The sequence below is a fragment of the Snodgrassella sp. W8124 genome, assembly GCF_016100875.1.
Lineage (GTDB): Bacteria > Pseudomonadota > Gammaproteobacteria > Burkholderiales > Neisseriaceae > Snodgrassella > Snodgrassella alvi.
Genome location: NZ_JACFRP010000001.1, coordinates 1 through 57,671 on the forward strand (window position 1 = coordinate 1; position 57,671 = coordinate 57,671).

The 57,671-nt window shown below is 42.9% G+C and carries 49 protein-coding genes and 2 tRNA genes; 26 read left to right on the top strand and 25 right to left on the bottom strand.

All coding sequences use genetic code 11. The features are described from left to right. From H3U73_RS10590 to H3U73_RS00010, 3 genes are all read right to left on the bottom strand, one after another. Positions 1-312 (bottom strand): hypothetical protein (locus H3U73_RS10590; protein WP_232336182.1); only part of this gene is annotated, 312 nt, incomplete at its 3' end. 1,108 nt (positions 313-1,420) lie between these two features. Further along, a complete protein-coding gene (locus H3U73_RS00005) occupies positions 1,421-2,002 on the bottom strand; it encodes a hypothetical protein (protein ID WP_078474964.1) in 582 nt (193 codons plus the stop codon). Positions 2,003-2,268: 266 nt separating this feature from the next. Then, a tRNA-Phe gene (locus H3U73_RS00010) sits at positions 2,269-2,344 on the bottom strand. Between the two features lie 285 nt (positions 2,345-2,629). Between H3U73_RS00010 and ampD the strand changes: the two genes are divergently transcribed. The 4 genes from ampD (at position 2,630) to galU (ending at position 7,968) form a co-directional block, all read left to right on the top strand. After that, complete coding sequence (gene ampD / locus H3U73_RS00015) at positions 2,630-3,214, top strand: 1,6-anhydro-N-acetylmuramyl-L-alanine amidase AmpD (RefSeq protein ID WP_198189738.1); 585 nt, start codon at positions 2,630-2,632, stop codon at positions 3,212-3,214. Positions 3,215-3,320: 106 nt separating this feature from the next. Further along, positions 3,321-4,571 carry a cell division protein ZipA C-terminal FtsZ-binding domain-containing protein gene (locus tag H3U73_RS00020; protein ID WP_198190317.1) on the top strand — a complete coding sequence of 417 codons (1,251 nt, stop codon included), beginning with the start codon at positions 3,321-3,323 and terminating at the stop codon, positions 4,569-4,571. Positions 4,572-4,662: 91 nt separating this feature from the next. Beyond that, positions 4,663-7,089 (top strand): NAD-dependent DNA ligase LigA, encoded by a 2,427-nt coding sequence (ligA, locus tag H3U73_RS00025; RefSeq protein WP_198189740.1) that lies wholly within the window; start codon positions 4,663-4,665, stop codon positions 7,087-7,089. Between the two features lie 6 nt (positions 7,090-7,095). Further along, positions 7,096-7,968, top strand: a complete 873-nt coding sequence (galU, locus tag H3U73_RS00030) for a UTP--glucose-1-phosphate uridylyltransferase GalU (RefSeq protein ID WP_025331551.1) — start codon at positions 7,096-7,098, stop codon at positions 7,966-7,968. A gap of 95 nt (positions 7,969-8,063) precedes the next feature. On the opposite strand, the gene H3U73_RS00035 is transcribed toward galU, so the two are convergent. After that, complete coding sequence (locus H3U73_RS00035) at positions 8,064-8,468, bottom strand: EthD domain-containing protein (RefSeq protein ID WP_198189742.1); 405 nt, start codon at positions 8,466-8,468, stop codon at positions 8,064-8,066. A gap of 75 nt (positions 8,469-8,543) precedes the next feature. Here H3U73_RS00035 and H3U73_RS00040 point away from each other — a divergent pair, with 75 nt between their 5' ends. Beyond that, the gene (locus H3U73_RS00040) at positions 8,544-8,885 is read left to right on the top strand and encodes a MerR family transcriptional regulator (protein WP_025331549.1); all 342 of its coding nucleotides are present in this window, start codon (positions 8,544-8,546) and stop codon (positions 8,883-8,885) included. 79 nt (positions 8,886-8,964) lie between these two features. Here H3U73_RS00040 and rtcR read toward each other — a convergent pair whose 3' ends face one another. Next, positions 8,965-10,596, bottom strand: a complete 1,632-nt coding sequence (gene rtcR / locus H3U73_RS00045) for an RNA repair transcriptional activator RtcR (RefSeq protein WP_198189744.1) — start codon at positions 10,594-10,596, stop codon at positions 8,965-8,967. A gap of 318 nt (positions 10,597-10,914) precedes the next feature. On the opposite strand from rtcR, the gene H3U73_RS00050 reads away from it, so the two are divergent. The 3 genes from H3U73_RS00050 (at position 10,915) to H3U73_RS00060 (ending at position 14,117) form a co-directional block, all read left to right on the top strand. Then, positions 10,915-10,989 (top strand) — tRNA-Trp (locus tag H3U73_RS00050). A 275-nt stretch (positions 10,990-11,264) separates the two neighbouring features. Continuing rightward, positions 11,265-12,839, top strand: coding sequence for a slipin family protein (locus H3U73_RS10595; protein WP_232336183.1), 1,575 nt, complete (start codon positions 11,265-11,267; stop codon positions 12,837-12,839). A gap of 45 nt (positions 12,840-12,884) precedes the next feature. Next, positions 12,885-14,117, top strand: a complete 1,233-nt coding sequence (locus H3U73_RS00060; protein WP_198189746.1) for an RtcB family protein — start codon at positions 12,885-12,887, stop codon at positions 14,115-14,117. A gap of 85 nt (positions 14,118-14,202) precedes the next feature. Here H3U73_RS00060 and gyrB read toward each other — a convergent pair whose 3' ends face one another. The 3 genes from gyrB to dnaA form a co-directional block, all read right to left on the bottom strand. Next, positions 14,203-16,593, bottom strand: a complete 2,391-nt coding sequence (gene gyrB, locus H3U73_RS00065; RefSeq protein WP_174834136.1) for a DNA topoisomerase (ATP-hydrolyzing) subunit B — start codon at positions 16,591-16,593, stop codon at positions 14,203-14,205. Between the two features lie 309 nt (positions 16,594-16,902). Further along, the gene (gene dnaN / locus H3U73_RS00070; protein ID WP_084549915.1) at positions 16,903-18,006 is read right to left on the bottom strand and encodes a DNA polymerase III subunit beta; all 1,104 of its coding nucleotides are present in this window, start codon (positions 18,004-18,006) and stop codon (positions 16,903-16,905) included. 15 nt (positions 18,007-18,021) lie between these two features. After that, a complete protein-coding gene (dnaA, locus tag H3U73_RS00075; RefSeq protein WP_198189748.1) occupies positions 18,022-19,644 on the bottom strand; it encodes a chromosomal replication initiator protein DnaA in 1,623 nt (540 codons plus the stop codon). A 222-nt stretch (positions 19,645-19,866) separates the two neighbouring features. Here dnaA and rpmH point away from each other — a divergent pair, with 222 nt between their 5' ends. Genes rpmH through yidC form a run of 4 tightly spaced genes read left to right on the top strand, consistent with a single transcriptional unit; the run spans position 19,867 to position 22,253 of the window. Further along, positions 19,867-20,001, top strand: a complete 135-nt coding sequence (rpmH, locus tag H3U73_RS00080; protein ID WP_004283944.1) for a 50S ribosomal protein L34 — start codon at positions 19,867-19,869, stop codon at positions 19,999-20,001. An 8-nt stretch (positions 20,002-20,009) separates the two neighbouring features. Next, positions 20,010-20,369: a ribonuclease P protein component gene (gene rnpA / locus H3U73_RS00085; RefSeq protein WP_025331542.1), complete on the top strand. Its 360-nt coding sequence runs from the start codon at positions 20,010-20,012 to the stop codon at positions 20,367-20,369. After that, a complete protein-coding gene (gene yidD, locus H3U73_RS00090; RefSeq protein WP_084547360.1) occupies positions 20,366-20,575 on the top strand; it encodes a membrane protein insertion efficiency factor YidD in 210 nt (69 codons plus the stop codon). Before rnpA ends, yidD begins: the two co-directional genes overlap by 4 nt. A gap of 19 nt (positions 20,576-20,594) precedes the next feature. Then, entirely contained in the window at positions 20,595-22,253 is a 1,659-nt protein-coding gene (yidC, locus tag H3U73_RS00095) for a membrane protein insertase YidC (RefSeq protein ID WP_084549913.1), read from the top strand. Between the two features lie 130 nt (positions 22,254-22,383). Here the strand turns inward: yidC and H3U73_RS00100 are convergent, their stop codons facing one another. Next, complete coding sequence (locus tag H3U73_RS00100) at positions 22,384-23,079, bottom strand: OmpA family protein (RefSeq protein ID WP_078474978.1); 696 nt, start codon at positions 23,077-23,079, stop codon at positions 22,384-22,386. Positions 23,080-23,396: 317 nt separating this feature from the next. Between H3U73_RS00100 and cysS the strand changes: the two genes are divergently transcribed. After that, positions 23,397-24,806 carry a cysteine--tRNA ligase gene (gene cysS, locus H3U73_RS00105; RefSeq protein ID WP_084549909.1) on the top strand — a complete coding sequence of 470 codons (1,410 nt, stop codon included), beginning with the start codon at positions 23,397-23,399 and terminating at the stop codon, positions 24,804-24,806. Between the two features lie 259 nt (positions 24,807-25,065). Further along, complete coding sequence (rpmE, locus tag H3U73_RS00110) at positions 25,066-25,281, top strand: 50S ribosomal protein L31 (protein WP_037394224.1); 216 nt, start codon at positions 25,066-25,068, stop codon at positions 25,279-25,281. Between the two features lie 353 nt (positions 25,282-25,634). Here rpmE and H3U73_RS00115 read toward each other — a convergent pair whose 3' ends face one another. After that, the gene (locus H3U73_RS00115) at positions 25,635-26,597 is read right to left on the bottom strand and encodes an urea transporter (protein WP_198189750.1); all 963 of its coding nucleotides are present in this window, start codon (positions 26,595-26,597) and stop codon (positions 25,635-25,637) included. 454 nt (positions 26,598-27,051) lie between these two features. On the opposite strand from H3U73_RS00115, the gene H3U73_RS00120 reads away from it, so the two are divergent. Beyond that, positions 27,052-27,528: a hypothetical protein gene (locus tag H3U73_RS00120; protein WP_025331536.1), complete on the top strand. Its 477-nt coding sequence runs from the start codon at positions 27,052-27,054 to the stop codon at positions 27,526-27,528. Between the two features lie 498 nt (positions 27,529-28,026). Beyond that, positions 28,027-29,004, top strand: coding sequence for a TerC family protein (locus H3U73_RS00125; RefSeq protein ID WP_084586011.1), 978 nt, complete (start codon positions 28,027-28,029; stop codon positions 29,002-29,004). Between the two features lie 102 nt (positions 29,005-29,106). On the opposite strand, the gene H3U73_RS00130 is transcribed toward H3U73_RS00125, so the two are convergent. Then, positions 29,107-29,658: a flavodoxin family protein gene (locus tag H3U73_RS00130; RefSeq protein ID WP_025331534.1), complete on the bottom strand. Its 552-nt coding sequence runs from the start codon at positions 29,656-29,658 to the stop codon at positions 29,107-29,109. A gap of 478 nt (positions 29,659-30,136) precedes the next feature. On the opposite strand from H3U73_RS00130, the gene H3U73_RS00135 reads away from it, so the two are divergent. The 3 genes from H3U73_RS00135 (at position 30,137) to H3U73_RS00145 (ending at position 33,102) form a co-directional block, all read left to right on the top strand. Then, entirely contained in the window at positions 30,137-31,528 is a 1,392-nt protein-coding gene (locus H3U73_RS00135; RefSeq protein WP_025331533.1) for an NAD-dependent succinate-semialdehyde dehydrogenase, read from the top strand. Positions 31,529-31,860: 332 nt separating this feature from the next. Beyond that, the gene (gene yaaA / locus H3U73_RS00140; protein ID WP_078474982.1) at positions 31,861-32,643 is read left to right on the top strand and encodes a peroxide stress protein YaaA; all 783 of its coding nucleotides are present in this window, start codon (positions 31,861-31,863) and stop codon (positions 32,641-32,643) included. Positions 32,644-32,763: 120 nt separating this feature from the next. Beyond that, the gene (locus tag H3U73_RS00145; RefSeq protein ID WP_078474983.1) at positions 32,764-33,102 is read left to right on the top strand and encodes a zinc ribbon domain-containing protein YjdM; all 339 of its coding nucleotides are present in this window, start codon (positions 32,764-32,766) and stop codon (positions 33,100-33,102) included. Positions 33,103-33,219: 117 nt separating this feature from the next. Here the strand turns inward: H3U73_RS00145 and H3U73_RS00150 are convergent, their stop codons facing one another. The 3 genes from H3U73_RS00150 to hutW are packed head-to-tail and all read right to left on the bottom strand — an operon-like array spanning position 33,220 to position 35,801. Beyond that, positions 33,220-33,864, bottom strand: a complete 645-nt coding sequence (locus H3U73_RS00150) for an NAD(P)H-binding protein (RefSeq protein WP_198189752.1) — start codon at positions 33,862-33,864, stop codon at positions 33,220-33,222. Positions 33,865-33,874: 10 nt separating this feature from the next. Beyond that, positions 33,875-34,378 (bottom strand): heme utilization cystosolic carrier protein HutX, encoded by a 504-nt coding sequence (gene hutX, locus H3U73_RS00155; RefSeq protein ID WP_096766241.1) that lies wholly within the window; start codon positions 34,376-34,378, stop codon positions 33,875-33,877. Between the two features lie 40 nt (positions 34,379-34,418). Then, positions 34,419-35,801, bottom strand: coding sequence for a heme anaerobic degradation radical SAM methyltransferase ChuW/HutW (hutW, locus tag H3U73_RS00160; RefSeq protein ID WP_084549903.1), 1,383 nt, complete (start codon positions 35,799-35,801; stop codon positions 34,419-34,421). A 362-nt stretch (positions 35,802-36,163) separates the two neighbouring features. Here hutW and H3U73_RS00165 point away from each other — a divergent pair, with 362 nt between their 5' ends. Both H3U73_RS00165 and H3U73_RS00170 read left to right on the top strand, forming a co-directional pair. Continuing rightward, positions 36,164-36,802: a hypothetical protein gene (locus H3U73_RS00165; protein WP_144363173.1), complete on the top strand. Its 639-nt coding sequence runs from the start codon at positions 36,164-36,166 to the stop codon at positions 36,800-36,802. A gap of 447 nt (positions 36,803-37,249) precedes the next feature. After that, positions 37,250-38,332, top strand: a complete 1,083-nt coding sequence (locus H3U73_RS00170; RefSeq protein WP_084550113.1) for an ADP-ribosylglycohydrolase family protein — start codon at positions 37,250-37,252, stop codon at positions 38,330-38,332. A gap of 54 nt (positions 38,333-38,386) precedes the next feature. Here the strand turns inward: H3U73_RS00170 and H3U73_RS00175 are convergent, their stop codons facing one another. Next, positions 38,387-39,892 carry a glucosyltransferase domain-containing protein gene (locus H3U73_RS00175; protein ID WP_084550111.1) on the bottom strand — a complete coding sequence of 502 codons (1,506 nt, stop codon included), beginning with the start codon at positions 39,890-39,892 and terminating at the stop codon, positions 38,387-38,389. Between the two features lie 425 nt (positions 39,893-40,317). Then, positions 40,318-42,159, bottom strand: a complete 1,842-nt coding sequence (gene glmS, locus H3U73_RS00180; RefSeq protein WP_084550106.1) for a glutamine--fructose-6-phosphate transaminase (isomerizing) — start codon at positions 42,157-42,159, stop codon at positions 40,318-40,320. Positions 42,160-42,251: 92 nt separating this feature from the next. Here glmS and H3U73_RS00185 point away from each other — a divergent pair, with 92 nt between their 5' ends. Then, entirely contained in the window at positions 42,252-42,422 is a 171-nt protein-coding gene (locus H3U73_RS00185; RefSeq protein WP_172397542.1) for a hypothetical protein, read from the top strand. Positions 42,423-42,595: 173 nt separating this feature from the next. Here the strand turns inward: H3U73_RS00185 and H3U73_RS00190 are convergent, their stop codons facing one another. The 6 genes from H3U73_RS00190 to H3U73_RS00215 form a co-directional block, all read right to left on the bottom strand. Further along, positions 42,596-42,955 carry a FeoC-like transcriptional regulator gene (locus H3U73_RS00190; RefSeq protein WP_084564873.1) on the bottom strand — a complete coding sequence of 120 codons (360 nt, stop codon included), beginning with the start codon at positions 42,953-42,955 and terminating at the stop codon, positions 42,596-42,598. 57 nt (positions 42,956-43,012) lie between these two features. After that, positions 43,013-45,337: a Fe(2+) transporter permease subunit FeoB gene (gene feoB, locus H3U73_RS00195; protein ID WP_198189754.1), complete on the bottom strand. Its 2,325-nt coding sequence runs from the start codon at positions 45,335-45,337 to the stop codon at positions 43,013-43,015. Continuing rightward, positions 45,334-45,576 (bottom strand): FeoA family protein, encoded by a 243-nt coding sequence (locus H3U73_RS00200; RefSeq protein ID WP_084550098.1) that lies wholly within the window; start codon positions 45,574-45,576, stop codon positions 45,334-45,336. Before H3U73_RS00200 ends, feoB begins: the two co-directional genes overlap by 4 nt. Positions 45,577-45,901: 325 nt before the next feature. Next, the gene (gene glmU, locus H3U73_RS00205) at positions 45,902-47,272 is read right to left on the bottom strand and encodes a bifunctional UDP-N-acetylglucosamine diphosphorylase/glucosamine-1-phosphate N-acetyltransferase GlmU (RefSeq protein ID WP_084550093.1); all 1,371 of its coding nucleotides are present in this window, start codon (positions 47,270-47,272) and stop codon (positions 45,902-45,904) included. Positions 47,273-47,353: 81 nt separating this feature from the next. After that, positions 47,354-47,623 carry a hypothetical protein gene (locus tag H3U73_RS00210; protein ID WP_084550091.1) on the bottom strand — a complete coding sequence of 90 codons (270 nt, stop codon included), beginning with the start codon at positions 47,621-47,623 and terminating at the stop codon, positions 47,354-47,356. 72 nt (positions 47,624-47,695) lie between these two features. Then, a complete protein-coding gene (locus H3U73_RS00215) occupies positions 47,696-48,340 on the bottom strand; it encodes a pyrimidine 5'-nucleotidase (protein ID WP_037394265.1) in 645 nt (214 codons plus the stop codon). A 97-nt stretch (positions 48,341-48,437) separates the two neighbouring features. On the opposite strand from H3U73_RS00215, the gene H3U73_RS00220 reads away from it, so the two are divergent. The 4 genes from H3U73_RS00220 (at position 48,438) to fba (ending at position 53,263) form a co-directional block, all read left to right on the top strand. Further along, positions 48,438-49,445 (top strand): thiamine ABC transporter substrate binding subunit, encoded by a 1,008-nt coding sequence (locus H3U73_RS00220; RefSeq protein WP_037394268.1) that lies wholly within the window; start codon positions 48,438-48,440, stop codon positions 49,443-49,445. Positions 49,446-49,590: 145 nt separating this feature from the next. Next, the gene (locus tag H3U73_RS00225) at positions 49,591-51,141 is read left to right on the top strand and encodes an iron ABC transporter permease (RefSeq protein WP_084550089.1); all 1,551 of its coding nucleotides are present in this window, start codon (positions 49,591-49,593) and stop codon (positions 51,139-51,141) included. Beyond that, positions 51,135-52,070, top strand: coding sequence for an ABC transporter ATP-binding protein (locus tag H3U73_RS00230; protein ID WP_084550087.1), 936 nt, complete (start codon positions 51,135-51,137; stop codon positions 52,068-52,070). The genes H3U73_RS00225 and H3U73_RS00230 overlap by 7 nt, the downstream gene beginning before the upstream one ends. Before the next feature lie 128 nt (positions 52,071-52,198). After that, positions 52,199-53,263, top strand: coding sequence for a class II fructose-bisphosphate aldolase (gene fba, locus H3U73_RS00235; protein WP_084550085.1), 1,065 nt, complete (start codon positions 52,199-52,201; stop codon positions 53,261-53,263). 101 nt (positions 53,264-53,364) lie between these two features. Here fba and hpaC read toward each other — a convergent pair whose 3' ends face one another. The 3 genes from hpaC to H3U73_RS00250 all read right to left on the bottom strand — a co-directional run bounded on the left by hpaC (position 53,365) and on the right by H3U73_RS00250 (position 57,513). Continuing rightward, on the bottom strand, positions 53,365-53,895 hold the full coding sequence (gene hpaC, locus H3U73_RS00240) for a 4-hydroxyphenylacetate 3-monooxygenase, reductase component (RefSeq protein WP_025331512.1): 531 nt from the start codon (positions 53,893-53,895) through the stop codon (positions 53,365-53,367). Positions 53,896-53,899: 4 nt separating this feature from the next. Then, entirely contained in the window at positions 53,900-54,349 is a 450-nt protein-coding gene (gene hpaR / locus H3U73_RS00245) for a homoprotocatechuate degradation operon regulator HpaR (RefSeq protein ID WP_078474998.1), read from the bottom strand. A gap of 317 nt (positions 54,350-54,666) precedes the next feature. After that, on the bottom strand, positions 54,667-57,513 hold the full coding sequence (locus H3U73_RS00250; RefSeq protein WP_084550083.1) for a valine--tRNA ligase: 2,847 nt from the start codon (positions 57,511-57,513) through the stop codon (positions 54,667-54,669). Positions 57,514-57,671: the final 158 nt, after the last annotated feature.

Genomic DNA, 57,671 nt, shown 5'->3' on the forward strand with positions numbered 1-57,671 from the left:
GATTTTTATATATAAGGGTTTACGTATAAAATAGTATTTTGCATTAGATAATACAAGTATCTTGTTACCATCATCAGAAATAATCTGGGCGCCTTTATCTGTAATCTCCTTTAAGCGTATTTTTGATTGTGATATGTAACTAATTTTGTTCTCAGCTTTCATTGTTTCTTGCAGATATATGCCGTCCTTTTCAACCAACAAATCATAATAAGGAGAGTCGGTGTGACAAACACTTGTTTGACTTGCTTGTACAAAGTCAATGAATACCAGGTAGAAAATAAGTAATATAATCTGCTGAATAAGATGTTTCATTGTCAATAATTTTAAAATTATTAATATTAAATAATAGCAAAATAAGATAAAAATATGAAGGATTGTTTTTATCTTAGCTTTATAATATACAAAACAGTTTTATGTTATATTGATAATTTTCTTGTATTCAAGATAGATAGTTTTATAGGTAAGCTATAGTTCTAATTGTCCTACGCTTGGCGGAAACCGGTTTTCGGTATAAGTATTTATTTAATATAATTTAGCCACACCTAAAAATATTAGGATTTGGTATAGTTCCGGTCAGTGAACAGAGACGGTATTTGCTATACAAAAGCCATTCATATACATGTGCGTCTAAGCATTCTGTTATTTTGCAAAGATGGATTGAAGCTCTGGCAATATCTAACTTTATCTTATAATCAATCAAATAGTTATTTATTTGAATGATGAGTTTTGATCATATTCATCTGAAGCCTGCCGATAAATATCAGTTATATATTTTTGCTAGTTTGATTAAGCCATAATAATGTTTGCTGGTAATTTGATTGTGCAATTTGAATAATAAAAAAACCTAAGTTAAATTGAACAAAAGTATTATTTTTTCTGTTATTGTTTCATGCTAATAAAACTATTTTTATAGTTTTCTAATTCAGGATCCAACTCATTATTCGTTAAGTAAAAATTACCTGATTCAACTTGGGTAGGTATATCAGTTTGTTCAGTCTTTTTTTAGAAAATATAATGTTTTTGAACAGTCTGTTTCAGTACCAATTTAAAATCAATAAATTATGCTAGAATTGTATTGAGATTTTATATAATTTTGTTTTGCTGTTTTTTCTAACTAAATAATTGATTGTTGATAGATGCTGAGGCTTCCAGTAAATAACTGATTAAGCAAATTCAGCATCTGCATATCTTTGTTCTGCAGGTTGTTGATACTAATAAAACTTTATCATTATAATTTTCATTAATGTTTTCGATAAAAAACAAATTAGCTAAATGATACTGAGCAACTTTATCTCCATTTTATACTTTAATAATTAGATTATTTTGTTATTTATTTCAATCTTTGCAAAGCTTATTGCCTGAAAAATACAAGTTAATGCTTGCTGTTGAGATAAGTTTTTTATTGGGGTGTATCGTGAAGTTACTCTAGTTTTAAGTTATCTATTAATTCAAATTTTCCGGTTCTGGGATTAATCTTATATTTATTCCAATCAAAAGCCGTTGTTGATTCTAAATCATAAATAAAAATTAATGTCCATAAATAATAGTCTTTCAGATAGTATAATTTTTCTGAAGCTGTACTATAATTCGGATCGTTTTTGGATTCATAACATATTATAGAGTCTACCTTTTTATTATTTTTGTATGAAATTAATTTAATTACCATGGAAAATTCGTTTTGATTTTTTTTTCTTTTTTCTTTTTTCAATTTTAATACAATATTATCTTTTAGTTTCGATATAATTATTTCATCATTATTCAGATTACTGAATTTACTAAAATAATCTTTTTTTATTTTCCCGACTGTACATAATTTAGATTCTGTATTATCACAAGTTCTATTTACAGATAATACAAATTCTTTATTTGATAACAATTTTTCTCCATTAAAAGAATTATTTATTAAATTTTGTTTATTACTAGTCTGTGCTTTTGCAGTTTGAGTGCTGCAGGCAGACAGTATCATTAGTAAAATAATCAGGATATACATAAAATTTTTCATATTATTATTTTCCTTATGGAAATTTCATTAAATTCTTTAGGAATACTATAAATTTATCTCATTGTGTTCTGATCTGGAAAATTATTTCCTTCAATATTATATATAACTTTTTCCAGTGTGTTTTTGTTAAAGCTGTTTGTATGATACATTAATTTAGTATAGATAATTTGGGTTAGTGTTGAGTAATGGTAAACCCAAATTTAAATTGAGTATTTATGAAAATGGTTTTTGCAGGCAAAAAAATAACCGCATTCAGCGGTTATTAATGGTGGCCAGAGGCAGGATCGAACTGCCGACACACGGATTTTCAGTCCGTTGCTCTACCGACTGAGCTATCTGGCCATCGGGGAAGAGTGCGCATTAAACCAGATATATGCCGGCTTGGCAAGTGTTTTCTGTGTTCTCTTATCTATGTCGCTGTTTATTTGTTGGAAAAATTAGTTATTTTCTAGTTGCACAAGTGTGATTTTGAAATTCTATATGTTTAATAAGGTCGTTTTTTTCTTTTTTCAGAATACACACAGGAAACGATTGCTTATCTTGGATTTCTGTCTGATTCTTCACAAAAAGTAGACGCCGGATAAGAGCTGTATTAAGGTAAACACTTTTATTACAAGGGTGAAGAGGATGCAGGGCGAACAAAAGCCGGTATGGAAAGATGGCTGGTTACAGCAATGTATTCATGTACCGTCACCGAATTTCAGCCGGCGTCCGGCACAGACTAAGGTATCGCTGGTGGTATTGCATAATATTTCTTTACCGCCGTTTGAATACGGGCAGCAGGCAGTACAGCGTTTGTTCACTAATCAGATTGATGCTGCTGAACCGGATGATTTTATGCGTTCATTAACCGGATTGCGGGTATCCAGCCATTTTCTGCTAGAGAGGGACGGAACGATAATTCAGTTTGTTTCCTGTGATGACGCAGCTTTTCATGCCGGGATATCACGTTTTAACAGCAGGGATGGCTGTAATGCATTTTCGATCGGAATTGAGCTTGAAGGCTGTGATTTCGAACCATTTACGCCATCTCAGTATACGCAGTTGTATGCGTTATTGCAGATGCTGTGTGCGCATTATCCGATTCAGGCGATTACCGGCCATCAGCATGTAGCACCGGGGCGAAAGTCGGATCCGGGGCATTTTTTTGAATGGGATATGCTGCGCAGTAATGGTTTGCCGATAGTGACAGAATATCAGTGGCTTTTGTAGTTTATGGCTGCCGGCAGGGGTATTTTTAGTTATAATTCCATTCAACTGTTAATTAAGTTGCGGTTTTCGCAAATTGTCTGGTAGGAATGTAATGAGTGATTCTGTAATGATTGTGCTGGTGATAGGTGCTGCGATTATTCTGTTGGTACTGGCCTATAATATTTATCAGGAAAGCCAATACCGCAAACAATTACGCGAACAGTTCGGGCATGCTAATAAAGACGCTTTACTGGACAGTCAGGTAAATTCAGTACGGGATGGTGCGGAGGCACAGTCTGTAATGAATACTAAAACTGTGCCGCCGGCTGAGGAAGTAAATAAAACTGATGATTCATCCGCCGAACAATCTGAGACTTCGGCCACTGATGAAAAAGTTATTGATGACACAATTTCTGAAGAAGAGAATGTGTCTGCTGCGCAAGCGGCATCTTCTGCTCCTGATAACGTTGCAGCACCGGAAAATTCAGCAGCACATATTGATATGGCGCCATTATCACGCACGGTTCCGGTAAAGGGGCGTAAAGCTTTGCTGGATGTGCGGGACATGTCTAAACAGCCGCTACCATGGTTTGATGTACGTTTTGATTATCTGGCCTATATTGCGTTGTATCAGCCGAAAGAATTACATGCAATGCCGCGATTGAGCAGCCGTTCCCGTTTCCGGCTGGTGGGCTGTACGATGGATGACCGTTACCAGATAGCTGAACCGATTCCCAGTGTTTATTATCAGGGTTTTGTGGTTGGTCTGCAGGCAATCAGCCGCAGTGGTCTGCTTACGCATGAAGAGCTGGCGCATTTTGGCGAACAGGCCAATCGTTTCGCCGAGCAGATGGATGGTCAGCTGCTGTTAACGGATATTAATACTTTTCTGGATGTGGCGCGTCCACTGGATGATTTATGCGCAAGGGTTGACCAGACAATTGCGATTCATCTGGTATCACGTACAAATGTCAGCGGAACAGAACTGCGTTCTGCGGTTGAGAAACAGGGCTTTGAGCTGGGGCATGATGGTGCATTTTTTTATGCTGATACTGATGGCGAGCCTTTGTTTAATATTGTTACGCTGGATAACACACCTTTTACCTCTACTTTGTTAGCAAATCAAAATTATCGCGGATTCAGTATGTTGTTTGATATAGTACATATACCAAACGGCGAGAAATGTTTTGATCAGTTTATGGATATGGCTGTGAAATTATCCAGTCAGCTGGGTCTGGATCTGGTTAATGATAAAGTGGAAGAGTTATCCACAGAGTGGTTGCGTGAGGTACGCCGCTATGTAGTTGACCGGCAAAAGGAAATGAAGCAGGTTGATCTGGAGCCGGGAAGTGAACTGGCCAAAAGACTGTTTTCCTGATATTGCCTGAATATTTTAAATTTATAAAGAGATGGCAAGCCGCAGAACGGGGTTTGCCATTTCTTTTTCCTTTTCCTGAAGGATAGCTGTAATGGATTCAGTAAGCGAACAGCAAATTATTGATTTAACCGCTCTGCTCAATCGTTATGCGCATGAGTATTATGATCTGGATGCACCTACTGTGCCGGATGCGGAATATGACCGGTTGTTTCGCCAGTTGCAGGCTCTGGAAGAGCAATATCCGCAATGGCGGCAGCCGGACAGCCCGAGTATACGTGTAGGCGGGCAGGCACAGCAAAAATTTGCTGCTGTGGTGCACCAGATTCCGATGCTGTCACTGAACAATGCATTTTCACCACTGAATGATAATAATCAGTTCGACCATAGTGAGATGTATGCTTTTGATAAACGGGTACGTGATGGTCTTAGTGTTGAGCCTGAATATATTGTTGAACCAAAGTTTGATGGTCTGGCAATCAGTTTGTTGTATCGTGACGGTCTGCTGGTACAGGCATCTACGCGCGGAGATGGATATACCGGCGAGGATGTTACTCAGAATGCGCGCACTATTGTTAATATTCCATTGCGTCTGCAGGGTGATCAGGTACCGGATGTGCTGGAGGTACGCGGTGAAGTGCTGATGCTTAAAGCCGATTTTGACCGGCTTAATGCACATCAGCAGGCGGAAAATCAGAAAACTTTTGCCAATCCGCGTAATGCAGCGGCTGGCAGTTTACGCCAGCTGGATCCGAAAATAACGGCACGCCGGCGCTTGCATTTCTATGCCTACGGAATTGCCAGACTGGATGAGCGTTTTGCGGTAAATAGCCACAGCGAAGAGCTGGCATTGCTGGCTCGTTTGGGGCTGACTGTACCGCCACAGGATAATTTGTGCTATCAGGCTGATATTGGGAAAGTGCTGGCTTTTTATGAGCATATTTTTCAGATACGTGCAGATTTGCCGTTTGGCATCGATGGTGTAGTGATTAAGGTGGATAATCTGGCTCTGCAGGAGCAGCTTGGCTATGTAGCCCGTGCTCCGCGTTTTGCTATTGCCCAAAAATTTCCGGCAGAGGAAATGCTGACTACGGTAGAGGCTATTGATGTACAGGTGGGACGTACCGGTGCAGTAACACCAGTAGCACGGCTGACGCCGGTATTTGTAGGTGGTGTTACAGTTACCAATGCAACTTTGCATAATGAAAGTGAAGCACAGCGCAAGGATGTACGTGAGGGTGACACGGTTATTGTGCGCCGTGCCGGAGATGTTATTCCTGAAATTGTATCTGTGGTGCTGGCACAGCGTCCAATGGTGGAAAAACCGGCGGCAGATTTGCTTACTCCGCCTGAAGCTGTACCGAAATATCCGCCGTTCCGTATGCCAGAAAATTGTCCGGTTTGCGGTCATGAAATTGTCCGTGAAGAGGGCGAAGCAGTGGCTCGTTGCAGTGGCGGAATGCTGTGTCATGCTCAGCGGGTGCAGTCGCTAATTCACTTTGCTTCACGTCGCGCCATGGATATTGAAAATCTCGGTGACCGGCAGATTGAACAGTTAGTAACACAGGGCAAAGTCCGTCATTTTGCTGATGTTTATCATTTGCAATTGGCCGATTTGCTGGCAATGAAACAGCAGGCTAAACAGGAAGCAGGAGAAAGCTCAGCAGAGTCGGTGACAAATGAACTGGAATTATCTGCAACTGATAAAGCAGGCAAACAGCTGCCATCCAGATGGGCTGAAAATATTCTGGCCGGTATTCAGGCCAGCCGGCAGCGTCCTCTGGCTAATTTAATTTATGCTTTGGGTATTTTTCATGTTGGTGAGCGTACAGCAAAACAGCTGGCACAGGCTTTCGGTGATCTGGCTACGCTTACTCAGGCTACTGAGCCGTTACTGGCCTGCTTGCCGGATATCGGTAAGGTGGTAGCACATTCGGTAGCCTATTTTTTCAGTCAGGAAGATCAGACCAGTCAATTGCAGGAATTACTTGATGCCGGTGTGCAACCGCAGACAGAAACACGTCGCACACCGCTGGGTAAATACTTTACTCCTGAGCGGATACTGGCTCGTTTACCCTGCGCTAGTTTAACGGAAGCGCGGGCACAGAAGCTGTGGCAACTGGCGGGTAAGGACTGGTCACAACTGTTAACTGATAAAGCCTTGCCGGAAAGCTGGCAGAAATGGTGCAGCCAGCCTGAAAATCATGAATTACTGCAAAAGACAATTGAGTTACGTGAACAGCTGCTTAGCGGAGAGACGGAGGAAAAGACGTCATCGGTTAATGAAGCTGTAGCCGGTAAAACTTTTGTGTTAACCGGTACTTTACCAGACTGGTCACGTGATGTGGCACAGCAGCATATTGAAGAAGCCGGTGGTAAAGTGAGCGGCAGTGTATCGAAAAAAACTGATTTTGTGGTGGCCGGAGCAGAGGCGGGCAGCAAGCTATCCAAAGCTGAGGCACTTGGTGTTACTATACTGGATCAGGCTGCATTAATGACTATGCTGGGAATTAAAGAGTAAATCTGAATGAAAGCTGAACCAATCCGTAAGTGTGTTTTTCCGGTGGCCGGTATGGGGACACGGTTTTTACCGGCTACTAAAGCCAGCCCGAAAGAAATGTTGCCGATAGTGGATAAACCACTGATTCAGTATGCGGTAGAAGAGGCTGTTGCTGCTGGCTGTACTGAACTGGTATTTATTACCGGCAGGAATAAGCGCTGTATTGAAGATCATTTTGATAAGGCTTATGAACTGGAAACAGAGTTGGCTTACCGCAATCAGAATAAATTGCTTGATTTTGTGCAGGATATTCTGCCGCCCAATGTGACTTGTCTGTATATTCGCCAGCCGGCCGCACTGGGGTTGGGGCATGCGGTTTTATGCAGTCGGGCAGCAGTGGGTAAAGAAGCCTTTGCTGTGGTGCTGGCAGATGACTTGATTGATGCACACCCAGGTGCGTTGAGCCAGATGATGAATGCGTATTACCATACGGGTTGTAATGTCATTGGTGTAGAAAATGTTGATCCGCTGCAGACGGGTGCTTACGGTATTGTCGAGATTAATCATCAGAATGATTTTGATTATGTAAAGAGTATTGTCGAAAAACCACATCCGGATGAAGCACCCTCACATCTGGGTGTGGTTGGGCGCTATATTTTGTCTGCACGAATTTTTGATTTTCTGACTAATTTACCGCTGGGTGCTGGTGGAGAAATTCAGCTGACTGATGCTATTGCACGGTTGCTGACTGAACAGAAAATGATTGCGTATGCTTTTGCCGGCAGACGTTATGATTGCGGTGATAAGCTTGGTTATCTGGAAGCAACAGTGGCCTATGGTATGAAACATCCTCTGGTAGGAGAAGATTTTAAAAAATTATTGCAGCGCATGGTGTGTTAACGCAATACCGGAATTCATACGTAAATGTATCCAGTTTTGTTATTTGCCTGCCTGCTGTTTTGCCGGCAGGCAAGTTTTTTGCCTGGGGTTCTGCTTCAGCGCAATGGCATTGTCTGATAATTAGTGTTGCTAATAATCAGGCGTTCTGTTGCATACCAGACAACTGATTGTGTGTGATCAACAAAGCGCTTTTCATCTTCCATTAATGCGTTTAATGCCTTTACGGCTTCTGGTGAAGACCGGTTTTTCTGCATGCTTTCCAGATTCTGCCACCATATTTCAGCCATACCGTCAAAAACAAAATTCTGAGACTGACGCCCGTTCTGTATTATTTTATCCAGCCCGGGATAACGGTGCGGAATGGTTTGTACATAGCGGGTAATATTTAAAACGTTTTGCACGGAAGCCACTAGCGGAGCATGATGCTCGATCCAGTATTGGTCAAATTCTTCATAAGTAATATCGGGCAGACGTTTTACTAACATGGTTAACTTAATCATTTTCTTTCTTTCAGTTTGTGGGTTGTGCGAATAATGATAAAGTTTCACAGTAGTGTTAAAGTCAACAGAGTAAAAATGAAAATCAGTGAATTAGCCAGAAAAAGTGCAATCAGCCCCAGAATGTTGCGCTATTATGAACAGGAAAAATTGCTGACACCTGCCCGTACACAATCCGGATACCGTGAATACCAGCAGGCAGATGTAGAAAGGGTAAAATTGATTCAGCAGCTCAATAATGCCGGTTTTTCGTTAAAAATTATCCGGCAAATACTGCCTTGCTGGCATGAGCAAAACAGTAAATTTGAGCCTTGTGAAATTTACCTGAAAAATATTAATCTGACCTTAGAAAAGATTGAACAACAAATAGATATATTAATACAAACACGAACTCGTCTGCTTAATATGATAAATAAATAATGTGTTTTTGTGTATTTTATTTCGTATAATAGCTGCTGGAACTCAAATAAGAAATAATGATCACAGGCAGGAAATAGCGTTAATTGCCTTTACTGATGCTGTCTTTTATCTGCTCCCAGCTTAAATCAAATTTGGCCAGATATTTTTTCAGTCTGTCTGCATCATTGGCGCGCTGTTTTTGTGCTCTGGATACAGCAAACAAATACCGGCCGGCTTCGGATAAAGTTCGGCTTTTCCGGCATACTTCAATGACTTTTTCCAGCTGATACCGATCAAATTCATCAATTTCAGCCGGAATCAGCGCATCAGAAAAAGTTACTTGCTGCCAGTGTATCTGTAAACGCCGGATTTCATTTTCAACTTGTTCCAGAGTGATATTTCCTTGTATGGATAAAGTAGCCATACGGGTAATGGAAGCAGTGAGCTCACGGAAATTACCCGGCCATGTTGCCATAGCCGATGTGGCAAACTGAATATAACGGTCTCTGGATTGCTGATTAAAACGCGGCATGGTACCGTACTCCTGCGCAAATCGTGCCAGCTCAAAATCAATATTCGGTTCGATATCTTCTTTACGTTCGGCAAGTCCCGGTAGCTGGTAACTCCATAAATTGATACGTGCGTATAAATCCTCTCTAAAAGTACCGCGGATAATTGCCTGTTTTAAATCTTTGTTGGTTCCGGCAATCAGCTGAAAGTTACTGGATACCAGTTTATCTGCACCTAGCGGATAAAATTGTTTTTCCTCAATCGCCTTTAAGAGAATAGCCTGTTCATCCAGCCCCAGTTCTCCGATTTCATCCAGAAACAGAACGCCATTATCCGCCTGTCTGAGTAAGCCGTTTCTGCTCAGACTGGCACCGGTATAAGCACCTTTGATGTGACCGAACAGTGTAGACATGGCATTATCGCTACTTAGAGTCGCGCAGTTAATTTCTACGAATTGTCCGGTAATCTGATGCTGGTTCAGTTTAAGCCGGTAAATTTGCCGGGCAAGAAAAGATTTACCGGCACCAGTGGGGCCGCATAGCAAAATAGGCGCATGAGAGCGGCTGGCAACCTGTTCTATTTCGCTGATTAGCTGATTGTAATGCCGGTTTTTTGTCGCTATACCTGATTTGAGCAGTTCTGTTGCCTGGGTAGCATATTGCTGAAAGCGGGTCAGAATCTGGTCGTAACGATTCAGATTCAGGTCGATTATATTTATTTGTCCGCTGGGGCACAGTGGCGGGTTTGTTATAGGTTCTGCGGCAAGGTTTTCTGGCGATGCAGACGGTCTGGCTGGCGGCGATGATTGTAAAAGTCTAGCAGGATAAAAACGTGATTCTGCCAGTAAGAACCAGCAGATCTGCATTACATGGGTGCCGGTGGTAATATTCAGATAATAATTTTCTTGTTCATTATTAAAAGTATAGTTTTTGGCGATATCCAGTAAACAGGTATACACCTCTTCAAAATCCCATGGATCCTGTATCTGAACCGGAATCGGATTAACCTGTGTATCCGGGGCAATGGTTTTAATATCCAGAATAATTTCTTCGAGTAGTTTGCTGTCCTGAGTGTGATAAATCAGTTCCAGACGATAGATCGGCCATTCCGGATGATTACAGATATCAATAGTAGGGCGCCAGCGTGTCCAGCGTTTTTTTCCTTTGCCCCGCTGGTCAAGTACATTGCCTAAAAAACTGAATACGATATTTTTCTTGTCCATTATTTATTATTAGTTATATAAAATTAAATAAAATTATATAATATTTTATAAAAAATACGAAAATAAAACTAAAAATAATTTATTGAAAATAAATTTATTTATTTATTTTTATTTTAAAAACAATATTTTAATTATTTTATTTTAGAAATTTATGAACTTGGTACGGTAATTGCAATAAGGATATTGTCTGAAATACATACTGTTTTTTACGGCAGTAGGGTACATAGCGAATGGAATTAAATTAATCGAAAGACTGATTTATTCGCATTATCAACATGTATTCCCCGGTATGAAAGACGTTTCCTTCCGATGGAAAATTTTTGAATAGCTCAGAGGTAGAGCAATTGGTACCAAACCAATCTGTCACGGGTTCGACTCCTGTTTCAAAAGCCATATTGTAATAATTTGTTGTTTGAGCAATACCAGCCAGTAAAGGGAAATAAGCAAAGCAGTAAAGCTAAGACACGAAAAAAACCGGTTAACCGCACAGAATAAACGGATTAATGATTCTGTCCGGGTAAAAAAACCGGATAGCAGGCAAAAAATTGATGAGCCATAAGCAGTTAGTTGAATGTTTAAAGATATCAGTTTTTCCCCTGTTATTTCGTTACTTAATCCGTTTGATTGTGTCTCTTCTCTTTGCTGGCTGCCATAAAAGGAGATTTAATATGTTGAATATAATTAATGTGAAAAAAGGTGAGCTGGCCGTTGTCACCAAACGCGGTGAAATTAATACTATTGTTACCGCAGGCCGGCATATTTTCTGGAATCCTTTTGTCAACATTACTCATTATCTGGTGGATTTAGCTGATACTAAGATTGAACCGGCTATCGCGGAAAAACTGCTCAATTTTTATCCGCAGCTGGTAGAAAAATATTGTCATTATGTCAATGTGGCTGATAATGAGATTGTGCTGCGTTATGAAGAACAAATGCTGGTAGAGATTATTCAACCCTCTACTAAAGCATTGTACTGGAAGAGTTATAAAGAACAGGCAATTAAAAAAGTAACTTTGGAGCAAGGGTACCGGTTGTCTGATGAAGTTGCTATGGAAATTATTAAGGCAAAAAATACCGGCAGATTAATTGAAGGTATCGATCACATCAAACTGCATTATTTTATCGATGAGCAAATTGGTACGCTGTTTGTTGATAATCAGTTTGTACAGATTATTCCACCTAAATCCGTAATTGGTTTGTGTGAATTCAAACATAAGCTAGTTCTGGGTAAATTCAAACTACAGGATAACCGTATTGATGATTTGCTGGCGGCAACAATTGAACAAAATGCCCCACAGCAGATGGCACAATTCTGTATTCAGATGCAGGTAGGTGCTAATCAGACCGGTTTACGTTTTGAAGATGATTTACTGGTAGAAATTCTGCCTCCGGGAACCAAACGATTGTACTGGCAGAATAACTGCAAACAGCATATGCAGCTTATTGAGCTGACTGACGATTTTCAGCTTTCTGAGCAAATGGTACAGCAGCTGTTACAGCCAAAATTACGTAAAAAAGAAGTGACTGGCGATAGTAGTGTATTGATTGCACAGGTACCAGCATATCATGTTGGCGTATTAAAAGTTAATGGTAAAGTAGAACAGCTGCTTAATGCAGGTATTACTGCTTACTGGCGTTTTAATCGTGAAATCAGTGTTGAAATTGTCGATACACGTTTGCAGACAGTGGAAATATCCGGTCAGGAAATTTTAACCCGGGATAAAGTCAATCTGCGTATTAATCTGGTAGCCAGCTGGTGTTACACCGATGTGTTAAAGGCGTTTGCCAGAATTGCGCAGCCAATGGAGTTATTGTACCGGCAATTACAGTTTGCATTACGGGAAGCAATTGGTACTCGCAGTCTGGATGAATTGCTGGAAAACAAAAATTTAATCGACGAAGTGGTGAACGCTCATATGCAGATACATATGACGGGCTATGGAATCGAAACGGTCAGTGTTGGCGTAAAAGATATTATTTTACCGGGAGACATGAAAACCATTCTGGCACAAGTAGTAGAAGCAGAAAAATCCGCACAGGCGAATGTTATCCGCCGGCGGGAAGAAACTTCTGCTACCCGTTCCTTACTGAATACAGCCCGGGTAATGGAAAATAATCCGGTTGCTTTACGCTTAAAAGAAATGGAAACACTGGAAAGAATTGCTGAACGAATCGATAAGATTTCGGTTGTAGGCGGTTTGGATCAGTTATTGCATGGTTTGATTAATATTCAGGCGCAATAGCGTACATCCGCTAATTAATTGGTTAAAAAATAATGGAAGTTAAAAATGCAAAAGCAAGAATTTGAAGTATTAAAAGAAAATAAAACACGTCCGGTAAAAATGTGGACAAAAGGTGTGCCGGTAGAAGATGTGGCTAAAAAACAATTGCTCGAAACTGCACAATTACCTTTTATTTTTAAGCATATTGCGGTTATGCCAGATGTGCATCTGGGAAAAGGCTCTACTATCGGGAGTGTGATTCCGACTGCTGGTGCGATTATTCCGGCTGCTGTCGGCGTGGATATTGGTTGTGGAATGATGGCTGTACAGCTGTCACTCACCGCCCAGGATCTGCCGGAAGATTTAATGTCATTACGTCTGGCTATAGAAAAGGCGGTACCGCATGGTTCCACTCTCAATAATGAAAAGTACGATAAAGGAAGCTGGCAAAATCCGCCACCGATTGTACAGGAGTACTGGCAGCAGCTTTTGCCCGGATTTGAAAAACTGACCAGTAAATATCCGTGTTTTTTAAAAGCGAATAGTTATAGTCATTTGGGAACCTTGGGCGGCGGTAATCATTTTATTGAAGTTTGTCTGGATGAGTGTGATCGCGTATGGATAATGCTGCATAGTGGTTCACGCGGTATTGGTCGTGCAATAGGTAAATATTTCAGTGAGCTGGCTAAAAAGGAAATGAAAAAATATTTCATTGATACCTATTTGCCTAATAATGATCTGGCGTTTTTAGTAGAAGGAACCGAATACTGTAATGATTATCTGAAAGCGGTGCACTGGGCACAGGAATTTGCCCGTTTAAATCGTGAAGTGATGATGCACAATACTATCGCTGCTATACGCAAAGTAATCAATGTGCCGTTTACTACGCATTTACAAACTGTAAACTGTCACCATAATTATGTACAGAAAGAGCACCATTTCGGTAAGAATGTTTTTGTTACGCGTAAAGGGGCTGTTTCTGCACGAGAAGGTGAACTGGGAATTATTCCGGGTTCTATGGGAACAAAAAGTTATATTGTGCAGGGACGAGGGAATGCAGAAAGTTTTCATTCCTGTTCTCACGGTGCAGGCAGAGTTATGAGTCGTGGTGAAGCTAAACGGAAATTTACTGTTGCTGACCAGATGCAGGCTACGGCTCATGTAGAGTGCCGTAAAGATGCTGAGGTTATTGATGAAATTCCTATGGCGTATAAGGATATTGACGCAGTAATGCAGGCGCAACAGGAATTGGTGGAAATCAAGCACCAGTTACGTCAGGTTATCTGTGTTAAGGGTTGATATTATCCAGATAATCAACTGCAGAATATTTTTGTATAGAAAAAAGGATGGCAGACAATGCCATCCTTTTTCAGGTATTTAAAAACTAAATATCAACCTGAGCATTTAGAGCGTTGTTTTCGATAAATGCACGACGGGGTTCAACTTCGTCGCCCATCAGGGTAACAAATACATCATCTGCTGCCATCGCATCTTCGATTTTGACTTTCAGCAAACGGCGTACTGAAGGATCCATCGTGGTTTCCCATAATTGTTCGGGATTCATTTCACCCAGACCTTTATAACGCTGAATGTTAATTTTTTCCTGTGCTAAATCCATCAGTAATTCCAGTGCCTGGGCAAAGCCGGTTACAGTGGTAGTCATATTACCTTTGATGACTTCAATTGGTACGTCAGCAATACCGCTTAAAGTGGCCGCTGTCTGCCGAATAATTTGATAGGCGCGGCTTTCAACAAATTTTTGATCCAGATAGCTGACCATATGATTCCCATGCAATTGACGGGTAATTTTAATCATTTGTACTTCATCATCTGCACCGATGCGTTCCAGTTTGAGGTTGTCGTCATTAACCAGAGCGGTTAATGTTTGCACAGCTTTTTCTGCACTGCTTACAGTGCTTAAATCCAGATTCTCATTCCAGAGAAGCAGGGAATTAAGTACATTGTTGTCAATGATACGGCTTTCACGCGCAATCATACTTTGTGCCAGGATCAATTGTTTGGCGATTTCGGACAGAGCATTACCTTCCAGAGTATTTTCGCCAATAATTAATTGAGCATTATTCAGTGCCAGACTGAGCATGAACTGATCTTTTTCAAACTCGTCTTTCAGGTAGTTATCTTTTTTGCCATATTCCACTTTATACAATGGTGGCTGAGCAATATACACATAACCGCGTTCAACCAGTTCAGGCATTTGCCGGTAGAAGAAGGTAAGCAACAGGGTACGGATATGCGCGCCGTCTACATCCGCATCGGTCATGATAATTATGCGGTGATAACGCAATTTTTCCGGGTTAAATTCTTCTTTGCCTATACCGGCACCCAGTGCAGTGATTAAAGTACCAACTTCCTGACTGGCAAGCATTTTTTCAAAACGGGCTTTTTCTACATTCAGGATTTTACCTTTTAAGGGCAAAATGGCCTGAAATTTACGATCACGGCCTTGCTTGGCAGAACCGCCTGCCGAGTCACCTTCGACCAGATACAATTCTGATAAAGCAGGATCCTTTTCCTGACAGTCTGCCAGTTTGCCCGGCAGCCCCAGACCATCCATTACCCCTTTTCTGCGGGTAATTTCGCGTGCTTTGCGCGCTGCTTCACGTGCACGCGCGGCATCAACAATTTTGCTTGTAATGATTTTGGCCTCTGCAGGATTTTCTTCCAGAAATTCAGACAAGGCTTTACCAAGCACTTCATTCACTACGGGACCTATTTCACTGGAAACCAGTTTGTCTTTGGTTTGTGAAGAAAATTTCGGGTCAGGCAGTTTAACAGACAATACGCAGGTTAAACCTTCACGCATATCATCGCCATTAGTATCTACTTTGGCTTTTTTGGCAACTTCATTGGCTTCAATGTAGTTGTTGATGGTTCGGGTCATAACCTGACGCAGGGCGGTTAAATGGGAGCCGCCATCACGTTGCGGAATATTATTGGTGAAACACTGCACGTTTTCCTGATAGCTGTCGTTCCATTGCATGGCACATTCCACGCTCATGCCATCTTTTTCACCATTGGCATAGAAAACTTTATTGTGCAGAGCCGTTTTATTCCGGTTCATGTATTGTACAAAGCCGGCTACACCACCGCTGAATGCGAAGTTTTCGTGTTTGCCATCACGTTTATCAAAGAGTTCAATACTGACGCCGTTGTTCAGGAAAGATAACTCGCGGATGCGTTTGGCCAGAATATCAAAATGGTAATCGATATTTCCAAAGGTTTCGGTACTGGCCAGAAACTGGACGCGTGTACCCTGTTTGTCGGTATCACCGACAACAGCCAGCGGAGCAACAGCATCCCCGTGACGAAATTCTACAAAATGTTCTTTGTGATTTCGGTAGATGGTCAGACGGAGCCAGTCAGAAAGTGCATTAACTACAGAGACCCCTACACCATGCAGACCACCGGAAATTTTATAGCTGTTGTTATCAAACTTACCGCCGGCATGCAGAATGGTCATGATTACTTCAGCTGCTGAACGATGTTCTTCCGGATGCATATCGGTAGGAATGCCACGGCCATTGTCTTCAATAGTAATGGAGTTGTCGGCATTAACTGCTACGGTAATATGATCACAGTATCCGGCCAGTGCTTCATCAATGGCATTATCCAGAACTTCGAATACCATATGATGTAAACCCGTGCCATCCTGAGTATCACCAATGTACATACCGGGACGTTTGCGAACAGCATCCAAACCTTTTAATACTTTGATACTGTCGGCACTGTAATCTTCAGGGTGTTGATCTATCATAAGAATTCTTTACTAAACTTGGCAGCGGTTATGCTGTTAAAGGTCATTTATAACTGTTATTAATTATAAAAAACGTTAGTGGTATAACTGTATAACAGGCCTGTTTGAGGGCAATAAACCAAAAACTTATTATAGCATAAAATCGGTTTTTTTTCAGCCCTGTGCTATATTTAAGATGATGTTTTATCTGATGTTTATTGGAAGATAAGAATGCTGATTGTAAATAATAAACTGCCGTAAACCAGACTGAGCTATTAAAAACAGAAAGCTGGCGTACGGCAGTAACCGGATTTAAGAGTGCATGGATGTTTAAATCCGCATAGGCATAACTATATACTTAAAATTGGGATTGTTCGGGATGGTAAACAGTGTTGAACGGTTTGCATCACCAAAAGCAAGTTGTAAATCTTCTGCATGTAAATTACGCAATACATCCATCAGATAGTTGATATTAAAACCGACTTCCAGTGTATCTCCCTGATAAGCAATTTCCAGCTCTTCACGAGCTTCTTCCTGTTCGTTATTGTTACAGGTCACGCTCAGTAATCCGGGCTGGATTTGCAGGCGGGCACCGCGAAATTTTTCATTGGCGAGAATGGCTGCGCGTTCCAGTGCACCCAGCAGCTCGGTACGGTTGGCCAGAAAGATTTTATCGTTATCCAGTGGAATAACCCGGTTGTAATCCGGAAATTTACCATCCACGACTTTAGAAACAATAATGGTGTCATTACAACGGAAACGTACCTGATTGTTCAGCAGTTCAATAGTGATCGGCTGTTCGGGAAAGGTAAGCAGTTTAAAGAGTTCCAGCACAGTTTTACGCGGCAGAATAACTTCTGCTTTGGGTAAATCGGCTTCTATATTGCAGGCTGCATAGGCCAGACGATGTCCGTCTGTAGCAACCAGACGCAGCTGATTGCCTTCTGTCTGCATCAGCAGACCATTCAGATAATAGCGGATATCCTGAATGGCCATGCTGTACTGCACCTGAGACAGCATTTCACGAAATGTTTCCTGTGGCAGGCTGAAGCTGGCATCAATATTTTCGCCCACACTCATTAATGGAAAATCTTCTGCCGGCAGGGTTTGCAGATTAAAACGGCTTTTGCCTGCTTTCAGCACCAGACGGTTGTTATTCCAGTCCAGAGAAACGATTGCGCCGACCGGTAAAGCCCGCAGGATATCCTGCAGTTTTTTGGCATTGGTGGTAATGCGAAAATCTTCTGCTTCGCTTTTGGGGCCGATGGTATCAATCTGAATTTCCAGATCGGTTGCCAGAATCTTGATTTGCCCCTGATGGTTTTCCAGTAATACATTAGATAATATCGGTAATGTATGACGACGCTCTACAATACCGGTTACTGCCTGCAGCGGTTTGAGTAAACTGTCACGTTCTGCTTGTAATATCAGCATATTTTGTTCCTTGGTTTAATCTCGCAAAATCATCATTAAGGTTTCATACGCTTTGGTTGTTTCAGCATCATCCTTGCGGAGTTTGGAGATACTTTTTACCGCATGCATGACTGTGGTATGGTCGCGGCCACCAAATCCGCTGCCAATAGCGGGTAAACTAAGCGGAGTAAGTTCTTTTGCCAGGGTCATGGCCATCTGGCGCGGTCGGGCCAGATTCCGGGTACGTTTTTTCCCTACCATATCACTAATGGTAATCCCATAAAATTTTGCTACCGTATTCTGAATGTGTTCCAGGGTCATGGGTTTATGGTTAACAGCCAGAATATCCTGTAATGCTTCAGTAGCCAGCCCTACATCAATCGGGCGGCTGGCAAAACGGCTTTGTGCTACTACTCGCTTGAATGCACCTTCCAGTTCACGCACGTTACTACGGATATGTTTGGCAATAAAAAATGCAGCTTCGTCCTCAAGCTTCACCTGAGCCATCTCAGCTTTTTTCTGCAAAATGGCTACGCGCATTTCCAGCTCCGGCGGTTCCAGTTCCAGACTCAGCCCCCATGAGAAGCGGGATTTCAGGCGATCGTCCATGCCGTCTATATGAGTAGGCAGCGTATCACAGGTAAGGATAACTTGTTTTTTTTCGTCAATTAAATGGTTATAGACGTAAAAAAACTCTTCCATGGTACGGTCTTTACCGGCAATAAACTGTACGTCATCCATAATCAGTAAGTCTACCTGCTGATATTGCTGGCGCATGGCATCAAAAGATTTGGCGTGGAATGCATTCATGATGCCGCGAATGAATTCATCAGCATGAATATAGCGTATTTTTACTTTGTTGTCGGTGGCAAACAGCTGGTTGCCAATAGCCTGTACCAGGTGGGTTTTACCCAGACCGGTACTGCCATAGATAAAAAACGGGTTGTACATGCTATTGCCGGGATTTTCTGCAATCGACAGCGCAGCAGCGTGAGCAAGACGGTTCCCTTTACCTTGTACCAGAGCAGCAAAAGTATGTTCAGGGTTAAGGTTGGTATCAGTATAGCGGGATTTTTTACCATTTTCATGTGCTGAATCAGAGGTGGCCACTGATTCGCCAGCCTCAGGTTTTTCTGTAGCGGTCTGTTTGCTGTTTTCTTTTGTTTCGGCAGTAGCACTTGCGCTTTTGGTCTGGGTGTTTCGCAGGCGTTTGGCAATAATGTCCTGAGCAGATTCGGTACGTTTTGCCGTTGTCTGTGGTTTGGCTGAAACTTCAGAATGAATTTTATTGGTATTAACTGAATCCGGTTTAATATCAGCCGGCTGTTCAGCGACATTTATGACTGGTTCTGCAGTCTTGACCGGTGAATTGTTTCCTGCCGGTATTGCCTCAGTGGCAGCCTGCAGAGATAGTCCCTGTCCGATTTTCAGAATTAATGGTGTGCTGCCGTCTGGCAGAACAGATTGTCTGGCACTTTCGATAGCCGGCCAGAAACGCTCGCGGATATGATTGAAGGTAAAAGTATTACGCGCAAAAATAACCCAGTTGCCATTTTCTTCGCCCACAGTTAATGGTGCAATCCACATCTGGTATTGCTGAGAAGGTAAGCTTTGTTTTAATTGCAATAGGCACTGAGGCCAAAATTCTGTCAGGGTCATTCGTGAAGCTTAAATTTATCTGTCAATCGGAGCTGGCTGAAGGCTGGAAACAATAAGTGCCTATTATGCTAATTATACGCAATAAACAAATTTCTGACCATGATTTGCACTTTATACCAGCACAGCTCCCGTAAAGCTTTGCTACAGATTATATTGATTGACAAAGTGCTGTTCTTGTTGTGTAATGCTACGTTTTATTTAAAGTTAATTCGGGAATAAATTATGAAACGCACTTATCAACCATCCGTTACCCGCCGCAAACGCACTCATGGCTTTCTGGTTCGCAGTAAAACCCGTGGCGGACGTGCTGTACTGGCTGCCCGCCGTGCCAAAGGCCGTAAACGTTTGGCTGTGTAAGAACAAGAATGGATTATCATTTTGGCAAAAAATATCGCCTATTAAAAACGGATGATTTTTCATCCGTTTTTGCATTACGTTGCCAAAAAAGCCGTGCCTGGATTCAGGTTTTTCAGGCGCGCAATAGTTTAGGTTTCCCGCGTTTGGGGCTGATAGTAGCCAAAAAAGTTGCCAGACGTGCTAACCGGCGCAATTATATGAAGCGCTTAATACGCGAATGGTTTCGCCTGCATAAGCATGAATTGCCGCCGGTAGATATAATCATTCGTGTACGCCAGCCGTTCCGGCATGCTGAGTACGCTGGCGTAGTCAGGACTTTACAGCAGCTGCTTATTACAGCTGACAGGTGTAAAGCATCTTCGCAATGAGATATTTATTGCTGGGTCTGATCCGGTTCTATCAGTATGCCATCAGCCCGCTGTTACCACCGCGCTGCCGCTACAATCCAACCTGTTCGCAATATGCCGTACTGGCGCTGCAAAAATACGGGGTAATGAAAGGTAGCTGGCTGGCGATAAAGCGTATTTGCCGCTGTCATCCATGGGGTGGTTGCGGTCATGACCCTCTTCCTTAGCGAGTAGACGGAATACACTATGGATTTCAAACGATTATTGATATTTTTTGTGCTGACCATGGCAATTTTGCTGGGTTGGGAAAAATTATACCCGCAACCCGAAAAACAGCCAGCTGCACAACAAACATCATCCACCAGTAATAGCAATACTTCTTCTACTGGTGTTGTTGCCGAGAGTGCCCTGAATAAAACGGAGCCGGTAACAGTGACTACTGATACTGTTAAGGCTGTTATTGATGAAAAAAGCGGCGATTTACGCCAGCTAACTCTCAATAAATACAAGGCTACCAGTGATGCCAGCAAGCCTTTTGTATTGCTGGATAATGGTGCAAATGGCCATCAGTATGTTGCCCAGTCGATATTATTAAACCGTCAGGGTGATTATCAGTTTAAAGACCTGACATTTACAGCTGCGCAAAAACAGTACACGCTTAATGGTGACAAACTGGATGTGCGTCTGACCGCTGCCGAACAAAACGGTGTACAGGTTAGTAAAATTTATACGTTTACTAAAGGCAGTTACCTGATCGGGCTGCGCTATGAAATTGCCAATCACAATGCTCAGCCATTACAAATGGATGTGGCTTATCGGGTGCTGCGAGATGATAAGGAACCTGAAGGTACAGGCTATTTCGATCACACCTATACTGGTCCGGTACTGTATACCCCGAATGGTAAATTTGAAAAAGTAGCCTTTAAAGATCTTGACAGTGATTATACCTCTGGTCGTGATCAGGCAGATTATCAGCGTAAAACCAATACCGGCTGGATTGGTATGACCCAGCATTATTTTATGACTACCTGGATTCTGCAGCCGAAAGAAGGTAACAGTGTTTGTGGTACCAGTGACTGCCAGATAGATATCAGAAAACGCAGTGATAGTCTGTATTCTGCCGGCGTACGAGTACCGTTGAAAGATATTGGTGCTAACTCCACTGGCAGTTTCGGTATCTCCCTGTATGCCGGTCCGCAGATTTATTCTGTCATTACTAAAGTAGCTGATCATTTGCAGATGATTAAAGACTACGGCAAAGTATCGTTGTTTTCTTCTCCTTTATTCTGGCTACTGAACTGGTGGCACAGTCTGGTACAGAACTGGGGCTGGGCGATTATTCTGCTTACTCTTACTGTCAAAGCAATTCTGTTTCCGCTGACACATGCTTCATATAAATCGATGGCCAAGATGCGTGCTGTGGCTCCGCGTTTGCAGGCATTGAAAGATCAGTACGGTGATGACCGTATGCGTATGCAGCAGGAAATGATGTCGCTGTATAAAAAGGAAAAAATCAATCCTGTTGGCGGTTGTCTGCCTATGTTGCTGCAGATTCCGGTATTTATTGGTTTGTATTGGGCATTGTTTGCTTCGGTAGAATTGCGCGGAGCTCCATGGATTGGCTGGATTACTGATTTAGGCCGTCAGGATCCTTACTTTATTCTGCCTGTGCTCATGGCACTGACTATGTATCTGCAAACATTTATGAATCCGCCGCCAACTGATCCGGTTCAGGCGAAAATGATGAAAATCATGCCAGTTGCCTTTTCAGTAATGTTTTTCTTCTTCCCGGCAGGGCTGGTTCTCTACTGGTTGACGAATAATATTCTGACTCTGGCTCAGCAATGGTTTATCAATAAGCGTATTGAGCGACAGGCCAAACTGCATCGCTCACTGGATATATAAATATAGTCTGAAAAAAAGCACTTCATGTTGAAGTGCTTTTTTTATTTGCAGCTTGATTGAATATACATACCAAATTTTAATTGTCTAACCGCAGAAGCTGCTGTAGTAATCAATCAGGCATATTCAGTAATTACTGAACATAGGTTGTAGTTTGCTGAGTGGTTGTAGTCTGAGCCTGCTGTACCGGATTTAACCGGATTTCCACACGGCGGTTTTGTGCGCGTCCTTCAACAGTTGCATTGCTGGCAATAGGATTGGCAGATCCGTATCCGTTAGCGCTGATACGGTTATAAGCAACACCACGGGAAGTCAGGAAATTTGAAACTGATTGTGCACGGCGCTGTGATAACGGGATGTTAATACTGTCATTACCTGTGCTATCAGTGTATCCGGCAATAGTGATGGTAGTATCTACATATTTAGCCAGTACTTCAGCCACCGATGACAGAGAAGAGGTAGCCGCGCCACTTAAATCTGAACTATTGGTTGCAAATGTCACATTTTCAGGCATAGTCAGTTTGATCTGATTACCCTCACGCTGAACTTCGACATTGGTATTAGCCAGTTTCTGGCGTAACAGTTTTTCCTGATAATCCATATAAGCGCCAATACCGGCTCCGATAGCACCGCAACCAAGTGCTGCATTACGTGCACCGCGGCTGTTATGAGTAATCGCGCCGACAATGCCGCATACGGCAGCGCCACTTAAACCATATACTGCTGTTTTACTGGCATGAGACTGACCGGTAGACGGATCGGTAACACAACCGGTTAAAGCAAGGGTGGTAGCGGCTGCAAGTGCAGCCAGTGGTTTCATAATAGTCATACTTACTCCTTCTCTTGAATATAAGCTTGATTATGCTTTTCACAGTTTCTGTTTTATGCTTTCTATAGTAGAAAAGCAAGAGTCATGCTTTTTTGGCAATATGATGTACTGAAAAGAAAAATGGTTATATCTATATGATAAAAAGATAAGTTTTTGGTTGAAAACTGCTTTAGACCATAATAATTATTGGCTATAGTACCGTTCAGACTACTATAATTAACTTTTTAAGCTGGTTATATCTTGAAAACAACCAGTTTAACCTCATACAAACTAATTACCTTAGTACAGTGCTACCATTTTAGCCATTTGGAAACGACATGCTCAGCTTGTATAACACTTTAACCAGAAGCAAACAAGAATTTACACCGATTAATCCGCACCAGGTGCGTATGTATGTGTGTGGTATGACTGTTTATGATTATTGCCATCTTGGTCATGCCAGAGTAATGATTGTATTTGATCTGGTGGCGCGCTGGTTGCGGGAATTGGGTTATCAGCTTGATTATGTACGCAATATTACTGATATAGACGATAAAATCATTGCCCGTGCCAATGAACGCGGGATTAGTATTACTGAGCTTACCGATTACTATATTCAGGTCATGCACGAAGATGCAGCCGCTTTGGGTGTACTGCCGCCAGACCACGAACCGAGAGCCACGCAATATATCCCGCAAATGATTGCTATGATTGAAGATATCATTGCTAATAATAAGGCTTATATGGCGGATAATGGCGATGTTTTTTATGCGGTACGCGAGTATCCGCAATACGGTCAGTTAAGCGGGAAAAGTCTGGATGATTTACGTGCCGGAGAACGGGTTGATGTTGACGGACATAAACGGGATCCGTTGGATTTTGTGTTGTGGAAATCAGCCAAGCCGCATGAGCCCGCATGGGACAGCCCGTGGGGCAGAGGACGCCCGGGATGGCATATTGAATGTTCTGCCATGAGTAAAGCACTACTGGGTAAAAATTTTGATATTCATGGAGGTGGTGCTGATTTACAGTTTCCTCATCATGAAAATGAAATTGCTCAGAGTTGCGGAGCGGAAAAAAACGGATGCTGTGAAGAGCATAATCATTTTGCCAGCCATGTTAAATATTGGTTACATAATGGATTTATTCGTGTTGATAATGAAAAAATGTCTAAATCACTTGGAAATTTCTTCACTATCCGCGAAGTGTTGCAGAAATACGATGCTGAAGTTGTGCGGTTTTTTATTTTGCGTGCACATTATCGCAGCCCTTTGAACTATTCGGATGCTCATCTGAATGATGCAAAAGGCGCATTAACCCGCTTATATACGGCACTTAAAAATACAGCTGCGGCAGAAGTGGCAGTACATGCTGACTTAAATGATTACACGCGCCGTTTTTATGCAGCCATGAATGATGACTTTGCTACCGTTGAAGCTGTAGCAGTATTGTTTGAGCTGGCTAATGAAATTAATAAAACACATGACGCCAAACTGGCAGGATGTCTGAAAGGGCTGGCAGGTTTACTGGGCTTATTACAACGTGATCCGGCTGCTTTTCTTCAGGGAGAAGTGGGGGAAACGGTTCAGGGTCTGGATAGCGCAGCTATAGAAGCGCTGATAGCTGCACGGCAGCAGGCTCGTGCAGAACGTAATTGGGCTGAATCTGACCGGATTCGTGATGAGCTTACGGCAGCCGGTATTGTATTGGAAGATGGTGCCGGCGGGACTAGCTGGCGTCGTGCTTAAATTTGTATACAGCACAGCCTTAAGTCTCAGACCGGGTGTGTTTTTGTAATGCATTATGGTCTTGACAGCAATGTCAGACTTAAATAGTGGGATGTGAGGAATCTGGTCGTTTCATATCGTTTTAGCTGTGAAGAAGAGTAGCTGCTATATACTGATTCACTTGAAAATCTTACTCATGCGAGTATAATTACCCGATTCTGGACATCCGTTTCAAGAGGTACAGGCACAACCCCTGTGCCCGCCAACCAAGGACGATATTATGAATAACAGCATTCAACCGAACTACCATGATATAACCGTGACTTGCTCTTGCGGTAACACTTTTGTAACTAAATCCGCAATGGAAAAAGATACTTTCAATATCGAAGTATGTTCTGCATGTCACCCTTTCTACACAGGTAAACAGAAAATCGTTGACTCTACCGGTCGTGTGGATAAGTTCAATCAGAAATACGGCAATATGTTCAAACGTTAATTCTTATTTGCAACATGTTGCACCGAAAAAGACTGCCACCAGGGCAGTCTTTTTTATCAGATAATCTGATGTTGTGTTCAATACAGTAGCAAAAATAGCCAAAAAATTCGAATATTTTACTGGTTTGATTATTTCAAGCGGGTATACATTTACCTTTCATATTACGAAACTCTTTCTTGATAGTTCCGCGCAAAATTGTGAATTTGCATTTTCTGATTCATAGTTAGTAAAAAGCATTGATTTAATCTTGTTTTACCGGGATCGCTGTTTTCTGTTACCTATCCAATTTTAAAATCTGAAAAATACAAATTTTTCTTATTTTTCTTTTATTCAATATATAAAATCGATAAACGCTAACGCTGGCTTAAAGTTTGATTGGTTAATAACCATAACCAGCTTACTAGTACAAAAGGTAAGGTTAATACAGGTATGGCAAACGGCTTCAGTATTGTGGCTAATGCGGCCTGAGTAAGAACAGTAAAGATAATACCGAAGACAATATAAATAATGGTTTTAAAATCCTGATTATTACTGAAAGTAGCCAGTGTGATAGCTGTCAGGATTGCATTAAAAGAATAGAGTCCGAGAGAGATCATTTCTATCTGACTGCCATAGAACAGCGCAATACCGATGGCCAGTACAGAGCCGGCCAGAGCATAGATAGCCATTCTGATTGAATTGACTGCCAGTCCCGCCAGAAAAATGACACCTGCCAGCGTGCTGTTAAATAAAAATACTTCGGCAATGCCCAGTATACTATCCGGTATCAGATGCAGCAGATTAAAACTTGAAATCTGTGCAGATAATTCCGTAGACGGTTCGCGTATCAGTACTGAGAATGATGGTGTAGCCAACAGATACAGCCATGTAATCAACACAAATGGTATTGTCAGACAGGGTAAGTACCATTGCTGTAATATTGAGCTGAATGCTTGTGTAATAAATACTGATAATATGGCAGCAAGTATGATACTTAGCCATAAATACAGTGAATTTTCGCAGAAAACAGATAAGGCGATACCAATCAGACAGGCATTGAAACCATAAATTCCTTGCAGCCAGGCTTTGCGGTTAAGCTGGTACATGTAAGCTATTGCATTGGCACAGACTACAGCAAGTAAGCAGGCCAGAGCAGTTTGTGGCTTACCGGCACTGTAACTGCCAAATAGTATGCCTATTGAAAAGATTAGCCCGGAAACAGGATTGTTTTGCAACATAACCTGTCCGTAGCTGCGCAGGATAACATCAATAAACTGACAAAGATGATTGGTACTGGTTAACTGATGCCAGTACTGACGTACTGAGGCTGTGTTCATCTGATTTCTCCTTTTTATTTTTACTTTAGCTGAACAGATAAATTACTATCAGCAGCGGTAACTATGAATATTAGAATGATTATAAAAGAGAATAAGTGATAGTTGGGTTGCAGAAGTATAAAAATGTAATTATCCCGTATCTATTCAGGCGAAATAGTATCTGGCAGAATGTAATAGATATTTATATCAGGGCGTTATTTGTCTGTAACAAAAAATACGCGGATGCAAGGCTGCTATTGAACAAACTACTGAATAATATTTCAAATATAATCCAGATTAATTAAAACGAATTTCATATGAAATTTATAAAACTAAGCGAATCAGATAAGTTTGATTTATATCTAATGAATAAAGAATAAACCTGAATATTAAGTAATAAAAAATACTAAATATTGTAAGTTAATTTATTTTTTTGTAATAATAATAATTCCCAGTATTAGATATGGAAATAAATATGAAAATTTTGAAAACAGTGTTGTTATTATCCCTGAGCATGATACTTTTTGGGTGTGGTAACTCGAAGCAGGCAGAGCCAAATAAAGCAGGTAGTGAGGCAGTACAGTCAGATGCTAGTAAGTCTGATAACAATAAATTAGATGATGATACTATTCAGAGCTACTTTAGCGAGCTTAAACGGCAACTGCCTATGAGAGTTTCCTCAACTACCCAGCTGGTCGATCTCACTATTGGAAATAATGTAGTAGATTATAAATATGTAGTAACAGGAAATAAAAAAAATTTCTCATCATCTAATGTTCAGAAAATGACTAGTGATAACTTAAAAAATAAATATTGTGAAAATAGAGATCCTGATCTCGTGAAATTAAGAAATTCATTTCCGGATGGCATTAATCATCATTATTATTTTAAAGATGAAGATAAAGAATTATTTAGTGTACATTTAGTACCATCTGATTGTGATGCTAAATAAATTGAAACAGATAATGTGAAAGTAATCATCATAACAGGGTGTTCAGCCCTGTTTTTCTTTTATTATTCATCATTAATTATTTAAACTTTGCCGGTTTTATAGTTTTAAAAGGTTCAGTACCGGAAAACAGGCCGGATGCGAAAATCAAAAAACATAAATTGCCAGTAGACTAATTTATATCCGGATATGAAAAATAGTAAAGCTGGCTTTGTAATCTTATAACCAGACTGAATTATTATATTTAGCTATCAGAAAATCATGTACGGTATAGATTATCTATTCCGCTAAAAATAATTCTGAATATCTTCTCTTAATTCCTGGCAGAGGCGGAATGCAGAATCTGCTTAAAACAATTATCAGCAGGGGGATTATCTTTTCTGCCGAATATGCTATTGTTCGAATAGCAGCCGGTATAAAGCCATTTACCTGACTGCTGATTCTGATAACTGGTATGGTTACCAGATTTTTTATGATAAAAATATTTAGCAGGAAAAACTTATGCAGCTACAGCTGAATTCTGTCGGTACACCTTTATTCTATGGCGTATTTATCGTGATTGTCATTGTGATGATTGCAATTGATATGCTTACATTGAAAAAAGAGGGAGTGCATCGGGTTAGTACCAAAGAAGCTCTACTATGGACAACAGTCTGGATTACTGTCTCTCTCGGATTTGCTGCCTGGCTGTATTTTGAGCTGGCACATAATCCTGCCGCCGGTCCGGCTATAGCAGCAGATTCGGTGATGGATTTTCTGACAGGTTATGTTTTGGAAAAATCACTCTCAGTCGATAATATCTTTGTATTTATTCTGATATTCGGTTATTTCAAAGTGCCGGCTGAGTACCAGCATCGTGTTTTGCTTTACGGTGTACTGGGCGCTATTGTACTACGCGCCATTATGGTGGCTCTGGGTGCAGTACTGGTCAGCCGTTTTGAATGGGTATTGTATCTGTTTGGTGTATTCCTGCTTTATAGCGGGATTAAGCTGATGCTGCCTGAAAAGACGGAAGATAAAGGTCTGGCCGATAATCCGCTGATAGGCTGGCTGCACCGGCATATGCGTGTTAGCGGGCAGTTAAACCGGGAAAAATTCTTTACCGTTGAAAACGGTCAGCGTATGGCAACTCCTTTGCTGCTTACTTTGATTGTGATTGAATTAAGTGATGTTGTTTTTGCTGTTGACAGTATTCCGGCAGTATTTGCCGTCACCACTGACCCGTTTATTGTTTTTACTTCCAATATCTTTGCGGTACTGGGGCTGCGTGCGATGTATTTTTTACTCGCCAATGTAGTAGAAAAATTTATCTATCTCAAATACGGGCTGGCTGTGGTTTTAACTTTTATTGGCGGCAAAATGCTGGTGGCCAAATGGTGGCATATTCCTTCTTTTGCTTCACTGACTGTCGTGTTTAGTGCTTTAATGATTGCTATACTTGCTTCATGGTGGAAAACCAGACAACAACCATCAGCTTAATTAATAATAGGTGATATTTATTTAAACAGCCTGTTATCTGTTACTGCCATTAACCGGCAAAAACAGATAACGGGCTGAAATTCGAAATTAGCTTAAAAACGATTAAGCTAATTTATTGATGATTTCGCTTACCCGTGCTACGTAGATTTTAACGGTTTCAATATCGCCGCGCGGAATTTCATCTACGCTGGCATCTGCCGGTGTTTGTATCAGCGCTCCTCCAGAGCCTCCGAGTACATTAATATCATTACGGTCTGCTTCTTTGTTATTGGCCGGTAACAGTCCCAGACTTACCCAGATACCGCCGTGCTGTGCGGCCAGTGTCTGCATCCAGAGAAGCGTAACCTGTTTGTCACCGTTAAAACTGGCACTATTGGTAAATCCGCCAAATACTTTATTTTGCCATGCGCGCTCTGCCCACAGTCCTGAAGTGGCATCAGCAAATTTTTTGAATTGCCAGGGTACATTGCCCATATAAGTAGGTGCGGCAAAAATAATTCCTTTGGCGTCGTGAAGCTGTTGCCACTGATCATTGTCCAGATCACCATTAGCATCAATTTCAACCAGTACTGCATCGGTATCTGCAGCGGCTGCTTCAGCTATTTTACGAGTATGACCGTAACCGGAAAAAACCACTATCGCCAGTTTACTCATTTGTACATCCTTATGAATGATTAAATGTTAAAACAGTTTATGCGTGCTGTGCTGCTACTGCAAGAGAGTTTCAGGAAACAAAAATTTCGATTATTGCCTGCGAAGAAATTATTGAGTGATGCATTATTATCCTTACACATACCAGTAGCTATGGTATTTAGCTAATACACTAATGTACTAAGACAGCATGCTTGAATTTGTTAGTTTACGGTACGCTTGCTGTTGTGGTAAATTATTGTTAAACTCAATTAATGCATAATCATGCTAGAGTGATAACAGACAGGAAAATTAATGTTGCCGGTAGCCTGTATCAGGCTTACAAAAGATAATTAACAGCGGCAGCACACATCAGGCACACAACCATTTCTTCATAGTAAACACTGTAATTGTTTCAGAACCTGCCCGTACCGGCGGCACACCAAAAATAGCCAACAGGGCAGTAACCGTGGTGTAACTTTTACTCATGAGAGGTAATTATATGGCGTACGCTAGTACCAATCCTTATACCGAGCAACAGGTAAAGGCATTTTCTGATACTACCGATATTGAGCTGGAAGCAGCATTAAATCATGCTGATGCCGCTTTCCATCAGTGGAAAACTACTACATTTGCCCAGCGTGCGCGTATTCTGCAAAACGCTGCGGATATTCTGCGGGCTAATATTGAAGAATATGCCAGTTTACTCACGCTGGAAATGGGTAAACTGTTTAGTGAAGCTAAAGCAGAAACTGAGCTGTCAGCACAGATTCTTGAATATTATGCAGTTAATGCTGAACGGCAGCTTCAGCCGGAAGTGTTACCGGTTACATCCAATAAAGGTAATCGTGCCCGTATTGAATTTGCTCCGCAGGGTATTATTCTGGCTGTTGAGCCATGGAATTTCCCTTATTACCAGATAGCACGTATTGCAGCCCCGCAACTGGCTGCCGGTAATGTGATTGTGCTGAAACATGCTTCTAATGTACCTCAGTGTGCAGCGAAAATGGAGGCGATGTTCCTTCAGGCCGGTTTAATGGCCGGTGCTTTCCAGAATCTCTATCCAACTCATGCTCAGCTGGCCAAAATCATTGCTGATCCGCGTGTACGCGGTGTAGCGCTGACTGGCTCTGAAAGTGCCGGTGCCATTGTTGCCGCTCAGGCCGGAGCCGCAGTGAAAAAATGTACCCTTGAACTGGGTGGTGCAGATGCGTTCATTGTACTCAATGACGCAGATATCGAAAAAGCAGCTAAATGGGCTGTTTTCGGACGTCACTGGAATGCCGGTCAGGTATGTGTCAGTGCCAAGCGTATTATTGTAGAAGATGGTGTATACGACCGTTTCCTGAGTTTGTATCGTCAGGGTGTGCAGCAATTGCGTATGGGTGATCCGATGGATGCAGCCACAACACTGGCTCCGCTGTCTTCACGCTCAGCCGTTACTGGTTTACAGCAGCAGCTGGATGAAGCAGTTAAGCTCGGTGCGCACGCTGAGGAAATTCCGCTGGACATGCCTGCTCAGGGCTGTTTCTTCCGGCCGGTTATTCTGACCAATATTCAGCCGGATAATCCGGCACGTCACTGGGAATTCTTTGGTCCGGTTTCTTCAATTTACCGTGCTAAAGATGCAGCACATGCTATCGAGATTGCTAACGATAGCCCGTACGGATTGGGCGGATCTATCTTTACTGCTGACGAAGAACGCGGTGCACAGCTGGCTCAGCAGATTGATACTGGTATGGTATTTATTAATCATCCAACCATGGTAAAAGCTGACTTACCTTTCGGTGGTGTGAAACGTTCCGGATTCGGACGTGAATTACTGGATCTGGGCTTAAAAGAATTTGTTAATGCTAAGCTAGTAAGTATTGCCGATATTGACGGTGAATTCTAAGCAGAGCAAATAAAGCAAAACAGGGCTGACAGTGTGCAGCCCTGTTTTTTTATCTCCGACCGTCAGTAAATTAATTTTTTCTTTATTTTCTCCATTGTGGTTAGCAATCTGTTTTTTCGGTTCAGTAAAGTGTTTACCTGGAGAGACATATACGTTACTGAAATGTAATATATATGTAGCATTATGCTAAATTCCGGCTATTGTGTTCTGCTGACAATATTTTCTCAGGTAAAGTGGTGATATCGAGTTTTTATGCATTATCTGATTGATAATAATATTTTATTTCACCATGATGAGCATAAATGTGTACCAGTGATTGAACAGGAGGCCGTATGTTAACCATTATCGCTGCACCCACCAGTCAGGACTTTGCTAATCCGCGCCTGAGTGAAAAGTATACTCAGCCACAGTTTCTCAAACAGAGCGAACAGTTAGTACATTATTGCCGTCAGCTAAGTGTGAAACAGCTGGAGGAATTGATGCACATCAGCCCGCATCTGGCTGAGCTTAATCAGCAGCGTTTTCAGGACTGGCATACGCCATTTACCCCTGATAATGCTTTACAGGCGGTTTTTGCCTATAGTGGTGATATTTACACCAGCCTGAAAGTTAGTGATTTATCCTTGCATGAACTGGATTATATGCAAACCGCTATATGTATTCTTTCCGGTTTGTACGGCATATTGCGTCCGCTGGATTTAATCCAGCCCTACCGCCTGAGCATGAATGTACGTCTGGAGAATCCTAAAGGTATTAATTTGTATCATTTCTGGCATGAAACTCTCACCAGCCATTTGAATCAAATAGAAACTGAAACCATCATTGATTTAGCTTTTGATAATTATTTCAAAGCAATAGATAAGGATAAACTTAAAGCACAGGTAATTAAACCGGTTTTTCTGGATGAAAAAGCGGGTAAATACATGAATGTTAATGCTTATGCGAAAGAAGCCATGGGATTGATGACTCGCTTTATTGTACGCAATAAACTGCACTCACTTAAAATGCTGCATGAATTTAATGAGCATGGTTACCAGTTTGCTGCACATGAATCAAGTGAGGATGAACTGGTATTCAAACGTTCAGAAAAAACAGCTCAGCAATACCGTAATTAGGCATATTATTCAGTATAGCTGTACAAAAGTTGCAAAAAAAGCAGAGCAAGTACATAAAAATGTGGTAGTTTTAGCAAAATTAGGTACAATCGCCGCTTTTACCATCGCAAAGGTGTAACCATGTCTGAATCAACCCCAATCTGCCCGCAATGTGCCAGTGAACAGAATTATTTTGATGGTAGCTTTACTGTCTGTCTGGAATGCGGACACGAATGGGATGCTGCCAGCAATACTGGCTCATCACAAGAGCTTGATGTTAAAGACAGTAACGGTAATCCGTTGTCGAATGGTGACGACGTTATTCTGATTAAAGACCTTAAGCTTAAAGGTAGCAGCACTGTTCTGAAAAAAGGTGCAAAAGCTAAAGGTATTCGTCTGGTTGAAGGCGATCATGAAATTGATTGCAAAATTGACGGCATGAAAATCATGCTTAAAGCGTGCTTTGTGAAAAAGGCCTGATATTTTTTAAAGAGGTACGTACATAAAACCCACCCTGTCTGCCAATTTATAATTGCAGACAGGGTGGGTTTTGATCTGTGGATAACTAAGTTATCCACATACAGGCACCAATATGCTCTAATTATTGTCAGAAGTTAATCCCGAGTCAACAACCGCATAGATACGGTTGTCCAGAACACTGGCACTGATTCTTTGCATAATGACATTAGCCAGTTCAGTACGATGAATAAAACCATGTACCTCCTGCTGATAAAAACATTTACCTGTGCCAGTAACGTCACCATTAGACAAACCGCCCGGACGCAGAATTTCATAATTCAGCTTACTGGTTTGCAGCCATACCTCTGCCAGAGATTTTTCCCGTACAGCATGCCCGAAAGCAGTTTTTGCGCGTTCAGACATAGTATGCCATGAGTCGCCGCAGCCCAGAGAGGTAACCAGCAGCATCCGGGAGATACCAGCTTGTTCAGCTGTATCAATAATCAGGCGCTGAGCCAGATAATGTGCGCCAGCTGATCCGCCCAGAGTAGAGACAATTATGGTATTGGTGCCGGCAAGCCGGCATATTTCTTTGACACTGGATTCATCGGTAGCATCACCAACCACAGTCTGCACACCCTGCCGGTTTAATTCAGCGGCAAAAGCGGCATCGCGTACCAGTGCCGCGCAGCGCCATTCAGATGATTGCTGTAATGCCAGCTGTAATACCTGATAGCCGGTGCCTTTTTTAGGGCTCACCCCGAACAATAATAGCGTTTTCATCAGTTTTTCCTTAGTCCGGACGGAAACGTTGAGCCAGAATTCTGAATTTATCTAATTGCTGTGCTTTTAATTGTCTTTGTTCATCACGTCCGACAAAAATTTTAAACATAGCTTCACCCTGACGGTTCAGAAAAATAATTCCCGCAGTAGCCATATGCATAAAACTGCGCTCAACAAAAGCGATATGTGCACAGTTTTCTGCCCGGATATGCCCGCCGAATGCTTGCTTATGCTGCAAATTAAAATAACCGGCACCATATTTTCCAGCTGGCAGTTCACCGGAAAATTCAGCAATAATATCCGGAGTGTGAACCAGAAAAGTAATTTCACCCCATGTAAGCACTTCCTGCCATACAGTATCAAATTGACTTCCGTCTGTCAGCACTGCATCAGGCATGGCTTCAATTACTGCTGTTAAACTAGTCTGATATTGCCGGGCAATCTGTTCCAGCGTACCTTCCGGGTTACTTTGCATGAAAAGTTTAAGATTATTACTTGCAGACTGTTCAGTCATTTTTATTTCCTTAAATTAAAACTGTTTTGACGCTGAGATATTACGGAGCAGCGGTATGCCCTGGCGCGGATTTTCCGCTTTGGCGCATCTGCATCATTTTTTCCTGTCGCTCAAGATGTTCCGGATTATTCAAAGACAATAGTAATTGCTGCAAAGCCTGTAACAGATTGCTCGACCAGAAACGGCCTGATGGGGTTAGCAACAGACAGCGTGCATCATTGACGAGTAAACCGGCCTGCTGCCATTGTTCCAGTAACGGATCCAATAAGTGAGCCTGTGTTGTCAGTGCAGCTAAATCAACCCGACCCTGTTCTATACCGGCCTGAAGCTGATATAACCATTCTCCTAGTAAAGATTGGCCGGTAAGCATCATCAATGGTTTTTTGCCTTGTTTCAGCCGTGTGTAGTACTCAGCCAGATCGCGTTGCAGCATAAATGACTGACCGCCCAGCCGGCCACCGGCACCGGAGCCAAATGCAAAGAAATCAGCACCCTGCTTAATTAGCAGATTATATAAATTTCGTTCACGTGTGGTTTTAGCCCAATGGCTGTTACTTAGCTGCATCCAGCCCTGCCGGCGTAAAAAAGCTTCACCCTGTAAATAAAAATGACATTTGTCCGCTACTGAAGGTAATTCAAGTTGGCTGTTTTCCACCCGCTTAGCCAGCGGTGTGGAAGAAAGCAGATTTAGAGCATACAAATCCACACCATCTAGCGGCAGGCCGGCAGCAAGTTCTAAATCTGTCTGCCAGCTCTGAGGCGTCTGCCCGGGTAATCCAAACATCAGATCGCACACCAGTGCTACACTGTCTTTAGCGGCAATTCGTTCAAATGTTTCTATAATCTGTTCACGTTTGGATAAGCGTCCGAGCTTCTGACGAATATTGGTATCGAAAGTCTGAATACCGATTGAAAACCGGTTTGCACCTGCCTCTATATAACTATCTGTACGTGCCTCATCGAAATCAGAAATTCGTCCTTCAATAGTAATTTCACAATCAGGTGCAAGAGGTAATGACTGTTTCAGTAAGCTGATTACCCGGGCTAGCTGACCGGCAGGCAGAGCGGATGGTGTACCACCTCCGAAATAAACCGCATGAATGGGTGCAGACTGTAATGCCGGATTGTTGATTTCCAGAGTGATTTCGGTTAGTAAAGCATCAATATATGCTTCAGTATCAAATTTGCGCAGCAGATTCTGGTAAAAACCACAAAACTGGCAGTGAGTATCACAAAAGGGGATATGAATATAAATCAGCCTTTTATTGCCGGTAAGTTTGGTTTGCTGTAATTGTTGCCATTGCTTTTCGATATCTTCCGCAGCCAGTGGCATACTTGCGCGTAATGGCATCACAGCCCGGCGATCCTGAAACGGTAAACCAGAACATGCAGCATAATAACGGCTTAAATCCAATGATTTCATAACACAGACATAAATTGAAAGCTGCAAGAATTAAATAATAATTATTATCATATGGCAATGGTTTTATGACCATGTATACTTAACAATATCCTGTTTATTGATACATATCAACAGACTTGAATATGCCAATAGAAATGTTTATTCTGTAGAATAGTTGTACAAAAACTATTTTATGCGTATTGGAATTCATCTATCAATGATTAAAGGTAAAAATTAGATGGATTAGTAAAAAGAAGAGAAGATGAAGCTAAATTTTTCGAAAAAGGATTATAGTAATGAAGAAAATTCTACTAATTATATTAATATTTATGAGTAACAATGTTTTTAGTTCTATTAGTCCAATAGAGAGGATGTTCATTGATATGGATAATACTATAAAACATAATTCAACTATAATAGATAAATTATCTAAAATTCTTTTAAAAAAAAATATTGATATTTTTCAGAAGGAATGGGAAGGTGAGGTGAATAAAAAATGCGAGTGGGTAAGTAATAATATTGATGTTTACCGCTTTGGTCAGGAGGATAAATTCAGTTATCCAGACTGTTTAATTAGCGAACAAAATTCTTTTATTAATGAATTAATTTTATTGATATATCATAATAAAATACCAGTAAATATTAAATTACAAAAATACATCACTAAAATTCCAGAGCAAAAACAATATAATATTTATTTCAATCTATTAACAGAGAAATATGCTTCAAAATTTTGCAACACATTTTATACTTCAACAGATATTAATGATTGTATGAATCGTTTCCTTTTAACTCAATATCAGCCCGAAGAATATGGATTTAAGCTTACAGTGGATAAGAGTTATCTATATGATTCTCCAAATTTAAAAAATAAAACAAAAATATATTTAATTAGAGAGGATAAGGTAGAATTATTAAATTATAAAAATGATTTTTATGAAATTGAATATACAACAGAAAAAAATAGGAAAATTAAAAAATGGCTTCACTGTTCTGCTATTGATGCTTGTATTTCTGATTAATAAAATAAATCTTAAATGGCAAGAGAAACATTTAAAATAAATGTTTCTCTTGCAAATCCTAATTTAGTTGTTGCTAAAAATTATTTATTATCATCAAACGGTTATCTATGGGTAAAAAGAATGCAGCTGAATCAGATGGAAGTGTGAATAAATTTATCTTTCTGAATTAAAGCCTTATAAGCTTAAAACTGAATTTATAAAAATCAATATTGATTAAAGTTCTGATTTTTGAATTAATTGTATTTATTAAATGGTAATTATATAAACTCTGTATTCTGACTATATATTTAATTGGCAGCAGGTTATCTTTATGGCTAAGCATTATTATTGAATATTCTGAAAATAAATAAAAATTTGATAATCTCAACAGTTAAAACAGGAATTAATAAAGAAAATACTGTATAGTTAACATTTGTAAATTTATTATTCATCCACCGGAAATAAATTATGCAACAAACCCAGTCTGTCCGGCAGATTACCGGATTGCTTATTGGTACCGCAGTTGGTGATGCAATAGGGCTGGCTCGTGAGGGTATTGCTCCTAAGCGAGCCAGACGTATGTTTGGCGATAAAATTCAGCACAACCTGATTGTCACTCCATGGGGGAGAATAGGGTTATGCAGTGATGATACTGAGCATGCAGCGATGGTGGCACAATGTCTGCTGAGCTGTAAGCTGAATCCGAAGGATTTTAGTGGCCGGCTGGGCAGAGGCATGAGGCGATGGTTTCTGACTATGCCGGCCGGTTTGGGTATGGCTACTTTAAAAGCCTGCCTGAAATTGTGTCTGGGTATAAATCCGGTTAAAAGCGGTAATAACTCTGCCGGTAACGGAGCGGCTATGCGTGCACCGGTGATAGGCTGGTTTTTTGCCGGTAATCCGGACATCATGCGTGAATGCATTCATGCAGCTACCATCATAACTCATACTGATCCGCGTGCTGAAGAGGGCGCATGGGTGATTGCCATGGCTGCCGGCTATGCCAGCCGGCAGCAGTCTGAGGTGTCTGCTGACAGTTTCTTTGCTGAGATTATGCCTGCGCTAAGCGGAGAGCAGCTTATCAGTCACTTGCAACTGGCTCAGCAGAAACTTAAGCAGCAGGCTCAATTGCATGAATATCTGCTGGCGCTGAAACTGGAAAAAAAAGGAATTACTGGCTATATTAACAATACTGTGCCTGCTGTTATCTATGCATGGCTGCGCTATTATGGTGATTACGAACAAACCGTCAGTGCATTAATACAAGCGGGCGGCGATACTGATACCACGGCAGCCATTGCCGGCGCTCTTGCCGGTATTTATGCGGGCGAAGCAGGTATTCCGGAACAATGGCTGCAAGGTGTGAAAGAATGGCCAATGAGTGTGGACTATCTGCGCAAACTCTCGGTGGCACTCGCTGACAGAAAACATCATCCGAAACAGATTATCAGTCTGAAACAGCCACCATATGTTTTCTTATTATGCAGAAATATACTTTTTTTCTGCATAATCATGTTGCATGGTTTCAGACGGCTGTTACCGCCGTATTAGGCAATAAATACTTTAATGCTGAACCATTAAACAGATAAAAACAGACCGATGATTTTATAAACATTGTTTCGGTATCGTATTTTCCTTAACGCCGTTCGGGCAATAACCTACGCTTTGTCCGAGTTTTACTACTACCACATCCTTTATCCGGAAAATACTGCCTTTCTGCGGCCACACAGGTGCGGCATGAACGGTATTTAAATCAGATTTAATATCATCATAGGATGCGGGAATGATAGTGGCAATTTCGGCTTTATTCATAAATGCAGATATTCTTGCGGAATTACCACTATCCCAGTTAAGAAATGAAGCACCAAACATATCTGAATTATTTGGTCTGTTTACGCGTTTAATATCCATCGCACCAAAGAAATATACTTTGACAGGGGTATCCGGAGATACTTTTATTTCTTTGGTGATATCACTGGCAATAAATGAAGCCAGCCGATAATCTTTATTGTAGGCAATATAGTCTGTATAAAATAGGTTACTGGAACAGGCTATACCATATAAAAATGAAAAAGCGGCCACCGCCCATAAATATTTATTTTTTCGAATAATAATAAAACCAATCAATCCTGCAGAGGCAAAGAATACGGCAAAACTGGTCATCGTTCTGGGTGGTAACCCTTTGCCGACAATAATATTCATACAGAATAAAGTCAGAATACTTAAAAGTACATAAAACCCATATCTGGCTTTTCTTTTTAACGGATGTAGGAGTGGCAAAATTAAAAATACAAACGCAATTAAAAAAGTATTTAATCCATATGGAGCTTTTAAAGTGAAATAACGCTCTATAGAACGTCTAATCTTGTGTAAGCTTTGTCTGGGGGATTCATTAAACCAGGTGACAAGATCGCTTAAATAAGATTCAGACTGCAGATGATAATAATTCAGGATTAATTTTCCCAGTACAAAATACAGTATTAATCCGATAACTGATGAAATACATAAAGCAGTTATCAGTTTTAAATGCCGGGTATTTTCTGTACCTCTGACCTCATCGATTAATAAATATGCGATTAGTAATGAGTACGGGAGAAAGATTAATGATTGATAAATAGCTATTGAATAACAGATCAGAAAGGCCGGAAAAATTACGGTATGCAGAAAGGAATTTTTTCTGACAATCAAGTATACGGCAACAGATGACAGTAATATTGCTGTGGCCAGTGTGTCACACTGGTTCAGAAACTGTAACTGATAGGCAAACTGTACAGATGAGGCATATAAAACAGTAAAGAAAAGCGATTGATTCAGATTTAAACAAAATATTTTGACAATTACCGTGCACGAAGCGGCCAATAAAATAAACGTCAGAATTTCAGTGAAAAAGGGGATAAAAGGTTCTGGATAAATACTGGCTTTCAATAAGGCATGCCCCCATCTGCCAATTGCGACAGTATGCAAAATGTTGTTATTGAATTCTTCATCTATAGACAAAGAAAAATGAGTAAGCTCAAAGCCGAAAATAAAAATATAGATAATCAATGCGGACAAAAAAGAAAATACGGCAATCTGGTTTTTATTATTCTGGTCTGGCTGAAAAATTTGCATTCAATGTCACCCTTATTAAGGTAAAGCTTGTTGTTTAATAATCTATATTTCTCCGGAATATTTGTCGCTGACATAGAATCTTGAATAAACCGGAGCTTTCTTTTCTATGGAGAAATTATAATTCAATTTGATTTAATCAGTTACTCTATATAAGCAGATTGAAGCTAATAAAAACTATTTTTAAAGTAAAAAACAAAATATAAAGTTGATTTGAGGTTTTATGCTAAAAATATAATAAATAAAGCTGGTATTAGATTTTAAATAATTATATGTAATAAAAACGCTGATTATTCAATGAAAATGCAGATTAATTAGGATATTAAGTGGCTCAGGTTTTATTTTAATATATTTTAATTTAAGGAAAATTAAACGCCCTGTTGTTCTTCAACAGGGCGTTTAAGAATTAAAAAGCGTTCACAAGCTATTTATTCTACAGTCACCGATTTCGCCAGATTTCTTGGTTTATCTACATCAGTGCCGCGGGCCAGTGCGGTGTGGTAGGCCAGTAGCTGTACCGGTATGGTGTGTACAATCGGGGAAAGTACGCCCATATGGCGCGGGGTACGGATAACGTGTACGCCTTCATCGGCGCTGAATTCGCTGTCCAGATCGGTGAATACAAAGAGCTCGCCGCCGCGTGCGGCTACTTCCTGCATATTGGCTTTGACTTTCTCGAGCAGGCTGTCATTAGGCGCAATTACCACTACAGGCATATTCTGATCTACCAGTGCCAGCGGGCCGTGCTTAAGCTCACCGGCCGGATAAGCTTCGGCATGAATATAGGTAATCTCTTTAAGTTTCAGAGCGCCTTCAAGGGCGATGGGGTAATGAATGCCGCGGCCTAGAAACAGTACGTTATTTTTAGCGGCAAACTGATTTGCCCAGCCGGCAATTTGCGGTTCGAGATTAAGTACATGCTGCACGCTGCCGGGAAGCAGGCGCAGCTCATTGGTATATTGCTCTTCTTCTTCAGGGGTAACCAGTCCGCGCATTTTGCCCAGTGTTACCGCCAGTCCGAACAATGCCACAAGCTGAGTCGTAAAGGCTTTGGTAGAGGCTACACCGATTTCGGCACCGGCGCGGGTATACAGTACCAGTTCACTTTCGCGCGGCAGAGCCGATTCCATTACATTGCAAATAGAAAGGCTGTGCTGCATGCCCAGTGACTGGGCATATTTAAGTGCTTCCATGGTATCAAGTGTTTCACCGGACTGAGAAATCGTGATGACCAGCTGTTCCGGATCGGCAATAACTTTGCGGTAGCGGTATTCACTGGCAATTTCGACGTCTGTCGGTATTTGCGCAATGGCTTCCAGCCAGTAACGTGCAGTGAGTGCGGAGTAGTAGGAGGTACCGCAGGCAAGAATTTTAATGTTACGGATTCGCTTAAAGATGCCGGCAGCACTGGCGCCAAAGTTTTCCGGCTCAAAGCCGCCTACCAGAAATACTTCGGCGGTGTCGGTGATGGCTTTGGGCTGTTCGTGAATTTCTTTTTGCATGAAATGGCTGTACAACCCCAGTTCGAGCGAAGCTAAGGACAGTTCAGACATTTTGATTTCACGTTCTGCCGGCTGATTGTGTTTGTCGAGCAGAATATCAATGCCTTGTGTGGATAGCTGAACAAGGTCGCCATCTTCGAGGAAGACAACACGACGGGTATAAGCAATAACGGCGGAAACATCGGAAGCGATAAAGCTTTCATTTTCACCCAGTGCCACTAACAGCGGACAGCCCATACGCGCAGCTACAAGTTTATCGGGATTGTCTCTGGCAATCACGCCGATGGCATAGGCACCCTGAAAACGTTTGCAGGCAGTTTGTACCGCCTGAAACAGGTTGCCGGTGCTGGTGTGGGTGTATTCGTAATGGATGCTGTGAGCAATGACTTCGGTATCAGTTTGGGATGTGAATTCGTAACCCAGTGCCTGTAGCCGGCTGCGCTCACTTTCAAAGTTTTCGATAATGCCATTATGAACAATGGCAATCATATTGTTAGAAATGTGCGGATGAGCATTGGGTTCAGTAACACCACCGTGTGTTGCCCAGCGGGTGTGACCAATGCCCAGTCTGCCTTTGAGTCCGGCAGCCTGAGCGGCTTCTTCCATAAATTTAACGCGGCCGACACGGCGTACGCGCTCAATACCGTCCGGTGTCCATACGGCGATGCCGGAAGAGTCATATCCGCGGTATTCCAGCCGTTCCAAGCCGCTGGTAAGAAATTCTACTACGTTATTCTGTGCGCGAATGGCGCCAACTATGCCACACATGGTTTATCCTTTTTCAACAGGCATGGGTTGCAATGCAATTACGGTTTTTTTACCTGGCTGGAATGCGGCTATTGCGGTTTGCGGGTTATGCCGTGTTGATTCCAGTTTTTGTGTATCGTCTGCCTGATGATGCTGTTTCAGTTTTATTTGAAATGAAGATTGTAATGGAAACGGCGGATTTGTACAGTAAACTTTGTTTACAGCCTGCTGTACAAACAGACAGATATGTTTATGCTAATGGTTTTCAGGATGATGTTGGGTAGATAAATTATCTTTATATATCAGATATTTTATTCATTTGTTCTGTGAGTATCATTAAGTATCTGGTTTAGGGATATGTTGGTGGTATTGATTTATGCCGGCAAATTGTTAATGTGTTTTCACCTGAAAAGACAGTTCTGCATCCAGGTAAGTCAGATTTAAAATTTTTGCTGGTTCAGGCTAAGCGGGTAATCGGAATGGTTCTGTCCGTGCCGGTGACGGCCTGATAAATTTTTCTGGCACCTTCAGGACAAATAAAGCAGTCGCTGCATTTACTTTGCTGACAGGAAGGCTGGTAAGGACCTATCTGGCGGATGATCCCTTTTCTGAGCCAAAAATTAAGCATTTGCTCCATGGCACTTTCCTGTACCTGAAAATGGCGGGATAAATCCTGCAGGCTGGCTTGTCCGATAGTGATAAGGTAGTCACGAATGGCAGTGATAAGCATATCCGGTAGTCCTTTATCTGGGTTGGCTGATGGTTTGTTCCCGCTGTCTGGATAACTGAATGCAAACAGATAGTGATGATTTTGCAAATATCACTATCTGTTCAGGTAAATAAGTTTTGGTAATTAGTAAAAATGCCTGATTACTCAGTGACAGCAGCTGCTTTTGCTGTGCGGGCAGTTTTTCATGGTTATCTGGCAAGTCTGACGCCGGCTGCCGATAAATTTCATGCTGCAAACAACAAGAATAAACAGACAGGCTACTCCGCCAATCCAGTATGCGGCGCTGGTACTGTGACTAAGCTGGTGGTACTGGTAGTAAATGGTGGCACAGCTCCAGCCGGTAAAGAATGTCCAGCCGGCTACAAACAGCATCCAGCGTCCGCCGGCTTCGCGGTAAATGGTACCTAGCGCAGCCGCACACGGTGTATATAGCAGGATGAATATGAGATAGGCCATTGCGGCGGCACTACTGTCGAAGGAGGTTTCCAGTTTGGTTACTGTGCGTCCGGTCATGTCCATATCCTGCTGTACGCTGTCAGCACTCTGATTCAGCGCACTAAACCCCAGAGGATCGAGAAAGGAACCGGCCAGTTCGTTTAAGTTGGCTGGTATGGTGTTCAGGGCTTTGATGACACCGGCCTGAAAATTAAAGGTTTCTTCTCCGCCATCCTCTTCCGCTTTCATAGAGTACAGGGAGTTGAGGGTGGCAATGACGGCTTCTTTGGCAAAGATACCGGTAAATATACCTACCGTAGCCGGCCAGTTTTGTTCATTGATACCCATAGGCGTGAATACCGGGGTAATTTTCTGACTGGAAACCGACAGTACAGACTGGCTGCTGTCATTGTGGCCGAATGAGCCGTCGCTACCCAGTGAGTTAAGCAGGCTGAGAATGGTTACCATGAGTACGATGGCCTGTCCGGCACGGAAAATAAATCCTTTCAGACGTGACCATGTCAGGTAAAGCATGCCGCGCAATGTAGGCAAACGATAAGCGGGCATTTCCATAATAAAAGGGGTAATGTCGCCGGGCAGCAGGGTGTGTTTGAGAATAATACCGGTAAGAATGGCAACACCGATACCGAGCAGATAAAGGATAAAAACCACGGTTGAGGCGTTTTCAGGAAAAAACAAAACAGCAAACAGGGTGTAAACCGGCAGTCTGGCACCACAGGACATAAAAGGTATCATGCTGATAGACATGAGACGGTCACGGGCACAGTCCAGTGTGCGGGTACCCATAATGGCAGGTACACCACAGCCGAAGCCGACCAGCATAGGAACAAAGGCTTTGCCCGGCAGGCCAATGGCACGCATGCCGCGATCGATTACCATTGCGGCACGCGCCAGATAGCCGGAATCTTCGAGAAATGACAGGCACAGAAACATGGCTGCAATAACCGGAATGAATGTGGCCACTGTTTGAATACCACTACCGATTCCGTTGGCCAGAATAGCAATCAGCCACTCGGGAGAGCCGAGTTTGGTGAGCAGGGCGGAGAAGCCATCGACAAATATGGTGCCAAAGAGGATGTCGAAGAAATCGATAAATACAGAGCCGAATTTAACCGCTACCATAAACATCAGGTACATGACCAACAGAAAAAACGGGATGCCGGTATAGCGGCCCAGGGTAATACGGTCAATTTTATCGGATAAGGACAGATTTGCTTCACGCGGCTTTTCAATTGCAGAGCGGCTTAGCTTATCTATGGCGTCATAACGGGCGCTGGCAAGGGCAACGTCGATTTCATGGTTACACCAGTCAGACAAGGCATCACGGCATTGTTGCAGGATATGTTTTTCGGTTTCAGTAAGAGAAACGGGGTTCTGTTTAAGTAATAATTCGATCAGCGCCCACTGGTCGAGCTGGTGTACGGCACTATCGGCCGGAAGCTGAGCCAGATAGTTGCGGATAATGGTGCTTTGTTTGCTACCAAGAGTATCCAGCTCGGGATGGGCTGCTACAGGGGTGGTGATGGCCTGTGCAATTGCCTGTTTAAGTTGCGGTATTCCGGTTTTTCGTGCAGCGGAAATGGGGATAACCGGACAGCCAAGCTGTTTGCTTAGTGTGCTGATGTTGATATTTTCCCCTATGTTATGCAAGGCATCGATCATGTTGAGAACGACCAGCATCGGCCGTTTGAGATCGAGCAACTGGAAAGTCAGGTACAGACTGCGTTGCAGATTAGTGGCGTCGATAATGTTGATGATCAGGCTGTCTGGTTCATTGAGAACAAACTCACGCGCAATCATTTCATCCTGAGAAGCAGCTATGTCGAGATTTTCTATGGCATAGGTACCGGGCAGGTCGATGATTTCTACCTGTTGCTGGTTTATCTGGATACTGCCGGTTTTGCGTTCTACAGTTACCCCGGGCCAGTTGCCGACCTGCTGGCGTGAACCGGTAAGCGCATTGAAAAGCGTACTTTTGCCGCTATTGGGATTGCCGATTAATGCTATTTTCATTGTATTGCCTCAACTACGCCGATGGCTTGTGCTTCACTGCGCCGCAGGCATAGGTAAAATCCGCGGGTTTTGATTTCCAGCGGATCGCCTAATGGTGCTGTACGGATTACGGTAACGTGGCTGCCGGGGGTAATGCCCATGGCTAACAGACGCCGGCGAAAAGGCAGAGATTCGGGCAACAGTCGGGTTATAACTGCCGGCTGACCAAACGGTAGTTGATCAAGAGTAAGTATTGGCACTGCGGTTGACCTTCAGTAGTAGGTAAGGTGTCTTTGTTATTATTGGGAATCATTTTTATTGTACATGATATTACTTTTGCCTGTTAATTTGCTTGTATGAATGGCTAAGAGAAAATGCTTTGTTTAGTTCTTTTGTGAAGAATATAGTGAATAAAGTGATTATTTTGCGAATTATAATTAGTTTGTGTATTTTTTAAACGCAGATATGTAATGCTTTTGATTAAAGTATGGCGGGTTTGGTGAAACAGATGTAAAGGCAGGAAAGATTAGTGAATAAGATAATCAGCCCGGCAGGCAGAATAGCACTGGCGGGCTGATAAAGAGATTATTTCTCGTTGTTTTTTTCTGGTCGCTGCCATTCTGACAAAGTTGTCTGGCGACTGCGTGACAGTGTCAGTTTGTCTGGCGGACAGTTCCTGCTCAGAGTACTGCCGGCACCGGTAGTGGCACGGTCACCTATGGTGATGGGCGCAATAAGCATATTGCCGGAACCGATGCGGACATGATTACCAATGGTAGTACGGTATTTGTTAACTCCGTCATAATTACAGGTGATGGTACCGGCGCCAATGTTGCTGTTTTCGCCAATAGTGGCATCGCCCAGATAGGTAAGATGATTGGCTTTGCTGCCATAGCCAATGGTGCTGTTTTTAACTTCGACAAAATTACCGATATGCACTGCGTCACCAATCTGTGCCTGCGGTCGCAGGCGTGCAAACGGACCAACCCGGGCATCGCTGCCAATATTGCAGTTTTCCAGATGGGAATTGGGGTGAATGATGGTACCGGAGCCGATGGTGGCGTTTTTAATCACACAATTGGCACCAATGGAAACGTTGTCACCGAGATCTACATTCCCTTCCAGAATGACATTAATGTCGATTATTACGTCTTGCCCGTGGGTTAGCTGTCCGCGTAAGTCGAAACGGGCAGGGTCACGCAGAGTTACGCCAGCCTGAAGCAGTGCTGTAGCCTGCTGTTGTTGCAGAATGCGCTCCAGCTGTGCCAGTTGCAGTTTGTTATTAACGCCGGCTGCCAGCCATGATGCACGCACTTGCAGCGGATAAACGGGAATATTGTCCTGCCGGGCCAGTGCAATGACATCAGTCAGGTAGTATTCTTGCTGACTATTGTTATTTTGCAACGCATTGAGCCATTGGGTCAGCTGACAATTGGGAAGTACAAAGATACCGGTATTGGTTTCGCAAATGGCTTTTTCCTCTGCGCTGGCATCTTTTTCTTCAACAATGGCGACAACATTGCCATGTTGACGGATGATGCGGCCATAGCCGGACGGATTGTCGAGAACGTCGGTCAGTAATCCTACGTCTTTACCGGCGGTGCTGAGTAATTCTTCCAGTGTTTGCTGATCGATAAGAGGTACATCACCATACAGAATCAGAGTCCGTCCGCTGTCGGATAAATATGGCAGAGCCATTCTGACTGCATGGCCGGTACCCAGTTGCTGGTCTTGTTCCACCCAGCATACGTCTGCCTGAATTTGTTCCCGTACCAGCTCTTTGCCGTGACCAATAACGACGGTGATATTGTCCGGATGCAGACTCTGTGCGGTGTTAATAACGCGTTCCAGCATGCTGATACCGCCGATTTCATGCAGAACTTTGGGCAGGCGTGAATACATCCGGGTACCTTTGCCGGCTGCAAGGATGACGATATTTAAGGGTGAATTAGCCATAAATTTGTATATATTAAGATGTGAAAACGGGCTGTCGGTAATCTGGCATGATTCCGGCAGCCCTGTACTGATGTATCTGGATTATTCGGCACTACTGTTTGAATCTGACCAGTGTGTGTGTGCCGGTAATTTTTCGTCTGCATCCCCTACAGTGGGTTTCATCACGTGCGGTTCGGGGCGCATGCTGTTATAGCGCATATTATGTGAGTAGGTGCCATCCTGATAAACCACACGTGTACCCGGTTCATATTTCTGGCGCAGTTTTGTCTGTCCGCTGGCATCCTGATAGGTTTCCCATGTGCAGCCACTGATGGTCAGTAGACCGCAAATTAAACAGATTCCGGCACGCATGGTGTTGTCCTTTGAGGTTAGTCGTTTGTACAGGGATATTGTAGAGAATTTGTGTGCCTGCGTATAGTTGCTTTATAACAGAGACGGGGCAATCTGTAGCAGACTGTGCATATCCGGTACAGCAGCATCGATTCCGGCAGCCGGATGGCTGTGTGTTCCGAACCATACTGTTCGCATGCCCAGTGTATGTGCTGTTTTCAGATTGGACAGGCTATCGTCTACCATAATGCATTGATCAGGGCGGATATGCAGCTGTAAACACAGGCTGTGGTAAGCATGCGGATGAGGTTTGTAAAGCATTTGTACATTATCAGTACCAAACAGGGCATGGAAATGAGATTCAATTTGCATGGTATTGATCAGTGCCTGTACATAATGGCTGGGACCATTGGAAAAAACGACTTTATAGCCGGGCAAATGGGTCAGAGTATGCTGTATTTGCGGCATAGGCTGCAACAGAGGCAAAATTTGTTCCAGCGGGTGACATGCCAGCAGAAATTCCTGAAGATTGATTTCCGGATGGTGTTTTTGCAGTCCGGCTAGTGTGGCGCCATAATCCTGCCAGTACTGCTGACGCAGCCGGGAAGCGGCAATATCGTCGATATTTAAGGTGGTGGCTATATAGGCTGTCATGTGCTGATTGATAATACCGAATATGCCTGCATCAGCCTGATGCAGGGTATTGTCGAGGTCAAATAGCCAGTAATGAGTTGTCATGATTTGTAAGATGGCGTCAGATTTTTACTATAAACGTCTAAAACGGGTATGATTGTATATGAAGAATACCTAATGATTTTAATGGCAGGAGACCAGAATGAAAGCAGGTAAGTGGTTAATCGGAGTGCTATGTCTGTTACTCAGTATGGTTGCACAGGCACAAACAGAGGTACGTCTGGCTGTACATGATTCATTTGCTTTACCTAAAAATGTTCTGGCTCAGTTTGAGCATGATAATAATGTGAAACTGACTGTGATTAAAGTCGGTAGCGGAAATGAAATGCTCAACAAGCTGATTTTAACTCGTGCTAAACCAATTGCTGATGCAGTATATGGTCTGGATAACAGTAATATTGCCAAGGCTCAGCAGTTTAAACTGTTTGCTCAGGCACAACCCTCCGGCCGTCCGGTTAATGTTTCTCTGCCGCAGGCTCTGGCAGTGGATTACGGCTATATTACGATTAATTATGATAAGGCATGGTTCCAGAAACATGGCAAAGCTGTGCCGCGTTCGCTGGAAGAACTGGCCAGCCCGGCTTACCGCGATTTACTCGTTGTGCCCAGCCCGGCCACTTCCAGTGTGGGGCTGGGTTTTCTGCTGGCGAATATTGGCGGCTTAGGAGAGCAGGGTACCTGGCAATGGTGGGCTAAAATGCGCCAGAATGGTGTAAAAGTGACTAAAGGCTGGAGTGAGGCCTATTACACTGAATTTACCTTGAACGGAGGCAGCCGGCCGATGGTGGTAAGCTATGCTTCCAGTCCGATAGCAGAAGTTTATTATGGTAAAGGTAAATACAAAACACCGCCAACTGCCGATTTACGCTTTAAAGGGGCAGTGTTCCGCCATATCGAAGGTGCTGCGGTGCTGAATCATGCCAGTCAGCCTGCACTGGCCGCTAAACTGGTGCAATATCTGCAAAGCAATCAGGTACAGAATGCCATTCCGACATCCATGTGGGTTTATCCGGCTGTAAAAGGCGTGTCTTTGCCGCCGGTATATGCTCATGTAAAAATTCCAACTACGGTAACACAACCAAGTATGGCTGATATGGCAGCTAAGCAGCAAAGCTGGGTTAAACAATGGGTAAAGGTAGTGCAGCGCTGAGCAAATAACCTGTACTGTTGCCATGCGGCTGTTTATTGCGGCCGGAGTAAAAAATAAAAACAGGGCATGGATATGCCCTGTTTGGTTATACAAATACTGAATCTGAGGTAATCGTCTGGTAAATAAAGATGTAAACGGTATTGGGATGAAAGTTGTCAGTTTCGGGCAAAAATTGCTGCCGGGGCTGTTCTCATTACTGCCGCTGTTTTTTTTGCTGGCTGTGGTGCTGTTACCATTGCGGGCAATGCTGCAACAAACGGATGCAGACAGTTTCCGTATGGTGTGGCAGGACGAATATATGCGTCGCTTACTGGGCTGGACAGTTTCACAGGCTGCTATCAGCAGTGTACTGACGTTGTTGCTGGGTGTGCCGGTAGCATGGGCAGTTACCCGTTTGCAGTTTAGCGGCCGAAACTGGGTACTGCGTTTGCTGATGCTGCCGTTTGTAATCCCCACATTAGTAGCCGGTGTGGGTATTCTGGCATTGTTTGGAGCACAGGGTTTATTGTGGCGCGGCTGGGAAGGTACGCCATGGTTATTGTTATACGGTAATGTGTTTTTTAATCTGCCGGTAATGGTACGTGCCGGCTATCAGGGTTTGTGTCAGGTACCGGCAACACGTATGTATGCGGCGCAGACACTGGGTGCCGGAACATGGCAGCGCTTTGTCAGGATTGAAATTCCGCAGATGCTGCCATGGCTGGCCGGTGGTATGTGTCTGGTGTTTTTGTATTGTTTTTCCGGATTTGGTCTGGCTTTATTGCTTGGCGGTGAGCATTACATTACGCTGGAAGTGCAGATTTATCAGCTGATAGCTTATGAGCTGGATATGGCACAGGCAGGTGTGCTGGTGTTGTGGGTACTGGCCACAACTTTTCTGTCCGGTATTATATATGCGGTTCTGAGCAGATATTCGGCTCAGAAGGCAGTGATACAGATGTTGCCGCCGCAATTGCCGACAACCGGGCAGAAAGCCGGACTGGTAATGGCTTTGCTGCTGTTGCTGGGATGTTGTGCGCTGCCGCTGCTGGCTGTGTGCTGGCGTGCTTTGCTGGCTGGCAGTTCATGGCTGGTATTACTGGAAAGTACAACGTGGCAGGCAGTACTGAATACTTTAAGCTTTACTTTAATGGCAATCATGCTGGCATTACTGCTGGGTTTTTTGCATGCTGCGCTGGCAAAGCGGCTGATGTGGGTGCGTAGTCTGACATTTTTACCATTTATGGTATCACCGGTGTGTGTGTCATTCGGGCTGTTGTTGTGTTATCCCGGCTGGACAGCATCATTAAGTATGCTGATATGTACGTATGCGCTGCTGGCTTATCCGTTTATTACCAAGGATGTACTGGCCGCATGGGACAGTTTGCCTGACAGTTATACACAGGCTGCGCGTACACTCGGTGCCGGCCGTATGCAAGTATTGCTGTATGTTATTGTACCCCTGTTACGACCGGCTTTGCAGCGCGGGCTGGCGCTGGCTGCGGCTACCTGTATCGGTGAGTTTGCGGCTACGCTGTTTCTGTCGCGGCCGGAATGGCAGACGCTGACTACACTGATCTATCATTATCTGAGTACCGCCGGACGGGATAATTATGACCGTGCAATGGTGCTGACCTTACTGCTGATGATGCTGACCATACTGATTTTTGCGTTAGTGGAATGGAGTAAGTACAAAAAGGAAACGCATCTATGCTGAGCTGGCAACACATTAATAAAAAATTTTCCGATAAAGTTGTTGCCGCGGATTTAAGTCTGGAGGTGGCCGACGGTCAGCTGGTAGCGGTACTGGGAGAAAGCGGCAGCGGTAAATCAACTTTGCTGAATATGGCAGCCGGTCTGGTACAACCTGATAGCGGCAATATTTTTATTAACGAAGAAAATATAACTTTTTTATTGCCGGAACAGCGCCGTATCGGGCTGATGTTTCAGGATTATGCTTTATTGCCGCATCTGAATGTGTGGCAAAACGTGGCTTTCGGACTGCGTATGCACGGAGTAAGCAAACCGCAAGCACAACAGCAGGCCATGCAAATGCTTGCCGAGGTGGGGCTGTCTGAAGCAGCTGCCCGGCAGGTAGATGCATTATCCGGCGGAGAGCAACAGCGGGTGGCACTGGCCAGAGCACTTGTTCTGCAACCGCAGGCATTGTTGCTGGACGAACCATTTTCAGCACTGGATACAACATTGCGCGCCAGTTTGCAGCAATTAACTGTGCGTTTATTGCGTCAGCAAAAATGTCCGGCTGTACTGGTTACTCACAGCCCGCTGGAGGCTTTTGCGCTGGCTGATCGTATTTGTTTGCTCAGGCATGGCTGCTGGATACAACAGGGTACTGCTGCACAACTGCTGGCACGACCGGCTGATGCATGGGCTGCGCGTTTACTGGGTTGTGATAATGTCAGCGATATTTGTTACATTCCGCAAAACGCTCTGCAATATGATCCTGAAAACGGAACACAGGTGCAGGTAACAGAAGTATGTTTAACAGCCAGATCATATGATGTACAGTTGCTGCATCCGCAATACGGAATATTACGCTGGTGGCTGCCGCTGCATTATGCTGTGCAGGCAGGAGACTGGCTGCCATTAACGGTACAGCATCAACAAATTGTTTTCTTTCAGTAATACAGTATCTGTTTGGCGGTAAACTGAATTAGTCGAAGAATGCATGCTCATGCCTACAAAAACGGTGCATAGTGGTATAATTGCGCCGATTTTTTTACCAATTATTGCAAGTACACACGGAGAACCTCATGGCTTTAGTTTCTATGCGCCAACTGCTCGACCATGCTGCAGAAAACAGTTATGGTCTGCCGGCGTTTAATGTCAATAATCTTGAACAAATGCGTGCGATTATGGAAGCGGCCGATGAAGTTAACGCTCCGGTGATTGTGCAGGCCAGTGCCGGTGCACGCAAATATGCCGGTGCCCCGTTTTTGCGACACCTTATTCTGGCTGCCATTGAAGAATTTCCGCATATTCCGGTTGTGATGCATCAGGATCATGGTGCATCACCGGAAGTATGTCAGCGTTCAATTCAGCTGGGCTTTTCATCAGTAATGATGGATGGTTCGTTGCTGAGTGATGCCAAAACACCTTCCACTTATGAATACAATGCAGATGTCACTCGCAAAACTGTCTATATGGCACATGCCTGCGGTGTATCAGTAGAGGGTGAAATCGGCTGTCTGGGTAATCTGGAAACCGGAGATGCCGGTGAGGAAGATGGTGTGGGTGCGGCAGGTAAACTCAGCCATGAACAGATGCTTACCAGTGTGGATGAAGCAGCGCGTTTTGTACAGGATACGGGTGTTGACGCTCTGGCCATTGCTATTGGTACCAGCCATGGCGCCTATAAATTTACCCGTAAGCCGACAGGTGAAGTACTGCGTATCGACCGCATCCGTGAAATTCATGAACGTTTACCTAATACCCATCTGGTTATGCATGGTTCCAGCTCAGTACCGCAGGAATGGTTGCAGGTGATTAACGAATTTGGCGGCAATATTCCGGAAACTTATGGTGTGCCGGTAGAAGAAATTGTCGAAGGTATTAAATACGGTGTACGCAAGGTTAATATTGATACAGATTTGCGTCTGGCCAGCACAGGCGCCATCCGTCGTTTTCTCGCTACACATCCGGCAGAATTTGATCCGCGTAAATACTTTACTGAAACCATTAAAGCCATGAAGCAGGTTTGTATTGATCGTTATGTGGCCTTTGGAGCTGCCGGTCATGCGAGCCAGATTAAACCAATTTCTTTGGAAAAAATGGCAAATCGTTACGCAGCCGGCGAGCTAGTACAGATTATAAAATAAGTATTTTTACATGTAATAATGGACTGTCCGGAAAAGGACAGTCCATTGTTGTTTATATCCTGTTTTTTTAGTTTATCTGCCGGTGCGGCAGGAAAATCGATTCAGACACAGTCTGCTTCACAAAATGGTATGGCAGTCTGAGTAAACCGGCGCTGAAAATAGAGTAATCCCTGATTTTCCTGTGAATTAATATTTATGTGCTCAACTGCTACATAAAATACGCTGTGGCTGCCCATATCATGGCTATCGACAATGTGCCCGTGCAAATGTGCCAGTGCTCCTACTAACTGAGGCTGGGCGGAGTGGTGATGATTTTGCCAGTCGTTTTGCAGAAAACGTTCGGTTACCGGAACAGATGTTATTCCGGCAAAATGCTCCGCTACATCCTGCTGAGATGAAGCCAGAACATTAACACATAAACGCCCGTTGGCGCGGAGAACCGGTTGAATACGGGCGTTACGGTTAATGCATAATAATAAGGTAGGAGGTGTATCTGTTACCGATGTGACTGCGGTAAGGGTGATGCCATAACGGCCGGCTGAACCTTCGGTGGTAATAACATGTACTGCTGCGGCAACTTTTGACATCGCTTCACGATATTGTAAAGCTACGGCTGACGGTGGTTGATTCATTTTATTAAGTTTCTGGTTCTTCTTTATCGACAGCAATATTGGTAAATTCTTTCAGCATATTGCCCAGTTGATGTAATTTTTCCTGAGTATAACGCTGTTCCAGTACTTTGTACCGTGCATCTACTGAACGACACAAATCTTCATACAATTTTTCTCCGGCCGGGGTCAGCTTAAGAAAAACCCGTCGCTGATCATTGGATGGTTTAAGACGGACTACATAATCCAGTTTTTCCAGTCTTGTCAGGATACCAGTCAGGCTTGGGCGAAGAATGCATGCCTGTTTAGCTAAATCCTGAAAATCCATGATACCATTTTCTGCCAGTAAACGGGTAATACGCCATTGCTGATCAGTGATACCGATATCATTCAGCATCGGGCGAAAATGAGATAATAATGCTTCACGAGCCTGAATCAAGACAATGTTGAGGGACGAGTATTTAGATGTATTAATCATCTGTTTGCTCCAATCTTTCAGTATATCCGGTTCATATAACTATTAAATATAAAGCTAAAAAGTTATTTTTTACGAATTTTACATAATATTATTATAAATTTGAATAATTATGTGTAAATAAATTACAAAACAAGTACATTGTATTTAATTAATAGCTTGTTTTAGAATAAAAAATTATTTTTTAGTTGATTATTGCAATATTTTTGAAATTAAAAAAAGAAACCACCAATCCTAATACATAAAAGTGATCGCCGGATTTATCCGGCTGCTACCTGTATCTGTGGTTTGGTGGTTGAGAAGAAATAATTTGTAATTAATTAATTGTATTTTTGTAACTGTAAAGCAATTTTAGACATTCTGTCCTGTAGTTGAGCCAGTTCGGTACGGTCTTTTTCTACCAGATGCGCAGGTGCCTTGTCGGTATAGCCGGGTTTGGCCAGCTTTGCTTCAATTTTATCGATATTTTTCTGTAGTTTTTCTGCTTCTTTTTGCAGTCGTGCCGTTTCAGCAGCTTTATCCACTTCGACTTTCAGCATCAGGCGCGCACCCTGGCATACTGCTACCGGTGCATCATCACTTTCTGGCAAATGAGTTACCTGTCTGGCTTCACTCAGACGTGCCATCAGTGGCAGATATGGAAGAATTTCACCCAGATCGGTATTGCTTTCAACCAGCAAAGGCACTTTTACACTCATCGCCAGCGCCATTTCACCACGCAAATTGCGTACTGAATTAACCAGCTCCTGCAAATAATGCATCTGATTTACCGCATTAGCATTATTCAGACTGCTGTCAGCCTGCGGCCATGTGGCCAGCATGATGCTGTCAGTATGTTTTGCGTTAGCCAGTGGTGCAATGGTCTGCCACAGTTCTTCAGTGATAAACGGCATAATCGGATGCAACAGGCGCAGTACTACTTCCAGAACGCGTACCAGTGTGCGCCGTGTTGCGCGCTGCTGTGCTTCATCACCACGTTGCAACTGAGTTTTGGCCAGTTCTACATACCAGTCACAGTATTCATTCCAGATGAATTCATATAAGGTCTGAGCAGCCATATCAAAACGGTAGGTGTCCAGTGCTTCACTTACTGCCGAAATGGTTTGCTGCAAACGGGTCAGCAGCCATTTATCAACAAAGCTGTAACTTAGCGGCAGACTTTCATCCTGCCCGCAATCGTGATTTTCAATATTCATCAGCACAAAACGGCTGGCATTCCACAATTTATTGCAGAAATTACGATAGCCTTCAGCACGTTTGAAATCGAAATTGATACTGCGGCCCAGGCTGGCATAGCTGGCCATAGTGAAGCGCAGAGCATCAGCACCGAATACCGGAATGCCGTCAGGAAATAGTTTTTGTGTCGCTTTAATTACCTGCGGCGCTTTTTCCGGACGGCGCAAACCGGTAGTACGTTTAACCAGCAGGTTTTCCAGATCGATACCGTCAATCAAATCCACCGGGTCAATGACATTGCCTTCAGATTTGGACATCTTCTTACCTTCATGGTCACGCACCATGCCATGAATATATACATCATGAAAAGGTACTTTGCCGGTGAAGTGGGTAGTCATCATAATCATGCGTGCTACCCAGAAGAAAATAATTTCATAACCGGTTACCAATACTTGAGAAGGCAGGAATGCCTGCAATTCCGGTGTTTTTTCCGGCCAGCCAAGTGTAGAAAACGGCACCAGAGCTGAAGAAAACCAAGTGTCCAGTACATCTTCGTCACGGGTCAGAACCGCATCTTCACCCGCCTGTGCCTGTGCTTCGGCTTCATTACGCGCTACATAAACGCGGCCGTTCTGATCGTACCATGCCGGAATCTGGTGACCCCACCACAACTGGCGGGAGATACACCAGTCCTGAATATTGTTCATCCACTGGTTATAAGTATTAACCCAGTTTTCCGGAATAAAGCGTACTTGTCCGCTTTCCACTGCATGAATACATTTTTCAGTCAGGGTTTTACCTTTAAACTCTGATTCCGGTTCGGGATTGGCAACATTATTATCAGCACTGCGGGTCATAGCCACAAACCACTGACTGGTCAGCATTGGTTCGATTACACTGCCGGTACGGTCACCTTTAGGTGTCATCAGTTTGTGTTCTTCCACTTTTACCAGTAAACCCTGAGCTTCAAGGTCTGCGACCATCTGTTTGCGTGCAGCAAAACGATCCAGTCCGGCATATTGTGCCGGTAACGTAATACCAGCCTGAGCCTGACCCTGAAAATCAAATACTTCTGCCTGCGGTAGTATTCTGGCATCCAGACTGAGTACATTAATCAGTGCAGTCTGATGACGTTTACCCACTTCATAGTCATTAAAATCGTGAGCCGGTGTGATTTTAACGCAGCCGGTACCGAAATCTTTATCTACATATTCATCAGCAATCACCGGAATAGTGCGGCCAGATAATGGCAGTACCAACTGTTTTCCGATGAAACCGGCATAACGTTCATCATCGGGATGTACGGCTACGGCTACGTCACCCAGCAAAGTTTCCGGACGGGTAGTGGCAACAATCAGAGCGTTGTCCGGATCATCGGCCAGCGGATAACGGATATGCCACATATGACCGTTTTCTTCGATATTTTCCACTTCCAGATCTGATACAGCTGTACCCAGTACCGGATCCCAGTTTACCAGCCGTTTACCGCGATAAATCAGACCCTGCTCAAACAGGCGTACAAATACTTCGGTAACCACTTCGGCACGCACATCGTCCATTGTGAAATATTCACGGCTCCAGTCTACAGAGCAGCCGACACGGCGCATCTGTTCGGTAATGGTGCCGCCGGAGAATTTTTTCCAGTCCCAGATTTTGGCAATAAATGCTTCCCGGCCTAAATCATGGCGGGTAATGTTTTCTACCGCCAGCTGGCGTTCCACCACAATCTGCGTAGCAATACCGGCATGGTCAGAGCCGGGAATCCAGCACACATTTTCACCTTTCATGCGGTGATAACGGGTAAGGCCATCCATAATGGTCTGGTTAAATGCATGCCCCATATGCAGGGTGCCAGTTACATTAGGCGGTGGCAGCTGAATAGCGAAAGAAGGTTTGCTTAAATCCAGTGACGGTGCAAAATAGCCGCGTTGTTCCCATTGCTGATATAAACGGGTTTCGATTTCACTCGGAGAATATTGGGTGTTTAACATGGTTACGAATTGGAAAAAAATCAAAAAATAAGATTCTGATTATAACCCATGCGCTGAGGCATGGTTTAAGACGATGCGCTTTTGTCAGAATCCGGATATCAAAGTAAACAGTCTTATTTTCAAAATAGAGGTTGAGTCGAATAAACGATTAATTATTA

Excerpts from the sequence above, each read along its gene's own strand:
- H3U73_RS00005 (WP_078474964.1), bottom strand. The coding sequence starts at position 2,002 with ATGAAAAATTTTATGTATATCCTGATTATTTTACTAATGATACTGTCT.
- ampD (WP_198189738.1), top strand. The coding sequence starts at position 2,630 with ATGCAGGGCGAACAAAAGCCGGTATGGAAAGATGGCTGGTTACAGCAA.
- H3U73_RS00020 (WP_198190317.1), top strand. The coding sequence starts at position 3,321 with ATGATTGTGCTGGTGATAGGTGCTGCGATTATTCTGTTGGTACTGGCC.
- ligA (WP_198189740.1), top strand. The coding sequence starts at position 4,663 with ATGGATTCAGTAAGCGAACAGCAAATTATTGATTTAACCGCTCTGCTC.
- galU (WP_025331551.1), top strand. The coding sequence starts at position 7,096 with ATGAAAGCTGAACCAATCCGTAAGTGTGTTTTTCCGGTGGCCGGTATG.
- H3U73_RS00035 (WP_198189742.1), bottom strand. The coding sequence starts at position 8,468 with ATGATTAAGTTAACCATGTTAGTAAAACGTCTGCCCGATATTACTTAT.
- H3U73_RS00040 (WP_025331549.1), top strand. The coding sequence starts at position 8,544 with ATGAAAATCAGTGAATTAGCCAGAAAAAGTGCAATCAGCCCCAGAATG.
- rtcR (WP_198189744.1), bottom strand. The coding sequence starts at position 10,596 with ATGGACAAGAAAAATATCGTATTCAGTTTTTTAGGCAATGTACTTGAC.
- H3U73_RS10595 (WP_232336183.1), top strand. The coding sequence starts at position 11,265 with ATGTTGAATATAATTAATGTGAAAAAAGGTGAGCTGGCCGTTGTCACC.
- H3U73_RS00060 (WP_198189746.1), top strand. The coding sequence starts at position 12,885 with ATGCAAAAGCAAGAATTTGAAGTATTAAAAGAAAATAAAACACGTCCG.
- gyrB (WP_174834136.1), bottom strand. The coding sequence starts at position 16,593 with ATGATAGATCAACACCCTGAAGATTACAGTGCCGACAGTATCAAAGTA.
- dnaN (WP_084549915.1), bottom strand. The coding sequence starts at position 18,006 with ATGCTGATATTACAAGCAGAACGTGACAGTTTACTCAAACCGCTGCAG.
- dnaA (WP_198189748.1), bottom strand. The coding sequence starts at position 19,644 with ATGACCCTGACAGAATTTTGGCCTCAGTGCCTATTGCAATTAAAACAA.
- rpmH (WP_004283944.1), top strand. The coding sequence starts at position 19,867 with ATGAAACGCACTTATCAACCATCCGTTACCCGCCGCAAACGCACTCAT.
- rnpA (WP_025331542.1), top strand. The coding sequence starts at position 20,010 with ATGGATTATCATTTTGGCAAAAAATATCGCCTATTAAAAACGGATGAT.
- yidD (WP_084547360.1), top strand. The coding sequence starts at position 20,366 with ATGAGATATTTATTGCTGGGTCTGATCCGGTTCTATCAGTATGCCATC.
- yidC (WP_084549913.1), top strand. The coding sequence starts at position 20,595 with ATGGATTTCAAACGATTATTGATATTTTTTGTGCTGACCATGGCAATT.
- H3U73_RS00100 (WP_078474978.1), bottom strand. The coding sequence starts at position 23,079 with ATGACTATTATGAAACCACTGGCTGCACTTGCAGCCGCTACCACCCTT.
- cysS (WP_084549909.1), top strand. The coding sequence starts at position 23,397 with ATGCTCAGCTTGTATAACACTTTAACCAGAAGCAAACAAGAATTTACA.
- rpmE (WP_037394224.1), top strand. The coding sequence starts at position 25,066 with ATGAATAACAGCATTCAACCGAACTACCATGATATAACCGTGACTTGC.
- H3U73_RS00115 (WP_198189750.1), bottom strand. The coding sequence starts at position 26,597 with ATGAACACAGCCTCAGTACGTCAGTACTGGCATCAGTTAACCAGTACC.
- H3U73_RS00120 (WP_025331536.1), top strand. The coding sequence starts at position 27,052 with ATGAAAATTTTGAAAACAGTGTTGTTATTATCCCTGAGCATGATACTT.
- H3U73_RS00125 (WP_084586011.1), top strand. The coding sequence starts at position 28,027 with ATGCAGCTACAGCTGAATTCTGTCGGTACACCTTTATTCTATGGCGTA.
- H3U73_RS00130 (WP_025331534.1), bottom strand. The coding sequence starts at position 29,658 with ATGAGTAAACTGGCGATAGTGGTTTTTTCCGGTTACGGTCATACTCGT.
- H3U73_RS00135 (WP_025331533.1), top strand. The coding sequence starts at position 30,137 with ATGGCGTACGCTAGTACCAATCCTTATACCGAGCAACAGGTAAAGGCA.
- yaaA (WP_078474982.1), top strand. The coding sequence starts at position 31,861 with ATGTTAACCATTATCGCTGCACCCACCAGTCAGGACTTTGCTAATCCG.
- H3U73_RS00145 (WP_078474983.1), top strand. The coding sequence starts at position 32,764 with ATGTCTGAATCAACCCCAATCTGCCCGCAATGTGCCAGTGAACAGAAT.
- H3U73_RS00150 (WP_198189752.1), bottom strand. The coding sequence starts at position 33,864 with ATGAAAACGCTATTATTGTTCGGGGTGAGCCCTAAAAAAGGCACCGGC.
- hutX (WP_096766241.1), bottom strand. The coding sequence starts at position 34,378 with ATGACTGAACAGTCTGCAAGTAATAATCTTAAACTTTTCATGCAAAGT.
- hutW (WP_084549903.1), bottom strand. The coding sequence starts at position 35,801 with ATGAAATCATTGGATTTAAGCCGTTATTATGCTGCATGTTCTGGTTTA.
- H3U73_RS00165 (WP_144363173.1), top strand. The coding sequence starts at position 36,164 with ATGGATAATACTATAAAACATAATTCAACTATAATAGATAAATTATCT.
- H3U73_RS00170 (WP_084550113.1), top strand. The coding sequence starts at position 37,250 with ATGCAACAAACCCAGTCTGTCCGGCAGATTACCGGATTGCTTATTGGT.
- H3U73_RS00175 (WP_084550111.1), bottom strand. The coding sequence starts at position 39,892 with ATGCAAATTTTTCAGCCAGACCAGAATAATAAAAACCAGATTGCCGTA.
- glmS (WP_084550106.1), bottom strand. The coding sequence starts at position 42,159 with ATGTGTGGCATAGTTGGCGCCATTCGCGCACAGAATAACGTAGTAGAA.
- feoB (WP_198189754.1), bottom strand. The coding sequence starts at position 45,337 with ATGAAAATAGCATTAATCGGCAATCCCAATAGCGGCAAAAGTACGCTT.
- glmU (WP_084550093.1), bottom strand. The coding sequence starts at position 47,272 with ATGGCTAATTCACCCTTAAATATCGTCATCCTTGCAGCCGGCAAAGGT.
- H3U73_RS00210 (WP_084550091.1), bottom strand. The coding sequence starts at position 47,623 with ATGCGTGCCGGAATCTGTTTAATTTGCGGTCTACTGACCATCAGTGGC.
- H3U73_RS00215 (WP_037394265.1), bottom strand. The coding sequence starts at position 48,340 with ATGACAACTCATTACTGGCTATTTGACCTCGACAATACCCTGCATCAG.
- H3U73_RS00220 (WP_037394268.1), top strand. The coding sequence starts at position 48,438 with ATGAAAGCAGGTAAGTGGTTAATCGGAGTGCTATGTCTGTTACTCAGT.
- H3U73_RS00225 (WP_084550089.1), top strand. The coding sequence starts at position 49,591 with ATGAAAGTTGTCAGTTTCGGGCAAAAATTGCTGCCGGGGCTGTTCTCA.
- H3U73_RS00230 (WP_084550087.1), top strand. The coding sequence starts at position 51,135 with ATGCTGAGCTGGCAACACATTAATAAAAAATTTTCCGATAAAGTTGTT.
- fba (WP_084550085.1), top strand. The coding sequence starts at position 52,199 with ATGGCTTTAGTTTCTATGCGCCAACTGCTCGACCATGCTGCAGAAAAC.
- hpaC (WP_025331512.1), bottom strand. The coding sequence starts at position 53,895 with ATGAATCAACCACCGTCAGCCGTAGCTTTACAATATCGTGAAGCGATG.
- hpaR (WP_078474998.1), bottom strand. The coding sequence starts at position 54,349 with ATGATTAATACATCTAAATACTCGTCCCTCAACATTGTCTTGATTCAG.
- H3U73_RS00250 (WP_084550083.1), bottom strand. The coding sequence starts at position 57,513 with ATGTTAAACACCCAATATTCTCCGAGTGAAATCGAAACCCGTTTATAT.